Here is a 55848-nt window from a genome sequence, read left to right on the forward strand (position 1 = left end):
GGTGTGCGGGGCGGGTTGCGTTGTACCCTAAGATGACTCGTCGTGATCGACGCGCAAACCATGGACAGCCCTGCAGCAACTTCTACCGTCCGTATCGCCCGGTGGACTCCGGGCGGGTGCGTGTGGTGCGGAAGCACCGACTCGATCGAAACTTATCGCAATGAACCGCGCTGTGGCCTGTGCCGTGAAAAAGAAGCCGTCATCGACGAGGCGAAGCACTTCATCGGCATGTACGGTCTGCGCCCCCTGGGCGGCACTCTTGCGTCCGACGACGAGGAGGAGCGCGAGTACCGCGTCACTGCTCGTGATGCTCGTGCCGTGCTGAACAGCATTCGTCTCGAGAAGCTGCCGGATCCGGCTGCGGTTCGCAAAGCGTTGCGCCCCAGGGCTGCTGCTGCAGTTGCTGCTCCTCGTCAGGCACCGAGCAGTGCAAGCTCGTCGTCTGCTTCCTCTGCTGCTGCGAGCAAGCCGGCCGCTCCCAAGAAGCAGCAGGCGGGTGTCAGTGGCATCGACATGATCGAGCTCGAGTCGCGGGTGCAGAAGTTGCTCGCTCAGCTCACCGACGTCGACTCACAGATCAGCGCGATCGAGGGACAGGAAAGCCTGCCGGCACGCGCGCGCCGCAAGGATCTAGAGAAGCAGCGCACCACGGTGCTCACCACCCTCGGTGCGCTCGAGAAGGCGCGTCGCCGCATCTGACACTCGGCGGTACGTACCCTGGACGGGTGTTCAGGACGCTAGCGCGCTATCAGGTCGCCATCGACGTCGGATTCGCCGCCGTCTTCACGGCCGTGCTGTTTCCGTCCGCCGCCGCAGACAACGGTGCGCTCGCCGTTGTCGTCCTGCTCGGCTACGGCGTCGCGCTGGCACTGCGTCGTCTCTCGCCGCCCCTTGCGCTGGCGATCTCCTGGGTCTTCGCCATCGGTCAGATGGCCGGTGGTCTCGGCACACAGGGCGCCAACACTGCAATTCTGTTCGTGCTGTTCGCCACTGCTGCATACGGTTCGGACCGCGTTCGCAAGATCGGTCTCGTGTCCACCGTCGTCGGCGGCATAGTCGCCGCTACCTTTCTCACCCTCGTCGGGGACCCGAACGTCTCACCGGACGGCAGCCGCTCCGTCGGCGACTACGCGCAGCAACTGATCATCCTGCTGGTTGCCTCCTGGGCTGTCCTGGGATTGTCGTGGGCGCTGGGTCGCATCGCGCTGGCGAACCGGATGTCCATCGAGGAGAAGCACCAACGTGCGTTGGCCGAGATCGAACAGGAACGGGCACTGCAGGACATTGCCGTCGAACACGAGCGCAACCGAATCGCCCGCGACATGCACGACATAGTCGCGCACTCCCTCGCCGTCGTCATCGCGCAGGCCGACGGTGCCCGGTACGCACGCAAAGCGGATCCCGAGGCTGTCGACGAGGCCCTCGGCACCATCGCAGGCACCGCTCGCGACGCACTACGCAACGTCCGCGGCGTGCTGGCCCAGTTACGCCACAACACCGACGACGTTCCGGCCACGGAATCGCAGGACCTGTCCACGTTGGTCGACCGAATGCGCGCGGCCGGGCTGCGGATCGACTTCGATTCCACCGGCGACTCCGCGAACCTGGGTGCCGGAGGTCATCTGACGCTCTACCGGATAGCGCAGGAAGCACTGACCAACGCTCTGCGGCACGGGGACTCGTCGCGCCCGGTATCGGTAGCCGTCGAGTCCGGACCCAGCGGCACGACGCTCACCGTGCGCAACTCGGTGCGAAAAGCACCCGAATCCACGGGCGGGCATGGCCTCATCGGTATGCGCGAACGCGCGGTCCTGTCCGGTGGCACCCTGAAGACCAGCCACGATCATGGTGTGTGGACACTCGTCGCGCACATTCCCGGAGCACTCACAGGAACGGAGCCTGCGGAATGAGCCGAATCAGGGTAGCGCTGGTCGACGACCAGCAGCTTTTTCGTGCAGGGATCAGGATGCTGATCTCGTCGCAACCCGATCTCGAGTTCGTCGGCGAGGCCGGCGACGGCAAGGCCGGGGTCGAGTTGGCGGCCGAGGTCTCCCCCGACGTCGTGTTGATGGACATTCGGATGCCGGTTCTCGATGGCATTGCGGCGACAGCGGAGATCGTCGCCGCATCGAGCGAGCCGCCGAGGATCCTTGTGTTGACGACCTTCGATCTCGACGAGAGTGCGGCGAAGGCGATCAAGGCCGGCGCGAGTGGATTCGTTCTCAAGGACGCCGATCCTGAATTCTTGCTCGCGGCGATCCGCACCGTTCATGCCGGTAACTCGGTGATCGCGGCGTCGGCCACGACGGCGTTGCTCGGTCACTTCACCGACACTCCGGCAACTCCACAGGTGCCCAAGGAGTTCGAGCTTCTCACCGCACGTGAACGCGAGCTGTTTCACCTGGCGGCGAGGGGTGCGAGCAATTCCGAGATCGCGGCACAGGAGTTCCTGAGCGAAGCAACCGTCAAGACTCACATCAGCAGAATCTTCACGAAGCTCGGTCTGCGGGATCGGGTCCAGTTGGTCGTGTACGCCTTCGAACACGGTCTGGTGCGGTGAACTCCCCGATGCACCGACCCCAGATCATCCTCTGGATGTACGTAGCAGAGACTGCAGCCTGATTCTTTTCACCCCGGTGGTTCGTAGTTTCTACAGACATGACCACAACACCAGCACCGGTAGCCCGGGTTCACCGGGTCCACAAGAGCTACGGCGACGCAGCCAACCACGTGAACGCGCTCGACGACGTGTCGCTCGACATCCGTTCCGGAGAGTTCACGGCCATCATGGGCCCGTCGGGCTCCGGCAAATCGACCCTCATGCACGTGATGGCGGGCCTCGATTCGGTGACGTCCGGGCAAGTCGTGCTCGCGAACACCGACATCACCGATCTCGGCGACGATGCACTCACCGAGCTTCGCCGACGCCAGATCGGCTTCATCTTCCAGGCCTTCAATCTGGTCCCGACGCTGGACGTCAGGTCCAACATTCTGCTTCCGTTCGAGCTCGACGGCCACGCACCGACCGAGATGGAAGCCGCATGGGTGGAACAGCTCATCGCCACACTGGGCCTGAGCGAACGCACGTCCCATCGCCCCCATCAGTTGTCCGGTGGGCAGCAGCAGCGGGTCGCCATCGCACGAGCGCTCGGCTCGCGGCCACACCTGATCTTCGCGGACGAACCGACGGGAAACCTCGATTCCCGCACCGGCCGTGAAGTTCTCGCGCTCCTGGCGGCCGCGGTTCGCGAGTACGGGCAGTCGATCGTCATGGTCACGCACGACCCGGTCGCAGCCAGCTATGCAGACCGGATCGTGTTCCTGGCGGACGGGCGAATCGTCGACGAGCGCGGGCGTTCGACGCCCGAGCAGATCTCCGGTTACATGCTTGCGATGGAGAAGGTCGCATGAGGGCCGCCACCGCGTCGACACCGCGTCGTGAACACGGAGCGAGCATCCTCGTCACAGCGCTCGCATCGTTCTTCGGTGTGGTGCTGATCCAGGCAACGGCGTTCCTGCTCGACATCTTCGGTACCGACGGACAAGGCGCTGTCGCCGTCGCTCTCTACAGCGTCGCAATGGTGTTCGTACTTCTCGCGCTGTACGTCGCGTCGGTCGTCACCGCGAACACGTTCGGTACGATCGTCGCCGGCCGCACGAAAACCATTGCGCTGCTCCGGCTCCTCGGTGCATCCGGCCGAGAACTGCGTCGATCCGTGTCCCGGGAAGGACTGTCCGTCGGACTGTTCGGTGCCGCAGTGGGCTTGGTGGTGGGTGTCGCCGCCAGTCACCTCGCCCGAGCGATCGCCGTCGGTGCAGGCAAGCTACCCGACGTCGCATACACGACGGTGCAGCCACTCGTCGCGCTGCCGGTGGTCATCGTCGTGGGAACCACGTGGGCCGCGTCGTACATCGGGAGCAAACGCGTCCTCGACGTGACGCCGATTCAGGCGACGGGCGTCGTCGTGACCGCTGCGTCCGAGGCTTCGCAGCGGCGAGCCGCACGCACGACGTTGTCGATCGTTCTCATCGCCGGTGGCGCAGTGTTGTTGGGACTCGGGGTGCTCGTCGGCACGGTGACCCCTGCCGGTGTGCTCATCGCCTTCTTCGGCGGCGCCGCGTCGTTCACCGGCATCATGGTCGGCGCACACAGAATCGTGCCGTGGATCCTACGAGTAGTCGGCGGGCTCTTCGGCAGCACGCCGTCGGCGCGCCTGGCCGCAGCGAACGCAACGCGGTACCCGGAGCGTGCCACGCGCACAGCGCTGGGTCTGCTGATCGGCGTCACGCTGGTGGTGACGTTCGCCGTGGCGATGTACAGCTACCGAACGATGCTGCAACACGAGTTCAGCGAAGAATCGCTCGATCAGGTGCTGACGGTGACCGTCGGGATCATGACCGGGCTGATCGGCTTCTCGGGTGTCATCGCGGCCGTCGGGATGGTCAACAACCTCTCGCTCAGCGTCATGCAGCGCACCCGCGAACTCGGCCTGTTGCGCGCTCTCGGCTTCACCCGCAAGCAGGTCCGTGGAATGATCGTGTCCGAGAGCGCGCAGATGGTGATCGCGTCGATGGGTTTCGGCCTTCTCCTCGGCATCGTCTACGGATGGGCGGCCGCGCAATCGCTGCTCGGTTCCATCGCGCAATCGGGCATCGGCCTGCCGACGCTGCCATGGGCGCTCATCGCCGGAACCGTCCTGTCGGCTGCGGTGCTGGCGTTGGTGGCCTCGCTCATGCCGTCGCGCCGAGCGAACTCCATCTCACCGGTCGTCGCGCTGTCCGAGTGATGTCCGACTGGCGAGGATGAGAGCGAACCTGCTCTCCGGATCGGTCCAGAACTCGTCGACGCGGAACCCCGCGTCGACGAGTTCTGCTTCTATCCCCTCTTTCCTGAACTTGGCCGAGATCTCCGTGCGTAACTCCTCGCCCTCGTCGAAGTGGACGTCGAGGTCGAGATCCTCGATTCGGATGTCCTGCGCCGTGCGAGCCCGCAAACGCATCTCGATCCACTCGGCGTCCGAATTCCACAGCGCCACATGTTCGAACTGACCTGGATCGAAGTTCGCGTTCAAGCGCTCGTTCAACACCGACAGAACGTTCGCGTTGAACTGCGCCGTGACACCGGCCGCGTCGTCGTACGCCGGGACGACCACACTCTCCTCGACTACCAATCCGACTCCCAGCAGCAGGAATTCACCGGCGATCAGAGCCTGGGCGATGTCGGCGAGGAAGAGCGCACGCTCCTCGGGAATGAGATTGCCCAGAGTGCCGCCCAGGAACGCGATGGTTCGGCTGCCGTCGGCAGGAAGATTCTGCAGGGTATCGGTGAAATCGCTGACGATCCCCTGGATCTCGAGCCCGGGATGCTCGCGGGCGATCACTTCGATCGCCCCCTCCAGTGCCGTCGGCGACACGTCCTGGGGTACGTACTTGCGCAGCGACCCGTGCTTGATGCCCGCATTCAGCAGCAGTCGTGTCTTCTCCGAGGACCCCGAACCCAACTCCACCAGTATCGCGGCGTCCGTCCGCTCGGCGACGTCGTAGGCGTGTGCCTCGATCAGTGCACGCTCGGTGCGCGTCGGGTAGTACTCCGGCAGTTCGGTGATCTGCTCGAACAGCTCGCTCCCACGCGCATCGTAGAACCATTTGGGAGAAATCCATTTCGGCGCCGCCGTCATACCCAACCGCACATCGGAACGAAGATCGTCGAGCAGCCTTTCGGGTGAGATGTGCACGTCCAGAGCGATATCAGCCATAAGCTTTCCCCTCAATCGAGATCTGTGACGTCGACATGCCCCGGTCGGGCGACGACGAAAGTTCGGTCCGCAAGCGACACCCACCGGGAGTCCCCGTCGGTGGGCTCGGATGCCACGGTGACGGAGTCCCCCGTGTCCAGTACGGAGAGCGAGTGGTACACCGCGCTCGCGTACAACGTGTGACCGTCGCTCAGCAGGAGATTCAGACGCGGAGCGGGCGACGACTGTTCCACGCGGGAGATCAACACCCGCAACGCTTTCTCCGGATCGTGCTGCCGCAGCAGGTTCCGGAGAATCACCCACAGAGCCGCAGAATCCGTCGGTGCCGGCAGTGCCAGCAACTCGGTCGGCGGCACCTCCGACGCCAGTTCGGCCAACGCGTCGGGCCACCCGAACACGACACCGTTGTGGCTGAACGCCCACGTCCCGTCCGTGAACGGGGCGCAGGCACTCCGCTCGACCGGCATCCCGACGGTTGCAGACCGAACGGCTCCGAGCACGGCCGTCGACGACGTCGCACCGAGTACGTCGGCGACCGCCGGGTCCGACCAGATCGGCATCGCATTGCGGTAGCTGCGGGCACCGTCGTCGTCCCACCACGCCGCGCCGAATCCGTCGGCGTTGATCGTGCCGCCGCCCCGCATGTCCTTCGGCGCCCAGGACTGCACGAACAACGAGTTCTCGCCGGCGGTGAGAACGTCGGCGACCGACCGTCTCGGTCCGAGATAGCCCAGATGCCTACACATCTCGGGCACACCGGAAGCCAGCGAAGATCTGCCTCCGGATCGGGTGGTCCCAGTTGCGGAACGTGCCGCGGCACGCGACCTCGTCCGTCCCGAACGATCCGCCGCGCAGGACCTTGTAATCACCGCGCAGAAACACCTCGGAGTACTCGGCGTACGGGAACGGCTCGAAGCCCGGGTAGGGCTCGAAATCCGACGACGTCCACTCCCACACGTCACCCATCAGCTGCTGCACTCCGAGCGGCGACGCCCCGGCCGGGTAGGCGCCGACGTCGGCGGGTTCGAGGTGCCGCTGACCGAGATTGGCGTGCACCTCGGTCGGTTCGGCATCTCCCCACGGGTACTTGCGTACCGTCGCGGTCGCTGGATCGAAACGGGCAGCCTTCTCCCACTCCGCTTCGGTCGGCAGCCTTTTGCCTGCCCACCGCGCGTACGCCTCGGCTTCGAAGAAACAGACGTGTACGACGGGCTGGTCGGGCTTGATCGGTGCCGTCACCCCGAATGCCCGACGCCACCAGCTGCCGTCGGCGTCGCGTTCCCAGAACTGTGGGGAAACGAGCCCTTCGGCGGTTCGGTGTGCCCAGCCGCGTTCGCTCCACAGTTCCGGACGCGAGTATCCACAGTCGGCGATGAATTCCTCGTACTGACGGTTGGTCACGGGCGCGACGTCGAGGGCGAACGTGGCGACGTACGTCGAATGTGCGGGTCGTTCGTTGTCGAGTGCCCACGGGTCGAGCGTGGTGCCCATGGTGAAGACACCTCCGTCGACGATCACTTCTCCGGCCGCCGAGATCTGCGCTATGGGAGGAGGCGGCGCGTGGAGAACCGCTGGACCGGTACGTAATTGGTGGGTCGCGAGCATCGTCTCGTCGTGCTGCTGCTCGTGCTGGGCCACCATGCCGAAGGCGAAGCCATCGCGTTCGAGCCTGCGTCCGTCCAGCGGACTGGCGGAGAGCACGTCCCACACCTTGTCGCGGACGGACCCGACGTACGCGCGTGCCTCGTCCGGTGTCAGCAGCGGTAGTGACGGACGGCTGGACCGGGAGTGCTTGAACGCGTCGTACAGTTCGTCGATGTCGGACCGTACCGGTTCGCGCCCGCCGACGTCGCGGACAAGCCAGAGTTCTTCCTGATTCCCGATGTGCGCGAGGTCCCAGACCAGCGGGCTCATCAGCGGCGAATGCTGCGCGGTGAGGTCCGCGTCGTCCACTGCGTCGGTGAGGGCCGAACTGCGGGCACGACTGCGGGCGAGTACCCGCTCGACGGTGCTGCGCAGTTGTTCGGTGCTCGTCATGCCGATTCCTTTCCGGTGGAATGCTGTGCGATAGGTGCCGATGCGAGACGACATCGCTCGGCGGTGTTCAGCAACAGCGTTCGATGGTCCGCCGAGTTGTCGGCAGCCAAGTGCAGCAACGCTTCTGCGGCACGACGAAGATCGGAATCGGCGAGACCGTCGCGGGCAGCGTCGACCCACCGGCCGGCAGTCTCCGCCGCGATCTGCGTTGCGCGCTCGATCACGTCGGGCCCGGACAGCAATGCGTCGAACAGGGCTGCGGGAACGACCCACTGGCCGTCGGGCTGTGCGTCGAGGTAGCGGATCTCGAAGTGCCCACACGCGCGAACGTGCGGAAACAACGTCGTGAGGTGGTAATCCAGATCATCGGTGGTCGGTGGTCGCCCGACACGGCCGTGGTCGGCAATCCAGTCGGCGAACGTCGTTCCCGGTGGAGCCGTCCAGTTCTCGCTCTCGCCCCTGATGCACAGCAGCGGGACGTCGAGCGCCCAGGCCGAATAGTCCGCGATCGGATCGCCCGTGTTGGGCACTTCGGTTCTGCTGCCGTCCAATTCGAGCCACGTCCGCATCCGCTGAGACGCCCAGCTCCCCTCCGGTGCACCGCGTAGCGTCGGCGAGCACGCGAAGGCGGCGACGAGTGCGGGCCCGACGGCCTCCAACATGGTCCACCGGCGCGCCACGTCCTCGCGGTCCCGCCCGGCGTCGACGCTCACCTGAACGGCGGCCGTGTTGCACATCATCAGTTTGCCGAAGGGGCCGATGGTCGTGAACCTGTCCTCCATCGCGCAGTATCGAGGGAGAACGAGCAGACGCTGCGGCTCCCGGTCGCGATCTGCGGGAACGGACGTCATACCGATCCGTGCGGTGTTCAGCATCGACTCGAGAAGACGGGAATCCGCGTCGACCGATCGAGCGAGCTCCCGCACCGACGGGAACGGCGAACTGGACAGTTCCACCTGGCCACCCGGCTCGATGGTCACGACGCTCCCGCCGGGGAGCGGACGAGCAGACGAGGTGGAGGAAATGTTTCGCGGGGCGTACTGCCCGAGGGCAGCCGCCAGAGAGTCCAACGCGGGCCTCGCCCCGTCCGGCGTGTGTGTCAACCACTCCAATTCGGCACCGATGAGTCGAGGTGGACCGAGCTTGAAGCACACACGTTCGACGTAGGCCGCTGCGGCAGGCCGCGAGCTCAGCCCCCGGGACTTGACCGTGGACGTCATCGCCATCTCCTCACGTTCGTCCCGACTAGCTGAGTTGCCACGACTACCCGAGGCTGTTCCGCTCGAAACCGAGCACATGTGAAAGCCTTGCAGGAGTGAAGCCTGCGGATCGACCCGTCGGGCTCCGCTTACGACAGTAACCACGACTCCCCAGCAGTGCACCAGGAAGGCGTCGACATGTTCGATCTCGATCGGATCCGCCGGGACACACCGGCCGCGGTCTCCTCGATTTTCCTCGACAGCGCGGGATCGTCACTGCCGCCCGACCCCGTCGTCGACGCCGCCGTCGCACATCTTCGTCGCGAAGCGGCGGTCGGTGGATACCGCGCAGCGAACGAACGGATGGCCGATCTCGCGGCAGTCAAGACCTCCATTGCCAGGTTGATCGGCGCGACGCCGTCGGGCATTGCTCTGAGCGACAGCGCAACTCGATCGTGGAGCGACTTCTTCTACTCCATCCCGCTGACTCACGGTGATCGGATACTGCTCTGCCAGGTCGAATACGCGTCCAACGCGATCGCTGCCCTGCAGCGCGCCGCCGCGACGGGCGCAACCGTGGAGTTCGTACCGAGCGACCCCTCGGGCCAGATCGACCTCGCCGCACTCGAGGACATGCTCGACGAACGCGTCCGAATTGTCTCACTTGTCCACGCGCCCACCAACGGTGGACTGATCAATCCCGCACGAGAGGTCTCCGAACTCGCCCACCGAGTCGGCGCACTCGTACTGCTCGACGCATGCCAATCAATCGGACAGGTGCGCGTCGACGTCGGCGAACTCGGGGTGGACGCACTCAGCGCGACGGGCCGAAAGTGGTTGCGCGGGCCCCGCGGAACGGGATTCCTCTACGTCCGCCCAGGTCTCGCCGACACGCTCGAGCCACCGGCACTCGACCTGCACAGTGCGCAATGGAGCGGCGAACGTGAGTACCAACTCGCGGCCGACGCCTCGCGGTTCGAATTCTGGGAATGCTCCGTCGCGTCCCGACTCGGGCTCGGCGTGGCCGTCGACTACCTGCTGGACATCGGAATCGATGCCGTCCAGGACGCCGTCAGCGCCCGCGCCGAACACCTACGCGCCGGCCTTCGCACCGTCGCAGGCGTCACCGTCCACGACCTCGGTGACCGGCGCAGCGGCATCGTGTCCTTCACCGTCGACGGCAGGAATCCCACCGACGTGCGCGACGAGTTGGCCGCGAAGGGCATCACCGTGACGGTCAGCCATCGACGTTCGACACTCGTGGACATGAGCTCGAGAGGGTTGGACTCGGTGATTCGCGCATCTCCGCACTACTTCGTGACGTTCGATCAACTCGACGAGCTGGTCGCCTCCATGCACACAGGGCGAGGGCACTGATCGCCGTCCCGGCCACAGCCGTCCAGGTGATGGGGTCGCCGAACATCAGCAGAGCCCACACCATCGTCGTCGCAGGTGTGAGGTAGAGCAGCGCGCTGACACGGGTGGCCCCGCTGCGGCGCAGGACGAACATGTAGGTGCCGTATGCGCCGAAGGTCGACAGCACGACCAACCACGCGACCGCGCCCCAGAAGCCGACCGTGACGGGCGGCGTTGCGTCGCCGAGAACCGCGCTCCATCCCATGAAAAGTCCGGCCGCGACGCACGCCTGGATCAGCATCGCGAGCGGAATCGGTTCCGTCGTGCGCAGCTTGCGTTCGACAACGGTGCCGACGGCCAGCGACAACATGCCCGCCAGCGGCAGCAAGTACACGAACCAGGGCGCACCCTCACCGCCGAGGTCACCGGCGACCACGACGACGACTCCACCGAATCCCACGGTCAGAGACACGAACTTGCCGACGCCGAAACCCTCGCCCAACAGACGTGCAGCCAGGCCCGCCACGACCAGGGGCTGCATGGCCGCGATCAGCGCCGCCGTACCCGCCGGAACGCCGAGCCCGACGCCCCCGAACACGCACGCAAGGTAGAGGAACTGACTGAAGAAGCCGAGCACACTCTGCCGACGGACCCCCGCCCAGGTCGTGCGGAGCCCTCGATACCAGCACCAGGCACCGAGGATCGCGACAGCAACGAGGTACCGCCATCCCAGCAGGGTGTGTGCGGGCGCGTGGGCGGTGCCGAGGTCCGCGCCGATGAATCCGGAGCTCCACAGAATCACCAGAGCGGTGGCCGCTAGTTTGTCCATACCGACGAGGTAACCATACAGGTCTGTATACTTGCAGTGGACCTGTGATCGGAGACACCCATGACCAAGGCTTTGACACCCGCAGGCGAGCGCATCCTCACCGTCGCCAGCGCGTTGTTCTACGAACGCGGCATCCGGGCCGTCGGCGTCGACCTCATCGCCGACGAAGCCGGGACGACGAAGAAGACGCTCTACGACCGGTTCGGCTCCAAGGACGGACTGGTGATGCGGTACCTCGAGCGACGCTTCGAGAGATGGCGCGAATTCGTCCTCGCCTACCTCGAACCGATCCCCACCGGCCCCGAACGCGTCCTGAGCATCTACGACGCGCTGGCCTCCTGGATGCGCGACAACCACCGCGGCTGCGGGTTCGTCAACGCCTTCGCCGAATACGGCGGGACCGACCACCCGGCCCTGGACGTCATCCGATCCGAGAAGGACTGGACGCGAGCACTGTTCGTCCAGCTCGCCGAGGACGCAGGCCTGCCGGCACCCGACGAGCTCGGCCTGAAACTGTCCCTGATCCACGAAGGCGCCGTCGTGATGAGCACCGCAGGAGCTCGCGCCGACGCCGTCGACGTCGCCCGATCCATCGCCTCCACCCTTGTGAATGGAATCGTGAGTGGAACCTTGCAGTCCGGTCGCTCCGCAGGCTCCGCTCCTTCCCCCAGGTCTACGTTTCCACTCACGTGAGGGGGTCGTGTAGAGTCTCCCGGGTTGTCTCGGCGAGGGTAGCTCCGCACAGGAACTACCGTGATCGACGCGGCTCGGCTCCTCGGCCGTGCTCGTTCGTGTCTGCCCCGACGAAGCACTTGCCCACACCGTGATCTCAAGGAGCTGTTCTCTGATGTCGAACGAAGTAAACAACCTCAAGGCTGCTGTACGCACCGAGTTCGGCAAGGGCGCTGCACGCCGCGCACGCCGCGACGGCCTGGTCCCCGCTGTTCTGTACGGACACGGCACCGACCCGCAGCACCTCGCCCTCGACACCCGCGCATTCGCCGCAGTCCTGCGTAAGGACGGCACCAACGCTGTTCTGACCCTCGACATCGACGGCAAGGAGCAGGTCGCCCTGACCAAGTCCGTCGTCGTTCACCCGATCAAGCGCAGCATCGAGCACGCCGACCTCCTCGTCCTGCGCAAGGGCGAGCGCGTCACCGTCGAGATCAACGTCGTCGTCGAGGGTGACGCAGCCCCCGGCACCCTGGTCACCACCGACTCGACCGTCGTCGAGATCGAGGCCGACGCACTGTCCATCCCCGAGTCCGTCGAGGTCTCGGTCGAGGGCGTCGAGGCAGGCACCCAGATCCTCGCAGGCGGCCTGACCCTTCCGGCCGGCGTCACCCTGATCTCCGACCCCGAGCTCCTGCTCGTCAACGTCGTCGAGGCCCCGACCGAGGAAGACCTCGAAGCCGAGGGCGAAGAAGCTCCGACCGGCGACGTCGTCGACGAAGAAGAGGCATCCGAGGAAAGCTCCGACGAGAGCTGATCTCAGCCCCGCATCACGACACGCGCCGCTCCCCTCGTCGGGAGCGGCGCGTTCTCGTTTCACCCTTCTCGATGGGAGCATGATCAACCGTGACAGCAGATACGGCCCTGATCGTCGGCCTGGGTAACCCCGGCGCACAGTACGAAACGACCCGCCACAACGTCGGATTCATGGTCGCCGACGCGCTCGCAACCCGGATGGGTGCGAAGTTCTCCTCGCACAAGAAGTCGAACTCCGACATCGTCCAAGCACGCCTCGCGGACCGCTCGGTGATCGTCGCCAAACCCCGCACCTTCATGAACCTGTCCGGGCAACCCGTCGCGGGCCTGGCACGATTCTTCTCCGTCGAGCCGTCGAACATCGTCGTCGTTCACGACGAACTCGACATCGACTTCGGTGCCATCCGCCTCAAACTCGGCGGCGGCGAAGGCGGCCACAACGGGCTTCGCTCCATCTCTCAGCACCTGAGCACCAAGGACTACCTGCGTGTGCGCGTCGGCGTCGGGCGTCCTCCCGGCCGAATGGACCCGGCCTCGTACGTCCTCAAACCCTTCTCCTCGGCCGAACGCAAGGACCTCGGCGTGATCGTGGAAGAGGCCGCCGACGCCGCCGAACTACTCCTGCGCGTCGGCCTCGAAGCAGCGCAGAACCAGGTTCATCCGAGGTAGCTGGCACCGTTTTTGCCGAGCTGGCACGCGTGCTCTCGCACTGGAAGGCGTGCGAAGTCTGCAAAAAGGGTGCTGACTCGGTCCCACTCAGCCCAGCAAACCCGCCGAGTTGGATCGACGGAGTTTGCCGGAGGACGTCTTGGGAATCGATCCGGGACCGAGGACGGCAACGGTTCTGGGCCGTACTCCTACTTCCGAGTGCACGGCGTGAACGACGTCGTGTTCGATTCGCTTCACCTCGTCGGGATTCTGGAAGTCGTTGGTCTCCACGGCAACGGCGAAGCTCTCCCGCTTGTCGCCCGCGTCGAGCCTGATCGCGACGGCGTTACCCGGTCGCACCCCGCGTACCGAGCCTGCTGCACGTTCGATGTCGGTCGGATAGATGTTGCGGCCGCCCATGATGATGACGTCCTTGACGCGGCCGCAGACGACGACCAGTCCTTCTTCGGTGAAGTAGCCGACGTCGCCGGTGTCGAGCCACCCGGCCTCGTCCTGTGTGGCGACGGGTCCGTCGACGGTGATGTACCCCGGTGTGACGGCTTTGCCGCGCACTTCGATGATGCCGACGCCGCGCGGAGTGAGGACCTGGCCTTCTTTGTCCACGACACGGCCTTCGAGGTTCGGCACCATCTTGCCGAGTGTCGCGAGGCGTCGCAGATTGCCCTTGGTCGACGGGACGGCTCGGCCCATCGCCTCGAGCAGATCGGCGTCGACGACGTCGAGGACCTGCCCTTGGCCCGGGTCGGGGATGGACACGGCGAGTGTGGTTTCGGCCATGCCGTACACGGGCGCGAGTGCGAGCGGATCGAGGTTGTACGGCGCCCCGGCCTCGGCCAGCGCCGCCATCGTGTCCGGGTCCACGGGCTCGGCGCCGTTCCACGCGTAGCGGAGCGAACTCAGGTCGAGATCGAGATCGTCCTCGGCTTGCGACAGTCTCCTCGCGAGCAGCGAGTACGCGAAATTGGGTGCTGCGGTGACGGTTCCGCCGTACTTGTGGATCAGCTTGGCCCACAGGAGCGGTGACCGGAGGAAATCCAGCGGCGTGATGCTGACGACCTCGGCACCCACCTGCATCGGCACCGTCAGGAACCCGACCATGCCCATGTCGTGGAACAGAGGCAGCCAGCTGACCATCACGTCGGAGTCGACGTCGAACTTGATGCGGTCGATCATGGCGTACGCGTTGACGTAGAAGTTCTCGTGCGTGATGCGCACGGCCTTCGGTGAACCGGTGGATCCGGATGTCAACTGCTGCAGTGCGATGTCCGACTCGTCGGTGTCGACGGGATCGCAGTCCCGGCCCGCCCGCATGTCGTCGATCTTCAGCACGGTGATGCCGCGCTCTTCGAGGATGGGCGCCGCGATGTCGAACGGGGCGCCCAGGATGACAGCCTTCGCGTCGATCATCTTCACGACCGTCTCGGTGTCGGTGCCCCACACCCCGAGGTCGGTACGCGGTGTCGGCTGGTGCAGCATCGTCACCGATCCGCCTCGCATCCACGTCGCCTGGCACGCAGGCGCGATGTCGACCGGTTGGCCTGCGAGGACACCGATGGCGTCGCCGCGTTCGATGCCTGCGTCGGCGAGTGCGCCCGCCATCGATCGCGCCACCTGGTGAATCTCGCCCCAGGACTGCCTCAGCGCCTGATCCGGCTCACCGGTGACGAGCCCCCGCTCGCTCGTGCGCGCCGTCGAGAACATCTCCTCGGTGAATCTGCTCAAAACTCATCTCCTGTGCCGACGGTCCGACCTGTACCCACGCTATTGAAATTCGCAGGCCCGCGGAGCCGTTACCCGAGAAAACGTACGAACGACCACGAGTACCCTGGTACCGGCAACACCGCCCCCGTGAATAGAAGAGGTTCGCTTGAGTACGCCGGATTCGGTCGAGACCAACACTGCGCCCACCGAGTCGGCCCCCAAGAACGCTCACAAGGAACTTCCCGCCGAGGTGTCCAGGCGCCGGACGTTCGCCGTCATCTCCCATCCCGACGCCGGTAAGTCGACGCTCACCGAGGCTCTGGCGCTGCACGCTCGTGTCATTTCCGAGGCAGGCGCGATCCACGGCAAGGCAGGCAGGCGCTCCACCGTCTCCGACTGGATGGAGATGGAGAAGGCGCGAGGCATCTCGGTCAGTTCGACGGCCTTGCAGTTCAACTACCAGGTCGACGCCGCCGTCGACGACACCAACGTCATCAACCTCGTGGACACCCCTGGTCACGCCGACTTCTCCGAGGACACCTACCGCGTCCTGACGGCCGTCGACGCCGCGGTCATGCTCATCGACGCTGCCAAAGGCCTCGAACCGCAGACACTCAAGCTCTTCCAGGTGTGCCGACAGTTCGGTATCCCGGTCATCACCGTCATCAACAAGTGGGACCGCCCCGGCCAGTCGCCGTTGGAACTTCTCGACGAGATCGAGCAGCGGATCGGCCTGACGCCGACGCCCTTGTACTGGCCCGTCGGTATCGCGGGCGACTTCCGCGGTCTGCTCGACGTCCGCGCAGGCAACTACATCCGGTTCACCCGAACCGCGGGCGGCGCGACCATCGCCCCCGAGGAATTGCTCGACGCCGACGCCGCGGCCGCCCGCGAGGGTGACGAATGGGAGACGGCTCTCGAGGAGAGCGAGTTGCTGGTCTCGAGCGGGCAGGCGCACGACCAGGAGCTGTTCCTGGCGGGGCAGACGTCGCCGGTGATCTTCGGTTCCGCGATGCTGAACTTCGGTGTCCGCCAGATCCTCGACACGCTGGTCGCCCTCGCGCCCGCACCCGGCCCGCGCGACGACGTCAAGGGCGGTGTCCGAGACGTCACCGATCCCTTCAGCGCCGTCGTCTTCAAGGTCCAGGCGGGAATGGACACCGCGCACCGCGACCGGTTGGCGTTCATGCGCGTCGTGTCCGGCGTGTTCGAGCGCGGCATGGTGGTCACCCACGCGCAGACCGGTAAACCGTTCACGACGAAGTACGCGCTGACGGTGTTCGGCCGTGAACGCACCACCGTGGAGAACGCTTACCCGGGCGACGTCGTCGGCTTGGTCAACGCCACCGCGCTGGCACCGGGTCACACCCTGTTCACCGACAAGAAGGTGGAGTTTCCACCCATCCCGTCCTTCGCGCCCGAACACTTTGCTGCCCTGCGGGTCGACAGCGCGGACAAGTACAAGAAGTTCCGTCGCGCCGTGGAACAGATGGACTCCGAAGGCGTGGTTCAGGTGTTGCGCAACGACATTCGCGGCGACGCCTCCCCTGTCCTCGCCGCCGTCGGGCCGATGCAGTTCGAGGTAGTCACCGCCCGCATGAAGTCCGAGTTCGGCGTCGACGCCCGGCTCGAACCGCTCGGCTACTCCGTCGCACGCCGCACCGACACCGAATCCGCCGTCGAACTCGGCCGCCAGCGCGGCGTCGAGGTCTTCACTCGCACCGACGGCGCGTTGCTGGCACTCGTCAGCGACAAGTGGCGTCTGCAGTACCTGGAGAAGGAAATGCCCGAACTGACGCTGGAGCCTCTCGTCGCCGCGGGCGAATAGTGCTCCTCGGGCTGCTCGACGCGCAGGTCTCCATCGCGGGACACCCCATCCTGTGGCGCGAGATCGTAGGCAACGGCTTCGGCCTGGCGTCGGCGATCGGGGGAATGCGGCGAGTGGTGTGGGCGTGGCCGGTGGGGATCATCGGCAACGCCTTGCTGTTCACCGTGTTCCTCGGCGGCGCCTTTCACACGCCGCAGGCATTGGATCTGTACGGGCAAGCCGGGCGCCAGTTGCTGTTCATCGCGGTCAGCGTCTACGGCTGGTCGCAGTGGCTGCGCACCTCGCGGGCCCGCAAGACGGCGGTGTTGCCGCGGTGGGCGTCGACGAAGGAACGCATCGCGATGATCGCGGTGATGGTCGTCGGCACCGCTGCCTTCGCCCAGCTGTTCGGGTACCTCGGGTCCTACGGCAAATGGGCCGACGCGTGGATCTTCACCGGATCCTTGCTCGCGACGTTCGGCATGGCACGGGGAATCACCGAATTCTGGCTGATCTGGATCGGCGTCGACGTGGTGGGTGTGCCGCTGCTGTTCCGTGCCGGTTTCTACCCGTCCGCATTTCTGTATCTTGTGTACGCAGCCTTTGTGGCCTGGGGTTTCGTGGTGTGGCTGCGCATTCAGAAGGCGAACGGTACTTCGAAAATCTCCGCTTAAACGGGTGAAGTGTTATTCTTCGGTGGTCCGAACGGACTTCGAGTAGGTTTTCACGCTTCTGATGTGGGGTTGGATATGACGCAGGGCTCGCTATGACGCAGGGATCCAGCTATCCGCTGGCGGGAATCAAGATCGGCCAGGCGCCGGCTCACCGGTTGAGCACGCCTACTCCCAAGCTGGCCAGCGGCGTCTCGGCGTCCAAGTCGAACTCCCCCTCGGACGCGGCGACCGACAGTGCGGCTGCGGACCCAGTAGCGGCGAAGTCGACCGAGAACTCCGCATCGAAGGCCGAGACGAAGCAAGAAGCCGACAGCACAACGCCGAAGCAGCCCTCCAAGGATTCGAACGAGGTTGAAGTGACTACTAGCGATCAGATCTCCGAGCACGGCCTGCCTACCAATGGCCGTTCCACCCACTCGTCGGGCTCGACGTCCACGGCCGCCGGCCGCGGCGGAGCCCCTGACCGCCGCACCGCCATGGGCGTCGCGTCCGTGCGCATCGCGGGCCGCCTCACTCAGAACGAGCTCGGTAGCCGCACCGGCGACATCCGCACCCCGGACACGTCCGTCGGCCCGGACGAGCTGCTGCAGCTCCTCGGCGAGTACCTGGTGTCCGGCGGTCTGCAGAACCCCGAGATTCACGTTCGATCCAACGGCCAGACCATCGTTCTCGACCTGCTGAACCCGGCCAAGGGTTACCGCTGACCCGCTAGGTCACTCCCGTTCCACCAGCTTCGACGGGTGTGCTCCGGCCGGAATGTCGGCCGGAGCGCACTCGTGTTCTTCTGCGGTGAACCAGCCGTGATAGTGGAACAGCGTGCCCAGCAGCGGACTCGTGACGTCGATCTGCACCCGGTGCTTCTGTTCGTCTTCGTCCCACCACTCCCGCGCGGAGGTCAGAGCCGACGCCAGCTGCGGAATCCTGATTCCCAGTACCCGCGGCGCACCGCTCTCCAGGACGAGGCCGCCGGCGGAGTCGACCGAGCACGTCGTTCGGACGATCATGTCCGAGGAGAAGCCGAGGTAGTCCAGCGCGAAGTCCGCGCCGGGCGTGCGAGCGGGCGTCACCATCACCGAGTTCATCCCCTGAGGTGATCCGGCGAACGCGAACCGACGAATGAACGCCATGGTCTCGCGGCCGACAGCGTCGACGTACGCATAGTTTTCGATCGTGAACGGCACGTCCGTCCCCCGCCCACCGGGAAACAGCCCACGTTTTCCGCCGAGCCACAGCACCGGCGGCGGAATCAACGTCGAGTGCCGCATTTCTTCCATGACACCCACTCCGAGCTGGCATCGGTGGTCTCCGGATGCGAGACCGAACCTCCACTGCACCTTCGGATGGAGCTTCTCGAACTCGCTACCGAGAGCGGTACGCACGACGGATGTCATAGGTCTTTCCTCATCTGAATCGACGTTTCCCGATAGTCCAACGAGGTGTACAACTGCCGAGCGACGGCGTTGCCACCGAAGACGTTGAGCCCCAACGACACAGCTCCCTCCGACCGAGCGGAATCCTCTGCCAGCCGCATCGTCGCCCGGCCGAGCCCCCGACCGCGGAACTCCTCGTCGATCTCGATGTCCCACACCCACCAGTGCAGCGGTTCCGCGTCGTTTCGCGGAGCGATCCACAGGTAGCCGACGCGTACGTCGTCGTCGAACACGTCGAAGATGCGCTGGGTCGGCGTGGGCACTCCACCGGGGAATGTGAGCCGGTAGGAAATCTCCGCATTGGCTTCCGCCTCGGCCTGCGTCTCTCCCGTCGCGACGCGTTCGGCCACGTACCGTTCCCTGGTACCCGCGAGCCATTGCCGGACTCGCTCGGGGTCCATGAGCACCAGCGTCGGGTTCATGCACCCCACCCTATGTGAGCGGAAATGTAGGGCAGGGGCAGGAGCGGAGCCCGCGGAGTGACCATAGGCACCACGTTGCCACTCACTTAGGTCAGTCGAGCTCGGCAGCCAGTTCCATCCAGCGTTCCTCGGCGACGTCCTTGTCCGCCAGAACCTTCTTCAACTCAGCGTCGAGTTCCACGAGCTTGCCCGGATCCGTGGCCGCTTCCGCGAGTTCCGCGTGCAGCGCGATCTCGCGATCCGACAACCGGACCACCAGCTTCTCGAGCTTGCTCAGTTCCTTACGCGCTGCCCGCTCGGACGCGGCGTCGCGCACCGCCTTCTTCGCCGTCCCCCCGGTCGTCAGGGAATCCGGCGTCGCCTCGGCCGCGAGAACCGCACGACGCCGCAGGTACTCCTCGATCCCTCCGGGCAGGTTGGTGAGCTTGCCGTCACCGAACAGAGCCCACGTCGAATCACAGATACGTTCGATCAGGTAACGATCGTGGCTGATCACGACGAGAGTTCCGGCCCAACCGTCGAGCAGGTCCTCGAGCTGCTGCAGCGTATCGATGTCCAGGTCGTTGGTCGGCTCGTCCAGCAGCAGCACGTTCGGCTCGGCCATGAGCACACGCGTCAGCTGAAGCCTGCGACGCTCGCCGCCGGACAGATCGCCGACGGGCGTGCGTTGCCGCGCAGGCGTGAACCCCAATCGTTCGGCCAATTGACCGGCGGAGATCTCCTTGTCACCGAGGGTGATTCGCTCCGCGACTTCCTTGACGGCGTCGAGAACACGCAGGTTCTTCGGCAGATCGTCCAATTCCTGTCTCAGCCAACCGATCTCCACGGTCTGACCTTGAATCCTCTTGCCGGTCGCCGGTTCCAGCTCGCCCGCGAGGGTACGCAGCAGCGTCGTCTTGCCGGAACCGTTGACGCCGACGAGTCCGACGCGTTCACCCGGCGCCAGACGCCACGTGAAGTCCTTCACCAGCTCACGGCCGTCGGGAGTTTCGAGGCGGGCGTCCTCGAGTTCGATGACGACCCGTCCGAGCCTGCGCTTCGCGAACGACGCCAATGCCACGGAATCTCGAGGCGCAGGCACGTCGGCGATAAGGGCCTCGGCGGCTTCGATCCTGTACTTGGGCTTGGACGTTCGAGCCGGAGCACCGCGCCGCAGCCAGGCGAGCTCCTTACGTGCGAGGTTGCGACGACGCTCTTCCGACGCATCGGCCTGGCGGGCACGTTCGGCGCGCGCGAAGATCCAGTCGTTGTACCCACCCTCGTACGTCTCGACCTTGCCGCCGACTACTTCCCACGTCTGGTTGGCGACGGTGTCGAGGAACCACCGATCGTGTGTCACGACGACGAGCGCACTGCGCCGCGACACCAGATGAGCCGCAAGCCATTGCACACCCTCGACGTCGAGGTGGTTGGTCGGCTCGTCCAGCACCAGCAGATCCAGATCCTGAACCAGGGCTGCCGCCAACGCGACCCGGCGACGCTCGCCGCCGGACAGGTTTTCGATGGTGGCGTCGAGACCCGAGCTGCCCGCAGGACCGAGGTCCGCGATACCGATGCCGGTCAGGATGTTGCGGACCCGCGAATCACCGGCCCACTCGTGCTCGGCCATGCCGAGCGGATCCAGAACGACCTGTCCGACGGTCGATCCCGGCGGCAGAACCCCGCGCTGCGTCACGACGGCCATCCGCAGCCCGCCGACGCGGCTGACGCGCCCGGAATCCGGTGGTTCGAGACCTGCGAGCACTTCGAGAGTGGTTGTCTTGCCGCCTCCGTTGAGGCCGACCATGCCGATGCGCTCGCCCTCCTGCACACCGAGCGAGACGCCGTCGAGCAGCGGTTTGACACCGAAGGACTTGGAGACGTTTTCGAGATTGACGAGATTGACCATCAGGGGAAACCAATCGATTCACTAGTGACTACACGAGCGCCGGGAACGGGTCCGCTCGCGACACGCACGGTACGGCAGACGCCTGCACCGGAGAGTTCGGCGCCGACCGACACCGCGGTATCGGAATCGGCACAGAGAAATGCGCAGGTCGGGCCGGATCCGGACACGATCCCGGCCAGAGCACCTGCGGTCAGGCCTGCTCGCAACGTACGACGCAGCTGCGGCAGGAGCGACACCGCCGCCGCTTGGAGGTCGTTGCCTAGAAGTGGAGCGAGAGCGTGCGCGTCGCCGCTCACCAGGGCCTGCATCAGGGCGTCCGGATCACCCAACCGGGGCGGATCGCCTTTCGCCCTCAGCTCGTCCAGTTCGGCGAAGACGGCAGGAGTCTGTAATCCGCCCTTGGCCAGCGCCAGAACCCAGTGGAAACTGTTGCGTGACAACACCGGAAGCAGCTTCTCGCCGCGGCCCGTCCCTACCGCTGTTCCGCCGTGCAGAACGAAGGGGACATCACTGCCGAGCTGAGCGGCGAGATCACTGAGTTCGCTGCGCGAGAGGTCCAGCTTCCACAGCGAATCGAGTGCGACGAGGGTCGCTGCGGCATCGGAACTACCACCGGCCATGCCGCCCGCGACGGGGATTCCCTTGTCGATCGTGATCTCGACGAGAGGTTCACGCCCCACCTTGTCCGCCAGAAGCACGGCGGCCTTCCACACGAGGTTCCGCTCGTCCGTCGGCACACTCTTCGCGTCGGCGCCCTTGACGATCACCTTCAGCCCCTGCGACGGCACCACCGAGACCTCGTCGGACAGCGAGAGCGCCTGAAAGACGGTCGTCAGTTCGTGGTAGCCGTCCTCGCGGAGGTCACCCACGGACAGATGCAGGTTGACCTTGGACGGAGCCCGAACGACAACGGGACTGTGGACAACTGAGAGCACGGTGTTCAAGACTAATCGAGCATCGGTTCGAGGACAGCATCCGTCCGCAATACCTGCCATCATCGAACCCATGCGGGAAACATCTGCACGACTGCTCAAGCTGCTGTCACTGCTCCAGACACGTCGTGATTGGGCCGGAGCCGACCTGGCCGACAGGCTGAACGTCACGCCGCGCACCGTCCGCCGCGACGTCGACAAACTCCGCGAGATCGGGTACCCCGTGAACGCGACGGCCGGGGTGGGCGGCGGATACCAACTCGGTGCGGGTGCCGAGATGCCACCGCTGCTCCTGGACGACGACGAAGCCCTCGCCGTCGCCTTCGGCCTTCAATCCGCAGCAGGAGGCTCCGTAGCGGGCATCGGGGAGGCGTCGCTGCGCGCGCTGACCAAGTTGCGCCAGGTGATGCCGTCGCGCATCCAGCACCGCCTCGACGCATTGCGGATCGACGTCGTCGAACGCACGGCGGTGTCTGCGGTCGACGCCACGGTGCTGTCGACCGTCGCCGGGGTCTGTCACAACCACGAACGCCTCAGGTTCGACTACCGCCGCCACGACGGCACGGAAGTCCGCCGCGAAGTCGAGCCCTACAGCCTCGTACGTTCGGGGGCACGCTGGTATCTGCTCGGGTGGGACCTGCTGCGCGAGGACTGGCGTTCTTTCCGCGTGGACAGGCTGGAACCCAAGATCCCCACCGGCCCGCGATTCACCCCGCGACCACTTCCCGACGGCGGTGCCGCGGCATTCGTCGCCGCCGGAATCGACCGCACCTTCACCCGAGTGCAGGCACGCATCGAACTGGCGGCATCCATCGAAACGATTGCACCGATGGTCGACGAGCAGTGGGGCACCCTCGAATCCGGCTCCGAGGACGCGTGCACCCTCATCCTGTCCGGTGACTCACTCGCCTCCATCGCACGATGGCTCTCGGCCTTCGACACGCCGTTCACCGTCCTCGACCCGCCCGAACTGCGCGACGAGTGCCTGAAAGTGGCTCAGCGACACCGCCTTCTCAGCGAACGGTATCTGGCGAGTGTGCGCTCGACAGTCGAGCGATGAGGGGTGAACCCTCAGGCTCGAGTGCCCGCCAACCGCACGAATGCCGCGGCGTCGATGGTTTCCCCGCGGGCACTGGGGTCGATGTCGGCTTCACGCAGACGCCGCTCGGCTTCTACCGGCGAACCCGCCCATCCGGCAAGCGCTGCTCTCAACGTCTTTCGGCGCTGCGCGAATGCTGCGTCGACGACGGCGAAGACGCGACGGCGGTGCTCGTCGTCCATCGGCCACGGAGGCTCGGCGTACCGATCGATACGAACCAGTCCTGATTCGACCTTCGGCACCGGCCAGAACACCGAACGCCCGACGGAGCCTGCGCGTTTGACGGTGCCGAAGAAGTTGGCCTTGACGCTCGGGATTCCGTAGATCTTGCTACCCGGGTCCGCCGCCAGCCTGTCCGCAACCTCGGCCTGCACCATGACCAATGCGGTGCGCAGCGTCGGCAACTGCGAGAACAGGTGCAGCAGAACCGGAACCGCCACGTTGTACGGCAGGTTCGCGACCAGAGCGGACGGGTCACCGGGAATGTCCGCAGCAGTGACCCGAAGCGCGTCGAACTCGACGACGGTCAACTGGTCGGCGTGTGACGGCGCTCGTTCGGCTGCCGTCTGCGGCAACCGTGCGGCGAGCTTGGGATCGATCTCGACCGCGATCACAGCGTCGGCGACATCGAGAAGCGCCAGCGTCAGCGAGCCGAGTCCGGGGCCGACCTCGAGCACGGTGTCCGCTCCCCCGACACCCGCCGAGGCGACGATGCGACGGACGGTGTTGGCGTCGTGGACGAAGTTCTGTCCGAGTTGCTTGGTGGGACGGACATCCAGTTCTGCGGCGAGAGACCGTACTTCCGCGGGTCCGAGCAGCGCCGCGGGTTCTCTCACATGTTCGGACACTGTGAAAACTCTACGCACCCGTCACTCGATGGTTCGTCACCGATAGCCGAGTCGCGAGGTGCACGCGGGCCAGGCGCCCCAGCCCTGGGACTTCTGCGTGACGGACGCGATGGCGATCTGTTCCTCGCGGGTGGCCAGGTCCGCGCGGGGGGCGTACTTCAGTCCGCCCTGACGTTCCCAGGTGTTCTGATCGAACTGCACGCCGCCGAAGAAGCCGTTGCCGGTGTTGATGGCCCAGTTGCCGGTTGCCTCGCACTGCGCGAGCGCATCCCAGATCGCACCGTTCTCGACGGGCGGGACCTCGGTTCCCGGCTTCGCTCCGACACGCACGACCTTGGGCTGTGCGGGAACCTGGATGTCCTCGTCGACCTTCTCGCGGCCCACTTCCTGGCCGTTGACGGTGTTGATCTCCCAGGTGATGTCGGAGACGCCCGGCGAACCCGGGTTCTCGACGACGGTCCTGGACATGTTCATCGTCGGGTCCTCGATGCGCTGCTCCGGAGGCTCGACGTCGGTGGTCTCGGTCTTGGTCTCGGTACGGTCACGGGTGACGACGATCTCGGTGCCGTCCTCGACCTTCTCGTCCGGCGCGGGGGTCACGGTGTCGGCCTGCTCGAGCGGCTTGCCCGCTTCCTCCAGGAACTCACGCACGGTGGGCGCAGCCAGGGTCAGCGGTGCGGCAGGTGCGGCGCCGTCGACCAGGGACACTGCCTTGGGCAACGCCACGTCCAGTTCGGTGCCCTCCAGCGGAAGACGTTCGCCGCGCGACGCGGACACGTGCACATCCTCGGCCAGATCCATCTGCTGCAACGCCTCGTCGACGGTCAGCGCGGTCGTCCAGATCTGCTGAGGCTGGCCGTCCACCGTCACACTCAGCTCTCGAGCGCGACGGAGGACGACCGTCTCACCATCCGACAATTCCGAGTCACCCGAGGGTGCTACCAGGTCCTTGTCGCCTGTTTCGTAGCCTGCGGCCTGCAGAGCACCGTTGACGTCTCCCGTCATGGTGCTGAGCGTGATCATTTCGCCATCGACGTCGATCGTCACCGTTTTGTGACGTGCGACCGCGGTGGCGCCCCCGACGATCAGAGTGGCCAGCAGCGCAGCGACCACCAGGTACAACATCGTGGACCTGGAGGAGTTCAGGCGAGCAATACTGGACACAAGCAATTCCTGAGTTCTTCGGGCAGAGCCCGTCGGCTGGATCACGGTACGGTAACGAATTGATGGAGCTACCGCAACTCTGCTCACCCGGTCCGGAGCGAACGTGACGTTCGGTCACCCGGGGCCGCTGCCGCACACGTTTCAGTCACTCGCACAGGTTGCAACACGAGCGGATGACTGGAAGGTGAGCGAAAGTAGGCGTCAGGAGAGGCCGTACACCCGCTCGGCGTTGGCGGTGACGTGCGACGCGAGCTCGACCGGATCGGCACCGCGGATGTCCGCCAATGCGCGCACTGTGTACGGAAGGCAGTACGACTCGTTCGGTGCACCGCGGAAGGGATGCGGCGTCAGGAACGGCGCGTCGGTCTCGACGAGCAGTTGGCCGTCCGGAATCAGCACGGCCGCTTCGCGCAGTGCATGGGCGTTCTTGAAGCTGACCGTGCCGGAGAGGCTGAGCACGTAGCCGGCGTCGATGCACGCTCGCGCGGTCTCCGGACCCGAGGAGAAGCAATGGAAGATCACCGTCTCCGGCGCGCCCTCGTCCGTCAACACCGACAGCAGGTCGTCGTCGGCCTCGCGGTTGTGGATCATCAACGGCTTACCGAGCCGCTTTGCCAGGTCGATGTGCCAGCGGAAACCGTCCTGCTGCTCGGGGACGGTCGCGCACCCGTCGAGCTTGCCCGGCCAGTAGTAGTCGAGCCCCGTCTCGCCAACGGCCACGACCCGAGGATCCGACGCCAGCCGCTCGATCTCCGCCTTGACGTCGTCGTCGAGAACGTTGGCCCGCGTCGGGTGGATCGCGACGGCCGCCCAGACCCGAGAGTCCCAGTTCGCGGCGTCGACGGCGAAGCGCGCGGCCTCGAGGTCGTCGGCGACGGTCACGACTCTCCCGACGCCGACGGACTCGGCCCGATCCAGGATCTCGGCCACGCTCCCGGCGTCGGATGCGCCGCAGGCGTCGAGGTGTGTGTGCGCGTCGACGAGTGGCGACAGCGCTTCCGGCAAAGGTGGTGCAGGACGTTCTCTACTCACGCCGATAGAGTAGGCGCACCATGACTGCGCCAGCTGATGCCTCACGGCCCACCTTCTACGTCACGACCGCCATTGCGTACCCCAACGGTGTCCCGCACATCGGCCACGCATACGAGTACATCTCGACGGACGTGATCGCTCGATTCAAGCGACTCGACGGATACGACGTCATGTTCTTGACCGGCACGGACGAGCACGGCCTGAAGATGCAGCAGACGGCCACCAAAGAGGGCATCGACGTCCGCGACCTCGCGACGCGCAACTCCGACGTGTTCAAGAAGCTCGACGAGACACTCGGCATCTCCTACGACCGATTCATCCGCACGACGGACGCCGATCACCACGAGGCCAGCAAAGCGATCTGGTCGAAGATGGTCGAGCGCGGCGACATCTACCTGGACACGTACTCCGGTTGGTACTCGGTACGCGACGAGGCGTTCTACACCGAGGGCGAAACGACCGTCGCCGACGACGGGACCCGCGTGGCCACCGAGACGAACACGCCGGTGGAGTGGACCGAGGAGTCGACGTACTTCTTCAAGCTGTCGGCGTACCAGGACAAGTTGCTCGAGCTGTACGACAGCAGCCCCGACTTCATCGCGCCCAACACGCGGCGCAACGAAATCGTCAGCTTCGTCAAGGGTGGACTGAAGGACCTGTCCATCTCGCGCACCACGTTCGACTGGGGCGTGCAGGTCCCGAACGATCCCGAGCACGTCATGTACGTCTGGGTCGACGCCTTGACCAACTACCTCACCGGCGTCGGCTACCCGGACGCATCGTCGGAGAAGTTCGCCAAGTATTGGCCCGCTGACCTGCACATCATCGGCAAGGACATCACGCGCTTCCACACCGTGTACTGGCCGGCGTTCCTCATGTCCGCGGGCATCGAGCTGCCCAAGCGGGTGTTCGTGCACGGATTCCTGAACAACAAGGGCGAGAAGATGTCGAAGTCGGTCGGCAACGTCGTCGACCCGTTCGCGCTCGTCGACGAGTTCGGCCTGGACCCGCTGCGCTTCTTCCTGCTGCGCGAGGTCTCCTACGGCCAGGACGGTAGCTACAGCGCCGAGGCCATCGTCACCCGCATGAACGCAGACCTGTCCAACGAGCTCGGCAACCTCGCGCAGCGCTCGCTGACGATGGTGGCCAAGAACCTCGAAGGAACGGTCCCGACGCCGGGACCGTTCACGACCGACGACGAAGCTTTGCTGGCCCGCGCCGATGCACTGCTCGAGATCTGCCGACGCGAATTCGACGTCCAAGCGCTGCACACGGCACTGGAAGCGATCTGGTCGGTACTCGGCGAGACCAACCGCTACTTCTCCCAGCAGGAACCGTGGGTGCTGCGCAAGACCGACCCGGACCGTATGGCCACCGTGCTGTACGTGACGCTCGAAGTCCTGCGCATCGTCGGCATTCTGGTGCAGCCGGTGATGCCAGGATCGGCGGCTCGCATCCTCGAACTCCTCGGCGGCCCGGCGAACCAGTTCTCCGACATCGGCACCCGCATCGTGCCGGGTTCGCCTCTGCCCGCACCGTCACCGGTCTTCCCCAAATACGAGGTGAAGGACGTCTGAGGGTTCACCCCTCACGCAGACGCCGAGACCGCCTTCTCCAGTTCCTCCAGTGAGTTCTCCAGGTGTGTGAGCATGCGCTGCAGGTGTGGGACGCTGCGACGGCAGCCGATGAGGCCGAAGTTGAGCGAGTCGCCGTTGCTTGCGACGGTGATGTTCAATGCCATGCCGTCGCAGACGATGGACGCCGGGTAGATTCCGTCGAGTTTGGCGCCGTTCCAGTACAGTTCGTCCTTCGTTCCGGGGACGTTGGAGATGATGACGTTGAACGGCGGCGGGGTGTTGTTGACGAAGCCGGGTACCGGTCCGAAGAGCAGTGGCAGCATGGTGACGGCGCCGAAGGCGAGGGATTCGAGAGTGTTGAACTCCCGCATCATGTCCTTGCCCTTGACGGTGGAGTCGGTGATGGTGGCGAGCCGGTCCAGCGGATCCGGTTGGTGTGTACCGAGATTGCACAGGATGGTGGATACGGAGTTGCCCGGTCCGCTGTCCTCGCCCGGCTTGCGGAGCGAGACGGGAACCATTGCGATCAAGGGTGATTCAGGCAAGGCGTCCTGATCGATCAGATATCCCCGTAGGGCTCCCGAGCACATGGCGAGCAGAATGTCGTTCAGGGTAACGTCCAATGCCTTTGCGACCGCGTTCATTCGGCTGATCGACCAGCTTTCGGCCGCGAAGCGTCGCGCACCACCGATCGGCACGTTGAACATCGTTCGCGGCGCACGCAGCGGCAGTTGCGCACCTTCGTTGCGGACGGCGCGCACGCCCAATCGTGCTGCGGCAGGTACGAAGTCCGCGATGTCGCCGGCAAGCTTGCGACCGAGAGACAACCCCCCGGAGACCCTTTCCAGCGCTCCCGGCGCTTCCTTGCGCTTCTTCTCCCGGAACAGCGACGGATCCCACGTGGCGACGCCGGTGCGGTCGTCGGGGTCGGTGGTGAGGGTGTTCAACATCAGCTTGAGCGCGGACACACCGTCGACGAGCGAGTGGTGAACCTTGGTGTAGAGCGCGATCCGGCCGTCGGCGAGGCCCTCGATGATGTGCAGTTCCCACATCGGCCGGTACCGGTCGAGGGGTGCACTGTGGTGCAGCGAGAGAAATTGGAAGAGTTCTCTGATGCGACCAGGAGCAGGCAGTACCACGCGCCTCACGTGGTATTCGAAATCGATGTCGTCTTCCCTCGACCAGGTGAGGCTTCCCATGACGTTCACCGGTCGGCCGGGGCGTTTTCGAAACAGATCGTGAACGTCGCCCGTTGTGAATTGTTTGTGGATTTCTTCTGCAAATTCGTGGGGGTCACCAGGCGGAACGAACAACTGCAATCCGCCGACGTGCATAGGGTGTTCGCGAGACTCCGCGATCAAGAACATGGACTCGGTAACAGGCATGAGCGCCATCTGCGATCACCTTTCCGCCTAGTTTCGATCACGGTGTGACATCGAACACGACCGCATGTTTAGACAGACTAGGTCACGGGTTATTGTCCGTTACCAGGAGTTCCAAGAAGACGCGAAATGGAGGCGAGGACGATGACCACCGTGCTCACCGCTCTGCCCCAGCCGACGCCCGGAGGCGTCCCCACCAGGCTCGACATGCACGGTCGCAGCTTTCACTCGCGCGCTCTTTCGACGTATCTGCAGCTCACGGTTCGCCCCTTCCTCACGGTGTGGTCCAAGACGTCCGCTCTTCCGTGGCCGATGGGCCTCGTCGATTACGCGGGAATGCTGGTGCCGCCGCTCAAGGGAACCCGCCACAGCAAAGTCACGCTCGCCGAGTGCGAGGCGGAATGGATCCGCGCCGAGCGCGTTTCCAACGACCGCGTGGTGCTCTACCTGCACGGAGGCGCCTTCGTCTGTTGCGGGCTGAACAGCCACCGGCGTCTGACTTCACGTGTCTCGGCCAGCGCGGACGCTCCGGTTCTGTCGGTCGACTACCGGATGATGCCGCGCAACCCCATCGCACATGCGGTGGAGGACGGCGTCGACGGTTTCCGCTTCCTGTTGGAATCCGGGTACCGCGCCGACCAGATCGTCATCGCCGGCGACTCCGCAGGCGGGTACCTCGCCTTCATGGTCGCTCTGATGCTGCGCGATCTCGGACTGCCGACACCGGCTGGTATCGCGACCATGTCGCCGCTGACCGACATGGACCCCAGCGGCAAGCTCGAACACGCCAACGCATCGAAGTGCGCGGTCTTCCCTGCCGGGGCCGTACCCGCCCTGACGGTCCTCGCCGACCGAGTGGATGCCCGCATCGTCGTCGAAGGCGAACGGGGACCACGAGTTTCACCCGTCGACGCGGATCTCGTCGGCCTACCTCCGGTTCTGATCCAGGCGGGTTCCACCGAAATGGTGCTCGCCGACGCCGAACTGATGGCCGAGCGCCTCGCCGCAGCAGGCGTCGACTGCGAACTTCAGGTGTGGGACAACCAGGTACACGTGTTCCAGGCCGCCGACTTCGTGCCCGAAGCGCACCGCGCGGTACGCAAATTCGGCGCGTTCGTCAAAGTCCACAGCCCAATGTCGGCCACTGCCGACTCCGCCTGAGTTACCTTTCTTCTCATGGCAGTCACAGCAGATACAGAGGTCGACATCGCGGCCGAGCCGGCAGCGGTGTTGGACGTACTCATGGACGTCGAAGGGCTACCCGCGTGGTCGCCCGTCCACAAGAAGATCGAGATCATCGACCGATTCGACGACGGCAAGCCCCATCACGTGAAGATGTCGGTATCGATCCTCGGCATCAACGACGAGCAGACCGTCGAATACACCTGGGCGGACGACAAAGTCGTCTGGGACCTCGTCGAGGGTTCGCAGCAGAAGTCCCAGCACGGCGAGTACACCCTCACTCCGACCGACAAGGGAACACACGTGACGTTCTCACTGACGGTCGACCCGAAGATCCCGATCCCGGGTTTCCTCGTCAAGAAGGGCACCAAGACTATCCTCGCGGCCGCAACCGAAGGGCTACGTCAGCAAGTCGTCGGCTGAGCTTCTCGCAGCCAGGACCGCCTCGTAGAGATCCCGCTTGGACACGCCGCCGACTGCCAACTGGGCACAGGCATCCTTCAACCGCATGCCCGACGCCACCAGCTCCTCGACGTCGTCGATGAGGTCTTCCGGTTCCGACGCCACGGCGACGGCTCCGGCGAGGACGACGGTAATTTCTCCGCGTACTCCGTCGGCAGCCCAGTCGGCGAGTTCGCCGAGGGTGCCTCTCTTGACTTCCTCGTAGGTCTTGGTGAGCTCTCTGCAGACCGCGGCGCGGCGGTCGGGGCCGAGTACTGCGACGGCGTCGGCGAGGCAGTCGGAGAGGCGATGAGGGGCCTCGAAGAAGACGCAGGCGCGCGATTCGGTGGCGAGGGATTCGAAGAATCGGCGTCGGCCGCCTTGTTTGCGCGGCGGGAAGCCGTCGAAGCAGAAGCGTTCGACGGGCAATCCGGAGAGTGCGAGGGCGGTGGTGACTGCGGACGGGCCGGGTAGGCACGTCACCGGCAGGTCGGCGTCGACGCATGCGGCGACGAGGCGGTAGCCGGGGTCACTGACCGACGGCATTCCGGCGTCGGTGACGAGCAGGACCGATTTGCCGTCGCGGACAGCGTCGACCAGCCCGGGAAGCCGGGTCGTCTCCACCTGGTCGTAGAAGCTGACGATCTTGCCGGTGATGGCGACCCCGAGCCCCGACGCCAGCTGTTTCGTCCGGCGGGTGTCTTCGGCTGCGACGACGTCGGCCGTGGCCAAGGCGTCGCGGAGTCGCTGGGACGCGTCACCCAGATCGCCCATCGGTGTTGCGGCAAGGATCAGCATGGCGCCCATTCTTCTCCACCGGGCCTCGACCCCTACGATCGGTGTGTGGCCCTACGCGAGTCGACCGAGCGATACGTAGTCAGTCCGGGGCCGAGTACACCCGCTGCCGACTATTACCGCGACACCGATCGTCGGCGGGGGTGGATCGTCACTCTGGTGATCACGGCGCTCGCGGCCGTCACGCGGTTCGCGATGCTGCGCTACCCCACCGATGCCGGTACTCCGGTGTTCGACGAGAAGCATTACGCGCCGCAGGGCTGGCAGGTGTTCACCGGCGGCGGGATCGAGGACAACCCCGGGTACGGATTGGTGGTTCACCCTCCGGTCGGAAAGCAGCTGATCGCCGTCGGCGAGGCACTCTTCGGCTACAACGGGTGGGGCTGGCGGTTCTCCGCGGCGGTTGCGGGAACGCTGCTGGTGCTGATCGTGATTCGGATCGTGCGGCGTCTTGCCCGCTCGACGCTGGTCGGTGCGATCGCGGGCATTCTGCTGACCGTCGACGGCGTCACGTTCGTCTCGTCGCGCATCGGGATGTTGGACATCTTCCTGGCGTTCTTCGTGACGGCCGCGATGGGGTGTCTGGTCGTCGACCGAGACGACGTTCGACGACGCATGGCGAAGGTCCAGGCGGAGGGTCGCATCGCCGCCAGCGTGTACGGCCCACGAATGGGGGTGCGCTGGTGGAGGTTCGGCGCGGGAATCCTGCTGGGCTTGGCGTGCGGAACCAAGTGGTCCGGGATCTATTTCATCGTGTTCTTCGGTCTGTTGTCGGTCGCGTTCGATCTCGCGGCGCGGCGTGCGAGCGGGGTGCAGCGGCCGTGGATCGGCACGGCAGTACGCGACATCGGACCCGCGCTCTACGCGCTGGTGGTGATTCCGCTGATCGTGTACCTGTGCACCTACGCAGGGTGGTTCGCCAGCGAGACCAGCGTGAACCGACATGCCGTCGGCAACCAGATCGGCACGGACGGGCCGTTCTCGTTCGTGCCCGCTGCGCTGCGATCACTGTGGTACTACAGCGGCAACGTGCTCACGTTCCACTCGGGTCTGACGAACTCGGCGGGCAACGTCCACCCGTGGGAGTCGAAGCCGTGGACGTGGCCGATGGGTCTGCGGCCGATGCTGTACTACTTCGCCGAGGGCGACACCGTTCAGGGATGCTCGGCGAGCTCGTGCGTCAAGGCGATCATGCTCATCGGCACCCCGGCCATGTGGTGGCTCGCGGTTCCGATGCTGCTGTGGTGCCTGTGGATGATGCTGGTCCGTCGGGATTGGCGATTCGCCGTCGTGCTGACCGGCTACGGCGCAGCGTATCTGCCGTGGTTCGCCACGCTGGATCGGCAGATGTACTACTTCTACGCTGTCGCGCTCGCGCCGTTCATGGTCATGGGATTCGCACTGATCCTGGGGCAGATCATCGGCCGGGCGCGAGCGTCGGTGGAGCGACGTGGCACGGGGCTGATGCTCGTGTGCCTCTACGTGGCGCTCGTCGTGGCGAACTTCATCTGGTTGTGGCCGATCCTGACGGGAATGCCCATCACTCCGGATCTGTGGCAGCAGCAGCTCTGGTTGCCTTCCTGGCGTTAGACCCCTCCCCCGCACGTGAGTGGAAAGGTAGGCCCTGGCCGGCTGGAGCGGAGCCCGCGGAGCGACCCGGAGTCCGAGTTCTGCTCACAAGGGGGTCGTGGGAGAGGTCGCGGTAGAGCGAGATGCACAGCCCGATCATCACGAGCACGAACGGTGCGGCGGCGATGATGGTCATGGTCTGGAGCCCGTTCAGTGCGTCGGCGCCGCCGGTCCACAGCATCAGCGCGGCGATGCCGCCGGTGAGCACGCCCCAGAACACGACGACCCATCTGCTCGGTTCCTGACTACCGCGTTGGCTCAGTGTGCCCATCACCATCGATGCGGCGTCGGCTCCCGAGACGAAGAAGATGGCCACGAGCACCATGACCAGGACACTCGAAATCCCTGCGACGGGCAGGTTCTCGAGCATGCCGAACAATTGGGACTCGCTGCTGTCCCGGCCCGCGAGATCGATTCCGTTCTGTTGTTCGGCGATGCCCGCTCCACCGAAAATGGAGAACCAGACCAGGCTCACCGTGCTGGGCACGAGGATGACGCCGATGACGAACTCGCGGACGGTGCGGCCGCGGCTGATTCGTGCGAGGAACATGCCGACGAACGGCGTCCAGGACACCCACCATGCCCAGTAGAAGATGGTCCACGACGACAACCAGGTGGCGGTTTCGCCGCCGTCGCCTGCCGCTGCGGACCGAGCCGACATGTGCACGAGCTGGCTGGCGTAGTCACCGATGGTCGTCGGAATCAGATTGAGTATCAACACGGTCGGTCCGAGGACGAAGACGAAGACCGCGAGAACCAGCGCCAGCACCATGTTGATGTTGGACAACCACTGGATGCCTTTCGCGACGCCCGAGACTGCCGAGGCGACGAAGGCGAGCGTCAACAGTGCCACGATCGCGACGAGCAGCAGGGTGCCCGCCTCCCCCAGCCAGCCGAGAACCTGAAATCCCGAGCCGATCTGGAGTGCGCCGAGACCGAGCGACGCGGCGGTGCCGAACATGGTGGCGAAGATCGCGAGGATGTCGATGACCTTGCCGATGGGGCCCTCCGCACGGCGCCCCAGCAACGGGATGAACGCCGAACTGATCAGCTGCTTACGGCCGCGTCGATATGTTCCGTAGGCCACGGCGAGTCCGACCACCGCGTAGATGGACCACGGGTGCAGACTCCAGTGGAACATCGTCGTCGCCATCGCCGCCCCGACGGTGCCGTCCGATCCCGGGGGCGGAGAAACGAAGTGAGACAGGGGTTCTGCGACGCCGAAGAACATCAACCCGATCCCCATGCCGGCACTGAACATCATGGCGATCCAGCTGACGGTCTTGAATTCCGGCTTCTCGCCGTCTTTTCCGAGCGGAATCCTGCCGAACTTGCTGACTGCGAGGTAGATCGAGAACACGACGAACCCCGAGGCCGCGATGATGAACAGCCACCCGATGTTGGTCACCAACCAGCTCAAGATCGACGTCGTCGTGGATTCGAGCGAGTCGGCAGCGAGCAGGCCCCACACCAGAATCGCGGCGGTGATCGCTGCCGTCGTGCCGAACACCAGGTAATCCGTGCGCGGTGGGTGCGGTGTCGATCCGGAAACGACTGAACCCTGGGACCGCTCGGTATTCGTTGCCATAGGTGAAGTGAAGCACTATCACCGTGGTGGCGTGGCGAATTTCCGAGTAGGTGCCAGGGTTCCGGGTCGAGCGACGTGTCAGGCGCGCGCTTTCGCGAAGCTGGTTCGGCCGCCGGTGGCTGCGTCGAGGCTGAAGCGTCCGGCTCCGGTCGCGGCGATCAGCAGGGCGCCGACGCCGAGTGCCAGGACGAGCTCGTAGCCGCCCTCGGACACGAATACACCCAGGTCGTAGTGCACGAACAGGAATGCGCCGAGCATGTCGAGGAACAGCAGGATGCCGATGATCGGGGTGAAGATGCCCACCACCAGCGCGACACCGCCGATGAGTTCGACGAAGGTTGCGAAGTACGCGGAGGCTGCGGGCAGCGGGACGCCCATGCCTTCGAAACCGGCCTTGGTCGCGTCGAGTCCGTTGGTGTTGAGTTTCTGCCACCCGTGGGCGATGAACACGATGCCCAGTCCGATTCGGGCAACGAGGGTCGCAATGTCGCGGAAGATGGTCGAGTTCATGTCAGATCCTTCGGGCACGGCAATGGGAACCGGACTACCCTGACACAGTTATGTTGAAGCGTCAACTTAGTGCTGTGTCGACATGTCCCCGGATCTTCTCGTCGGACAATCCGAGGGCGCGCAACTCGGTGACGTACTTCCGCGCTGCGCGCGCCGCGTTGTCCTCCGTCGGATCCCCGCCCGACGCGATGAACGTCCCCAGACGCCCACGGGCGGAGATGACGCCCTGCGCCTCGAGTTCCTTGTACGCCTTCGCGACGGTGTGCGGCGCGATCGACAACTCCTCGGCCAGACCACGCACCGTCGGAATCTTGGTCTCCGCGACCAGTTCACCGCTCCGCACCAGATCGAGAATCCCCGACCTCACCTGCTCGAACAACGGGGTCCCGGACGCCGGGTCGACGTGGATGCGCATGCAGGACTTTCTATCACGCACTCACGCGGTCACACCGCGGAGACAGCGTCCTCCACGGTGACATCGCCCGACGTCAACATCAAGGTCTTGCCCGCGGTGGCCGGGGTGTCGATCAACGCTGCGATGACGGCCGCGACATCGGCGCGCGGCACCGTCCCGCGCTCCAGCGGCGGCGCGGTCAGCGTGACATGGCCCGACGGGTCGTCGTCCGTCAATCCCCCGGGGCGCAGAATCGTCCAGTCCAGCTTCTGCCTGGACTTCAGATCTTCCTCGGCCGCCGTCTTGGCCGCGATGTACGCCTTCCACGTGTCCTCGGCGTCGTCCGCAACCGGCTCACCCGATCCGAACGAGCTGATCTGTACGAACCGTGCAACACCGGCCTTCTCGGCAGCGTCGGCCAGCAGCACCGATGCCGCGCGGTCGACGGTGTCCTTGCGCTCGACGCCACCGGATGGCCCGGCTCCCGCCGCGAAGACCACGGCATCGGCGTCGTGCAACAGGGCAGCGACGTCCTCGACGGATGCGTTCTCGAGGTCCACCACCTCGGGGAGTGCGCCCAGCGCCGTCACAGCGTCGACGTGGTGCGGGTTTCGAATCAACGCCACCGCTCGGTCGCCCTGTGCCGTGAGAACCTGAATCAGGTGCTGCGCGATCTTGCCGTGTCCGCCTGCGATCACTACTCGTCGATCAGTCATTGCACTCGACTACCCGACCGGCTCGGACCACAAACAGTGGCACTATCTATGTCCATGACTTCGACTGCGACCATCTACCACAATCCCCGATGCAACACCTCGCGCACCGTGTTGAAAGCTATCCAGGAGGCGGGGATCGAGCCGACCGTCGTGAAATACCTCGAAACCCCGCCCACCAAGGACGGACTGCGCAAACTGCTCGACGACGCGGGCCTGACGGCCGCCCAGGCAATCCGTCGAAAGGAAGCGCTGTACAAGGAACTGGGGCTGAAGGACGCATCCGAGGACGGTCTGATCGCGGCAATGGTCGAACACCCGATCCTCATCGAACGCCCGATCGTCGTGACGGACAAGGGCACCGTGCTCGCGAGGCCGGCCGATAAGGTGCACGAGGTTCTGTAAGCGCAAGTAATGTCGAGGTATGCCGATGCCCGATTGGAAAGTGCGCGAGCTCAGCCCAGGCCAACTGTCCGAACGCAGCGGAGTTGCGGTGTCGGCCTTGCACTTCTACGAGAAGCAGGGCCTCATCACCAGCCGGCGCACGTCGGGGAACCAACGGCGCTACCACCGCGACACTCTGCGGCGCGTTGCGTTCATTCGCATCTCGCAGAAGGTCGGCATTCCGCTCTCACGCATTCGCGACGCGTTGGCCGACCTCCCGGAGGAGCGGACACCCACCAAACGCGACTGGGCCAAGCTCTCGGGCCACTGGCATGCCGACCTGGACCGTCGCATCGAGCAACTCGTCAGGCTTCGGGACGACCTGACGGGCTGCATCGGGTGCGGATGCCTGTCGCTCTCCAGTTGCGCGCTGGCCAATCCGGGCGACGAGTTGGCCGACAGCGGACCCGGCGCACGGCGACTGGACGTCGACCTATGACTTCTTCAGCAGTTTCCCGAACTGGTCGTTGGCCTTCTGAAGCACGAACTCGTAGGGCAGCGCGAACTTTCGAGCCCACCAGTATCCGAAGCGGATGTCGTTGGACGAGTAAACAAGATAGCGGTTCTTGACGATTCCCGTGATGATCGCGTCAGCCACCACGTCGGGTTCGACAGCTCGTTTCTCGAAGCGATGCTGCAGCTTCTGCACCCGCGGATCGTCGCGGTCGACGCCTGCGATCTCCACGGTGTTCACCAGGCCGGTCTTGACCCCACCCGGTACGACGAGGCTGACGCCGATGCCGTGCCGCTTGAGGTCGTAGCGCAGGACTTCCGACGCACCGCGGAGACCGTATTTGCTGGCGCTGTAGGCGGCGTGCCACGGCAATGGAATCAGGCCCGCCGCGGACGAGACGTTGACGAGGTGACCTCCGCGACCTGCCTTGACCATCGCGGGAAGAAAGTTCTCCATGACGTGGATCGGGCCCATGAGGTTGACGTCGATCATCGACTTCCAGTGCCGATGCTCGAGGTTCTCCACCGTTCCCCACGCCGAGATTCCCGCGACGTTCATGACGATGTCGAGGCTGTCGACGGACTCGTGCACCGTGGACGCGAACGACGTCACTGCCTCGTAATCCGAGACGTCGAAGGCCGCGTGCATCTCGACCGACGAGCCGACCGCCGCAACGGTCTCCTTCAATCCCACCTCGTTGATGTCGGTGAGATACAGCTTGGCGCCTGCCCTGGACGCCGCGATGGCCGTGGCACGCCCGATCCCGCTGCCCGCCCCCGTGACGAGCGTCCTCTTTCCTCGCAGATCCTTGATGGTCATCGTGTGTCTCGTCCCCCACGAACTCGAAGAATGTGTCCTTCGCACCCTACGCGCCTGTCCGGTTGTCGCTGGTGGTGTCGACGGAGGAGACTGGGCCGATGGCAATTGTGTCGAGGGGATTCGTCGGCAAGAACAGAGGCGACTCGTCCCGTATCCCGCCCGGCCAGTACCGAACCGACGATTTCCCGGTTCTGTCCGCCGGGCCGACACCTCGCGTTCGTACCGAGGGCTGGGAGTTCACGGTCGTCACCGAGCGCGGCGAGAAACATCGTTGGACGTGGAACGAGGTGCGCGCTCTGCCCGCCGAGAAGCCGACGGTGGACATCCACTGCGTCACCAAGTGGTCCAAGTTGGACACTCGGTGGCGCGGGGTGTCACTCGACACGGTGCTGGACGGAATCGAGACCACCGCAACCCACGTGATGGCCCATGGGCGCGACGGGTACACCACCAACCTCCCGCTCGGTGAACTGCGTAACGGAAAAGCTTGGCTCGTATACGAATACGACGGAAAGCCGTTGCACCCCGAGCACGGTGGGCCCGCCCGCCTGCTGGTTCCGGGCCTGTACTTCTGGAAATCGGCCAAGTGGATCGAGAAGCTGACCTTGCTCATGCGCGACGAGCCCGGATTCTGGGAACGCAACGGATATCACGACTACGGCGATCCGTGGCAGGAGCAGAGGTATCAGGGAGATTGAACTGGCTGGTTGCAACACTCGTCGCGAAGATCAGGGAAACCTCGACCGCCGAGACCCTCGTCTTCGACATTCCGGACTGGCCGGGCCACATGCCGGGGCAGCACGTCGACGTGCGCCTCACCGCGGAGGACGGTTACTCGGCGCAGCGTAGTTACTCGATAGCAACTCCTACGGACGGCACGACCGTCGCGCTCACCGTGCAGACCGTCGACGACGGCGAGGTGTCGCCGTATCTCACCGGAGTCCTCGAGGTCGGCGAGCAGGTCGAAATGCGCGGCCCGATCGGCGGATGGTTCGTCTGGAACGAATCCGACCCAGCCCCGGTGCTGCTCCTCGCAGGTGGCTCCGGCGTCGTTCCTCTGATGTCGATGCTCCGCGCGCGCAGGACGGCCGAACGCAAGACTCCCTTCCGCCTCATCTATTCGGTCCGGACACCCGCGGAGATCCTGTACGCCTCCGAACTTCGCGCGATGCCCGGCGGAATCGACGTCGCATACCGCTTCACCAGGGAAGCTCCCGAGGGCTACCGAGGCCGCGTCGGCCGACTCACGTCGGACGATCTCGTCGTCGACGGATGGCCCGCCGAGTTCGCGCCGTCGTGCTTCGTGTGTGGACCGACGGGATTCGTCGAAGCGGCAGCGGACCTCCTGGTGCAGGACGGCCACCTACCGCCGCGCATCAGAACCGAACGATTCGGTTAGAGGCGCTTCGACATTTCCTCACGGTAATCGGCAACGGTTGACTCGATGCGCGTTGCATCGTCCTCGTCTCCGCGGTGGCGGGCGTCGTCGGCCCTGCTCTGCAGCGTCTTGATTGCTTTGCGGAGCTCGGCGTCGGACATTCGATGCTCGGTCAATGCTGTGTGGTTCATGTCACACAGTGTCCGCCTGGTTCCGAGACTCCGCAAGCAGGTGTCAGACGTGGACGGACTCGTTCACCAACTCGGAAGCGGGAACGAAACTGGACAGGCTGCGAGCCGCGAATTCGCGGAAGTACCCGAGCTTGTTCGGCGGTACCAGGGACGGCAGAACGGTGTTCCACACCTTCTCCATCCGCGACGGAGCGGTTTCCAGCGTCGACTGAGCCTCGGACACCATCAACACGCCGGCCAGCATCTCGCACACGAGAAGCGCAGCGTTGGACGAATCCAGATGATCGGCCACGTCACCGTGCTCGATCGCCCGGTCGAAGAGGTGCTCGAAGATGTTGCCCCAGGTGCCGAACACGCTGCCGCGAGCCGTCTCCGAGCCGTCGATCTCCATCTGCAGGCGGTACATCACACGGACCAACGGATCCGACGCGGCAAGTTCGAGGACTGAGTAGGAGATACCGATGACCGACTCGAGGGCGGGCGATCGCGAATCAACGAGGCCTGCACAGGCGGTGGATACGCGCTCATGGCCCTCGTCGACGATGGCGCGCGCGAGCTCTTCCTTGGACGCGAAATGGAAATACAGAGCGCCTTTGGTCACTCCGGACTTCGCCGACACCTGACTCAGTGTGGCATTTGCGTGACCGACCTCGAGAAAGAGATCTGCGGCTGCACGCAATGCGGCTGCACGCGTGGCTTCTGCCCTCAGTTGCCTAACCATGAACTACTCACCCCTGCTCAGTTGCCTACTCATGACACCGACGCCGCCCTGCTGAGACCGCTCGAGGAATGCTCCGAACCCGTCTTCTCGAATTCGCCGACCCACCCGACAGTCCGGTTGCGCAGGACAATACTAACCTCACATGTATCACTATTGTGATCCACGAGTGACGAGTAAGTGACGCCTTGGACGAATCAGATAACTATCGAAATATAAAGTTCCACTTCGCCGGTTTTTGTAACGACTTCGATGTCTTCTTTGTACGCACGAAATAGCTCGCCATTTGCTGTTGCGTCTTCGACCTGGGCCCACACGTCCTCGACCGGGTCCTGAATTACCCCATCGGGGACGAATACCGCATACACCCCACTGGGTACGGACACGAAGACATCACCCACGGGAACGTCCGACGGAGAATCGAACGGTGTCGCGACCACGGCGTTGTAATCACCGGCCGCGTCCGGGACGTAGACGGTGCTGATGTCGACGGGCTCCAGGTGCTGATCGCGAATTCGTTCGCGCAGATATCGGAACAGTTCACTGGTGCTGGCCTCGGCGCCCGGAGTGATCCTGGGCGCCACGAGGCCGCCGAACAACTCCGCGCTACGTGCGGTCACTCGATGACTCACGCCCGAGCACCCGACAGCTCGATCGACAGATAGAGGTCGATCTTGTAGGCGTGCGGATAACACTCGTAATCGGCGGTGAACGTCCGCGTGATCTCGTGCTGCTCTTCCGCGTGCTCGATCTGCTGCCACAACCGGACCATCACGTCGGGGAAATGACCGACGGACGAGAATTTTGCGTACTTGGCGGCCGGAATACGCGCGACCAGATGCCCACGCGTGACCTCAGCGAGAGTCGAACACCGGTAACCGACGATCTGAGTGTTGTACGAACCGATGCCCGGAGCGAAATCCGTGTAGACGGAGGCAAGTGGGCCGCCGATGTCCTGCTTCAGAACGGAAGACCACGCCTGATCGAGAGCAGGGTCGTTCAACCGCCCCAGCGCACGCTTGGGGCTGCGGACCGGAAGACCGGCAACCCAGGTTTCTTCGAGGTCGACGATCTCGAAAGCCATACACCACTCCACTACCTCGGGGCCGCGGCGAACGAGCCCGCGACCGGGGTGACGCTTCCCCAGTAGACGTCGACCATCGATACTGATTGAAACATTTTCCGGCCAAAGCCTACCGGTTCGATCTCCCCGCCATCACGACGGACTCGGCCCATGGACCAGTAATTCATCACGATCGGATGGCGCCGCCGAGACCATCCGCTTGTGACACCTCTCAAAAACAGACTGCGATGGATTAATTTCTTCCGTAACCGTGGACGTACCCGAATTGAATCCTGTATCAATACTCCTTGTCGGTGAGAGTGCCGACGTTCGCGAACACCACCCCTTCAGTACAAGGAGCTCACCGCATGGATCTCGCAGCATTCATCTCCAGCCTTCTCTCCACCGGCAGCACCACGGGAAGCTCCGCATCGGACATCCCGATCATCGACCTGCTGGGCGCTGGTTCCTCCAACTGATCCCAGACGCACCGAACAAATGAGGCTCGGCCCGGACAACCGGGCCGAGCCTCATCTTGTATGTACGACCATCTCTGGTGGATCTGAATTTTCGGTGGAGCTGAATCTTTGGTGGAGCTGAGGGGAATCGAACCCCTGACCTTCTCGATGCGAACGAGACGCGCTACCAACTGCGCCACAGCCCCTTCTTGCGATCCTTGCGAACCGCTGAGCAACCATATCAAAGGCGCGTAGGCGTCATGCTCCCGAGGCGCGTCGGATGTCGTCGTCCATCGAACCTTGCTGTTGGAACGGCTCGTCGTAGTGGTCCAGGTGGTCGAATTCCGGGTCCTCGTCGTCGATTTCGAGGACGACGGCACCCGGTCGCTTCAGACGCTGCGGTACCAGTTTGAGCTCGTCGTCCGTACGAGACTCGACACCGAGCCTGGAGCGGCCCATGCGAGTCATGCGTCGGCGACGGATTTCCTGCTCGATCTGCACCTGACGGCGGAGGTAGTAGAGGTACCCGACCAACGACAGCACTGCCAGACCGCACGCCCACCACAGCATCGGCGTGAGGATCACGGCTAGCGCGCCGGTGGTGATGGCCGCGAAGACCAACCCGAGCACTGCGCGCTGACGGAACGAGTACCGAGCGGCGCGCGCGATGGCGTCGGCCTCGGGATCGAATCCGCCGCGCCCCCGGCGGTTGGGAACGTAGTCCCGCTCGTCGGCGACGTCCGTGTCGTCCATGTCGGGATCTGCGTGAGTGTCCATACGGTCCTCCGCCTGGGTGTTCGGGTGTTCGCGACCGGATGGGTCGGTGTGCTCGGTACGCCGCCCGAAGACGACGCTTGCCGGAGCGGATACGCGCTCGTCGTATTCGGGCCGCCAGTCCGGGTCGCTGGCGTGGCCGGTTGCCGGTCCGCGTGCCGTCCGCTTGGTGCCGCCGCGATGGAGTACGCGGGTGGCCAAGGCGACGTCGGATGTCTGCATTATCCGAGGACGCTTGCTCGTCATCATCGGGAGCAGAACGAACACCCAGATGGCGACCAGACCGATCCAGATGATCGAGTTGGGCATCGCGCGCGTTCTCCTTCCGAGGCAGATCCGGTTACATCGGTGACTGGATCAGGCTATGCGGAAGAGGTGCCCTTACCGCGGAGACGCGCCGACCCGAATTACACACACGTCACTTTAGTCACACGAGTCTCGAGCCGTCAGCGGAGATGCTCACGCCCAGGCAGCTCGGCCTGCCCGTACCAATCGATCCGCGACCGTCCCCTGTACCTCGGTGGATGTCATGGCCACCAGAACGTGGTCGCGCCACCGTCCGTCGACGTCGAGGTAGTTCTTCAGCAAGCCCTCTTCGCGGAACCCGACGTTGCGCAGCACGGCCTGGCTCGCGTGGTTCTCCGGCCGCACCGTCGCTTCGACTCGGTGCAGGCCGACGGGGCCGAAGCAATGGTCCAGGCCCAGCGCCAACGCCGCCGTAGCGACGCCGTGGCCGTTGACTTCCTTGGCGACCCAGTATCCGATCCACGCCGATCGGAGCGCCCCGCGGACGATGTTGCCGACGGTGAGCTGGCCGCAGAAATCGCCGTTCAGCTCGATCGCCATCGGCAGCATGTGGCCCTTGCGGGCCTCCGACTTCAGACCGGACACGAGGCCTGGCCAGGCGGAGATGTGGTGGCGCGCAACCCATGCGCCTTCACCTGTGGGCTCCCACGGCTCGAGGTGTGCACGGTCGGCAATCCTCGTCCGACTCCAGGATGCACCGTCACGCAGCCGCACCGGGCGGAGCGTGACCGTTCCGGCCGACACCGTCAGAGGACCCAACTTCGCCGGCCACCCAGGGTGGCTCGACCACGTGCGTGACATTTTTCGATATTAGGCGCCCTGCGTATGTGAGTGGAAATGCGTCCCCCAGGACGCATTTCCACTCACGAGCTCTATCCCCTCTGCGCCAGGAAGGACACGTCGACCTCTTCGCCGGTGCGGATTTCGGTGACGTCGGGGTCGATGACGACCAGACAGTTGGCCTCGGCGAGGGTCGCCAGAAGGTGAGACGAGGCTCCCGGCGCTCCCCCGAGTGCCTGGACGAGGTATTCACCGGTTTCTTCGTCGCGCATCAGCTGTCCGCGCAGGAATCCCTTGCGATCCTCGATGGACGTGATGGGGGCGACGGTGCGTGCGGTGACGGTGCGGCGCATCGGCTGCCTGCGTCCGAGCGCGATGCGAATGAGCGGCCGGACCATCACCTCGAAGACCACCAGCGCGCTGACGGGGTTCGCGGGCAGCAGGAAGGTCGGGACCTCGTCCCGTCCGAGCTGGCCGAAGCCCTGAACCGATCCGGGGTGCATGGCGACACGTTCGACTTCGAGATCGCCCAGGTCCGAGAGTGCTTCGCGTACCGAGTCCGATGCACCGCCACCGACCGCGCCGGCGATGACGACGATCTCCGAGCGGATCAGCTGACCTTCGACCACTTCTCGCAGTCGCTTCGGGTCGGTGCTGACGATGCCGACGCGGTTGACGTCGGCACCCGCGTCTCGGGCCGCGGCGGCCAGTGAATAAGAGTTGACGTCGTAGACCTGCCCCGGCCCCGGCGTCCGGTCGGTGTCGACGAGTTCGCCGCCCACCGAGATCACGGACAGCCTCGGGCGCGGATGGACCAGCACCTTGTCGCGTCCGACGGCGGCGAGCAGGCCGACCTGGGCAGCGCCGATGATGGTTCCGGAGCGGACGGCGACGTCGCCGGGTTGCACGTCGTCGCCGATCTTGCGGACGTAGTCACCCGAACGCACCGGGCGATACACCTTCACCCGTGCGTGCCCGCCGTCGGTGCGGTCGAGCGGTAGCACCGCGTCGGCGAGCGTCGGCAACGGCGCGCCGGTGTCGACGCGGACGGCCTGCCGTGGCTGCAATCGGATCGGTTGACGCGACCCTGCGCTCACCTCACCCACGACGGGCAGGGTGAGTTCGATCCGCTCGTCGTCCTCGTTGCGGAGGTCCGTGCCTGCCTGCGCGACGTCGACGCTGCGGACGGCGTAACCGTCGATGGCCGCCTGGTCGAAGCCGGGCAGGGGGCGCTCGGTGACGACTTCCTCCGCGCAGAGCAGGCCCTGCGCTTCCGAGATCGCGACCCGAACAGGCCGCGGTGCAACTGCCGCAGCAGTCACGCGGGTCTGCTGATCCTCAACCGAGCGCATCTGGCCCTTCCTCCGATTTTCACACTTCGCGGGCCTACTCGTACTTCGTGAGCTGCGGCGCCCAGTCGTCACTCAGACGCTCGGTCAGCCACTCACGCAACGCCGGACCGTAATCATCACGTTCGAGAGCAAAGTCAACCGCAGCGCGGAGATATCCTCCGGGATTTCCGAGGTCGTGTCGGGGTCCGCGGTGGACGACGACGTGGACCGGGTGTCCTTCTTCGATGAGGAGGGCGATGGCGTCGGTCAGCTGAAGTTCGCCGCCCGCACCGGGCTCGATGCGTCGGAGTGCGTCGAAGATCGCGCGGTCCAGCAGGTAGCGGCCCGCCGCAGCGAACAGCGACGGCGCGTCTTCTCGGTTGGGCTTCTCCACCATGCCGGTGACCTTGAGCACGTTCGGGTTGACGGCGTCGGGAACCTTCTCGACCTCGAAGACGCCGTACGCGGAAACGTTCTCTTCGGGAACCTCGAATGCGCACAGCACCGAGCCGCCGCGCTTGGCGCGGACGCGCGACATGACGTCGAGAACGCCACGAGGAAGCACCAGGTCGTCGGGAAGCAGCACTGCGACGGCGCTCTCGTCGTCGTCGAGCACTTCCTCGGCGCACGCGACAGCGTGGCCGAGTCCGAGCGGCTCCTGCTGCACGACCGACTGGACGTCGAGAAGCGCGGGTGCCACACGAACCTTTTCGAGCATCTTGAGCTTGCCGCTGGCTTCGAGCTTCGTCTCCAGGACGAGGTCCTCGACGAAGTGTGCGACGACGCCGTCCTTACCCGGCGATGTCACGATCACCAGACGCTGCGCGCCGGAGTCGGCAGCCTCGCCGGCGACCAGCTCGATTCCTGGCGTATCGACGACGGGCAGCAATTCCTTCGGGACCGTTTTGGTGGCAGGAAGGAATCGGGTTCCCATTCCTGCGGCGGGAACGATCGCCGTTCTGAAATGCCGTACCGGACCTGTCGACGCGTCTGTCATATTGCCTACCCTATCCATGCTCGCTACGGATTCGCTCCGCGTGTGATGGCTGTTTCCCGTTGGTGCTTAAGCTGAAAACTTATGACGAATGGTGAATTCCCGACGCCTGTGTCCAAGGACGCGTGGCGACGTCATGTCTTGAATTCTCGTCGCGCTCTCAGCGCCGAAGTTCACGCCGAGGAATCCAGGAAACTCTGTCATGCCGCGGCTGATTCGGCGCGGGGAGCGAGTGCCGTGGCTGCGTACGTGCCGGTCGGGAGTGAACCGGGCTCACTCGATCTGCTCGACGAACTTCTACATCGAACCCCCCAGGTTCTGGTCCCGGTCGCGAGGGAACCGGGGCCGTTGCACTGGGCAGAATACACAGGTCGGGGCAGCCTTCGGGCGGCTCCCTACGGATTGCTCGAACCGAGCGGTCCGGTGTTGAACCCGGAGTCCGTGACGCGGTGTTCGTTGGTGTTCGTGCCCGCTCTCGCCGTCGATTTCCGGGGCGTTCGGCTGGGCCGAGGTGCCGGTTTCTACGACAGGACGCTGGACTTCGTCGAACCAGGCGTTCCGATCGTCGCGATCGTGCGCGACGGGGAACTGGTGGATAAGTTGCCCGAGGAACCGCACGATCGTCGCTCGACGCACGCGCTGACACCGGACGGAGGCCTGGTGGAACTCACTGGGGAATAGTCGGCCGAATGGCTTCGTTGGCAGTCATGACTGTAGAGTGCCAATGCTCTCTCTTTCACCGATGGAGTGGACCAGCGCGGAGGATCATCGATGCCCACATATTCGTACGCCTGCACCGAATGCGACAACCGATTCGACATCGTGCAGTCCTTCAGTGACGACTCCCTGACGGTGTGCCCGGCCTGCTCGGGCAAGCTGCGCAAACTGTTCAACTCTGTCGGCATCGTGTTCAAGGGCAGCGGATTCTACCGAACCGACAGCCGGGGCGGATCCAGCTCGGTGAGCGAGAGCGCAGGCGAGTCCAAGAGCGACTCGTCGACCAAGACGGAGACCAAGACGTCGTCTACCAGCGATTCCTCGTCCTCCAACTCCAGCACGACCACGTCGAGCACGCCGTCGAAGGCTGCTGCCAGCTCCTAGTTTTTCCAGTTGTCCACAGGCTCCGGCTTCATCCACAGCCGGAGCCTGTTTTCGTCGGTGTAGGACTCCGCGGTCGCTAGCGTGACCGACATGCCGCCTTCCCGTGATCGCCGCCGGTCCTCCGGCCGGCACCCGTCGAAACTCTCTGCGTCCTCTCGTCTCGACGCCACCCTGCTCGATCGCCTGTCGGCTCGGCCGACCTGGATGCACGCTGTTCTGCTCCGCCGCATTGCGGCGGGCGTTCTCGCCGCCTGCGCTGTGGCTCTGTTCGCGCGCGACGCGGCGGCCGACGATCATGTCGTCGTGGTCGTCGCCGCGCGGGATCTGACGCCAGGAGTCCAGTTGACGGTCGACGACGTGGAACTTCGTGAGTACGCACCGTCGTCCGTGCCGGACGGTGCGATCACCGACGTCGACGACGCGTCGGCGCGTACTCTGGCCGGCCCAATCCGTGCCGGTGAGCCGCTGACCGATGTGCGCTTGCTGTCGTCGCGCCTGGCCGAGGCCATCACCGAGTCGGCGAACGCACGAGTGGTTCCGGTTCGTCTGGGCGATCCCGGCGTGACCGAACTATTGCGGTCCGGAGATGTCGTCGACGTTCTGACCGTCGGCGACAGTGACGACGACAGGTCGCCCCGAATTCTGGCGAGGGAGGCCGTCGTCGTTCTCGTATCGGCCGACACACCACAGCAGCGCGGCAGTGACCGTGTGGTGCTGATCGCCATGTCAGCGAACGATGCAACGACCGTTGCCGGAGCCTCGTTGACCAGCTCGCTCACGGTGACGTTGCGCTAGGGCCCGCTCAGCTGCTGGCGGCAAGCCCCGGGTCGGTCTTCGCGGGAGGCTTCACTTCTTCGTCGTGGATCGGGGCCTGCTGGGGCTCCAACTTGCCGACGAACGTGGCGTGGTCGGTGAACACGAGTGCGCCGATCGTGTCGGTGAAGACGACGCGGACCCCGTAGACGTCGGCGCCGTCGGCGGCCTCGTAGGTCTCGATGAAGACGTCACTGTGCAACGCGTCGTCGGCGCGCATGGGCCGATGCTCCACGACGCGCTGGTCCGAGAGGTGGAGCACGTAGGAGTCGAAGTCGGCGAAGACGTTTCGCATGACATTGAGGGCTGCGGACGTTCCGAGGTTCCGGTACGCCTCGTCCCGGTGGGCGTAATCCCCCACGTCGGCACGCGTCGGGAACAGCCAGAGCAGCGCAGACTGATCATCCAGCGCGATACTCGGATCGTGGAACCGCGACAGCCGGTGCCGCTTGCCGATCTGAGCGTCGATCCAGTCACGTGACGGTGCAGCATCCCCTGCTCTGTGACGACCCATAACCGGGATCCTATCGTGCGAGGTCGCCTTGCACTAACTCTGTTAAAAATCACAAGTACTTTGCTTACTGACGGGTAAAACACCTCTGGCGGTGACGCGAAATGCGTCACCGCCAGAAGCGGAAAATGCGACGAATCAGCCGATGCTGAAGGGCTGTCCCCACAGCGTCACGGTGGACGTCACTGCGTCGTTGTCGATGGTGACGTTGACGTAGGACCGCGCCTCAGCGAATCCTGCGCAGCCCGAGACACTGAGGGTCTCGTCGACGTACGTGTAACCGCCGCCGTTGCCGGAGAAGTCGAAGCTGTTGGACGTGTCCGTGGCAACGGTGACGCCGTCGATCTTGGCGCTTGTCTCGTCAGCGACCAGTTTGATGTCGTTGAGCTGACCGGGAGCCAGGTCCAGGTTGACGCCTGCGCCGATGTCGTACGTGTTCGGCTGCGTGCGGTTGATCTCGAGTGAACTCAGGGGTTTACCCGGCTCGAGCTTGATCGTGTTGCCCTGGCCGAAGGATCCTTCGACGCCGCCGCTGATGCCGGCCGCGAAGTCCACCTGGCATCCGACGAGGAAGCCCGGTTCGATGGAACCGCCACCGGGGTTGGAGGTTTCGACGGTGTAGTTGCCGGTGACCCACACGTTGCGCTGGGTCGGGGTAGCACCCATGGACGGCGATATCAGGCCGCTCTGGCCGAATCCCTTGATGGTCACGACGGTTCCGTCGATGAGCGTCTTCGAGATCTCGTTGTCCGAGAGCGGCACGAAGGTGTCTGCGTTGGCTGCGCCGGCCGACCAGAAGCCGAGTGCGACGGCTCCTGCTGCGCCCAGCGCCGCGATGCGTGCGGCTGCGCTCTTGTTGTTCTTCACGTTGGTCTGTTCCCCTCGTAAGTTCTGCGAAGTCGTTCGAGCGTCAGCCGAGGCTGAACGGCTGGCCGTAGAGCGTGCCCTTGTATCGGTAATCGCCGGTCAGCTCGAGCGTGGTGTACGAGCGAGCCTGGGCGTACCCACCGCAGTTCTGCACGGAGATCGCGACGTCCTGGTACTGAATCGCCGTGACGGGGCCCTTGACGTCCTTCGAGGCGACCTCGACCGCAGCAACTTCGCGATCCTTCAGCGGAACCTCGAACGACAGACCGCCCTCGATCTTGTTGGTGGTCTCGCCCTCGCCACCGATCTGGAACAGATTGGGGAACAGCGTGATGATGTTGGTGTTGCCGCCTTCGATGCCTGCACCGAGGTCGAAACCGAGGTTGAGGTCTTCCATGTCCAACTGGCACCCGACGAGATATCCGGTCTTGAGGGTGCCTTCTGCACCCTCGGGGACCTCCGACAGCGCAGTGCCGGTGGCCCATGCGTTCCGGTTCAGCCCGTTGAAGGCGATCTGCGGAGCAACCTTGGCGGACTCGTCGAAGTGGGCGATCTTGTAGGGCCCTGCCACCTTTTCGCCGTTAGGGAGGGGCACGAAGGTTTCGGCATTGGCCACCCCGGTGGACATCAGTCCGACGGCCATCGATGCGGCTGCACCGAGCGCCGCGATTCGGCCGATTCGGCGCAGCGCCGTGAAACGAGACTTGTTCATAATTCCCCTCGTTGAAGCAACACATCGAGTCGTTTCGCAGGCTCCACTCCTGCCGAATCCGACCGCCTCGACTTACATCACCGAGACTCATTCCTGGGGAAGGATACGGGATGAAATGCCCGTAGTCATTAACAACTTCGAATGATTTTTGTGTGTAACCCTCACATACGCGCACTTTCAATCACTTGCGACGTCCGACAGATCCGCATCTCGGTCGACTAACGTCTTGCCCCAGTACACAACGCGCACGTCCGATCGAAAATGAGGAGGGCTCATGCTCAAGGGATTCAAGGACTTCCTGCTCCGAGGAAACGTCGTGGACCTCGCCGTGGCGGTTGTCGTCGGCGCTGCGTTCACTGCGATCGTCACGGCATTCACCACCAACATCGTCAATCCCCTCGTGGCCGCCATCGGCGGTTCCAACGAGTACGGCTGGGGATTCCAAATCACATCCAGCGCCGAGACTTTCATCAATGTCGGCGCAGTGGTGACCGCAGTCATCAACTTCATCATCATCGCGGCTGTCGTCTACTTCGTCCTCATCTTGCCTGTGAACACGGCCAAGAAGCGGTTCGTCAGCCAGCCCGAGAAGGAGCTGAGCGACGTCGACGTTCTCGTCCAGATTCGCGACATCCTCGCCGGCGGCACCGACGTCGGCCGTAAGCTCTCCACACCCGCGGACACCACCGGCGGCAGCGGCGAAGCCATCGGCGACACCGACGAGCCAAGCGGTGGGGCACACAGCAAGTCCTGAAAAGCGAGAGGAATAGCGCCTGCTTCTACCGACGAATCGGTAGGATCAGGTGCTTTTCTTAATTCAAACAATCTTTCGGTTCGGAAATCTTTGAACCTAAGACAAATGGCCCCGGCGATTCGCCGGGGCCATTTTCATTCTGAACTGGGCGATCAGAACTTCTGGAGCGGGAACTCGGCAAGAGTGATCGTGGTTCCGTCGCTTTCACACGCGGATGCCACAGCGGCAGAGTTATCGACGAACGCCTGACCGGATTCGCTTCCTGGCTCGGCAAGTTCCAGTGAGTCCGCCGGAAGTGCTGTCACCAACGTCTGCAGCTGCGTCTGAACGTCACCGGAGGCAACGTCCCCGAGGGGTGCGAACTTGGCGATCGCGGCATCCTTGTCCGCCGTCCACTTCTCGGCGTCACCGTCGACGGGACCGGCCGCAGTCAAGTCGGTCAGCTCGTCATGTGCAGCCGCAAATTGGGTGCACGCATCGGCATTCGCTCCGGACGCGGAATCGTCGCTCTCACTGCTACATCCGGCAAGGGCGACCAGCGCAGTCAGTGCAACCGCGGAGATCAGAGTGGAACGCATTTGGTATCAGCCATTTCTCGTGCCGAGCAGGCACACCGGCACCTGCCGCACGTTATCGAAGATGGAAGGGTCAGAACACAGATCGGGCCCGCCCGGATGATTCCGGACGGGCCCGATCGTAATGTCAGTGTGTCAACACTGGGTCAAACAGTGGTTCAACCGATCGAGATCAGTTGAAAGTCCACGGGTTGCCGTAGGTCACAGCAACGTCACCGGTGGAGCTGGTGACCGACACGTACGGGCGAACGCGGACGTTGCCGAGGATGCCGGTCGCGGTGCCGTGAGCATTGGCGATCTGGATGGTGCCCGAAGCGCCTGCAGCATCGCCGCTGGTGCCCTGGATTTCGCCCGATGCTGCGGTGGCGTCGACGATGCCGGGTCCCGGTGCAATTTCCGCGGAGAATCCGAGCGAGGGAAGGAGGTTGCCGGTGCTGAGGCTCTGACCGGTGGTGGACGGATCGCCACCACCCTGTCCCGCACTCAGCCCGATGCTGAAGTTCGGGGTCTCATAGCCAAAGGTCACGGATCCGCCGAGGCTGGCCGGGTAGCCGACCTGGTAGCCGATGGCGACGGTGCCCTCGAAGTCGTCAGCGTCAGGTCCGGTAACTTCCCAGCCTGCAACGCCGTTGGCGAACCACTCACGGGTGAGCGGGTTGCCGTCCAGCGGAGGAACGCTGTTGAGGAACGTGTCGGACAGCGTCACGGTGATGAGGTTGCCGTTGGCATCCACAACCGAGTTGGTGCTGTCGACAGCGGCGGACGCGGTACCCGTACCGAGCACCAGGCCGACAACCGAAGCGCCGGCAACAACTGCAGCGCCCATGGACTTCAGTCCACGGCTACGCCGCGGCTTCTGGATCTCCGTCATTTACTTCCTCATCATGTTCAGTCCCAGCGCAGTCGCACGGGAAGCTTGTGGCTTTCACCCTCGGTTCCTCGTCAGCAACGACGCTACGACTCCCCGAGCAGAACTAGATCCTTGGATCAGGTTCGTATATCAGTTCTGCCAGCCGCGTCCGGAGCGTGTTGCTCGCACCCGGTCTGCCAGAAGCTGAGGGGAACATTAGAGGAGTTGCCGGATCGTGACAATCCCTACGATTGCCCGTCGTACATGCCCGAATCGTGATGTGTTTCAAGCATGTGAACGGTTTTCACACCCTACCGGACAGTAACCCCGGTCACACCCATCGCCGCCGTTGTCGATCCGTTACAAACCTCACCGCGGCGTAAACACCCGCTGATATGGGAAGACGCTCGAGTAACGCAGCGCCCGGACGGAGACCGATCACCGGGCGCGAGGTTTCGAATCGCACTGATTGGAAGTCAAGCGGTGCGTGTCGGACACGAGCCGACGCTAACGGCGCGTAAACGAACTACTAACAGGACTGTGATTCACACCTAAAAATGTGTTGTGGATCACATCAGAAGTGGTGGGGTGGACGTTCGCGTTCGAACCACTCGGCCGACGTCCTGGACGTCGACTCACTCCGATCGTCGGCCGTCTGTTCCGGGAGAACGTCACCGAAAACGCGAGCGAGCCGGGCCCGTTGCGCACGGGCCCGGCTCTCAGCGTCCTGCTCTGTCATGTTCTGCTCTGCCCTGTTTGTCGCGGGCTTCTCGTCCTCAGGCATCGGCGATGCTCAAGCGTCCAACCCGGACAGCTCGGTGATGACCTGAGCGGCCAGCGGAGTCAACGTCGCCATACCGTCGCGGATAGCCGCCCGCGAGGACGCCAGATTGACCACCAGGGTGCTTCCCGATACCCCCACGAGACCACGCGAGAGCCCGGCGTCGAGTGAACCGGCCGCGAGCCCCGAGGACCGCAGCGCCTCGCTGATGCCCGGAATCTCGCGATCCAGCACCTCGGCCGTGACGTCGGGAGTCACGTCGCGGGGCGAGACACCGGTCCCGCCGATGGACACCACCAGATCGACACCGCCGATCACCGCAGTGTTGAGGGCATTGCGGACGTCGACCTCGTCCGACGTCACCGCGACCACCCCGTCGACCAGGAAGCCCGCCTCGGTGAGCAGCTCCGTTACCAACGGACCCGTCGAATCCTTCTCGTTGCTGTGTGCGGTCCGATCGTCGACGATCACGACCAACGCCCGCCCGGCCAGAGGTGCCTCGTGTTCCATACCGATAACCGTAGTAGTAGAGCCCGCTCCCGATTCACGCTGTGCGTAAATCGTTGCCACGGTTGCCAGACGCTCGGTGTCGATCGGCATCATCGACCACCGGGGAAGCCGGGGATCTGCAGAGGCGACTGCGACTCGGACGGCGCCTGCACCGCTGCCGTCTGCGGCTCTGCCGTTCCGAGCGTCACGTCCACCGTCTTCTCGCTGCCGCCCTCGGTGTAGGTGATCTTCACCGAGTCTCCCGGTGCGTGCGAGCGCACGGCTGCGATCAAAGCATCCCCGCTGGTGATGACGCGATCGTCGACCTTGGTGATGACGGCACCCGTCGGGATCCCGGCTCCTGCCGCAGGCCCGCCTTCGGTGACCTCGACGACAGTCGCACCGTTCGCGTTGTCCTGAGAGGGCACCTGCACGCCGATCATCGCCTGCGTGGCCTTGCCCGTCGTACTCAGTTCGTCGGCGATGCGTTTTGCTTGATCGACCGGGATCGCGAAGCCGAGGCCGATGGATCCGCTCTGCGATCCGCTCGACTGGCCACCGCCGAGTGTCGCGATGGCGGTGTTGATGCCGATCAGCTGACCTTCGGTGTTCACGAGCGCGCCACCGGAGTTACCGGGGTTGATGGCCGCATCCGTCTGGATGGCGTCGATGACGGAGTTCTGGTTGCCGGATTCACCGCTCGTCGAGACCGGGCGGTTGAGCGAGGACACGATGCCCGTCGTGACGGTTCCAGCCAGGCCCAGTGGCGAGCCGATGGCCACGACCTGCTGACCGACCTGGAGGTTCGACGACGTTCCGAGTTCGATCGGCGTCAGGTCCGTGCGACCCTCGACCTTGATGACGGCCATGTCCGAGACCGCATCGGCGCCGACGAGCGTCGCCTGAGCCGTCGAACCGTCGTTGAAGGCGACCGTGAGCTTGCCGTTGGCTCCGGCGCCCGTCGCCACATGGTTGTTGGTCAGAATGAGACCGTCCGACGAGAGGATCACACCGGAGCCCTCGCCCTCGGCCTGACTGCCGGTCACCTGGATCTGCACCACGCTGGGCAGGACCTTGTTCGCGACGGCCTGGATAGAGCCGTCGGGGATGTTCGCTGCGGGCTGAGCGGCCGTCACCGTCGAGTTGAGGGAGTTGGTGGCGTTGCCGGCTCCGTTGCCGCCTCCCGCCGCATAGACACCCACTGCCCCGCCGATACCGCCGCCGACCAGAACCAGTGCAATTGCACCCGCAGCGATCGTCGCGCGGCCCGGTCGCCTGCGCAGAGCAGGCGGAGCCTGCACCGGAGCGTCGTGCTGCGTCGGAGCTGCATGAGCCTGGTTGTACCCGTAGCTCTGGGTCGGCGCGCCCTGCTGGTACGGATTGTGGCCGTACGACGGGGCGGCGTACGGGTTGTGCGAACCCGGCTGCCCCTGCTGAGTCGGGAACTGCTGTGTCGCATGCGGATCGGACTGCGGAGCCGGATTCTGCCGCGTCGGATTCTGCTGGGCAGGATCGTGCGGGGTCGTGTTCGGCTCGGAGTCGTTACGATCGTCGGTCATCTGCAGTCGCTTCTTTCACTAGAAACCTCGCGTGGTGCGAAGTCACCCGCTCTGTTGTCGACTACATTGCCGGTCCGTACTGAGAGTGCGCTGAGATGCGCCTATCAGTTTCCCATGACTGTGCCGTCGGAATCGCCCTCTTCGGCCGCCACCAGGTCCGGTGCCGATTCCCCCGGCAGAACGATCCGAATGAGCGCACCTCCGCGCTCCGACACCTCGACGCCGATGGTTCCACCGTGCTTGACGACGACCTGGCGCACGATCGCCAACCCGAGACCGGAACCCGGCATGGACCGCGATGCCGTCGAGCGATAGAACCGCTCGAACACCAATTCCCGGTCCTCTTCGGGAATTCCAGGGCCCGCATCGTCGACGGTCAGCTCCATCAACCCGTCGCCGATCCTGCGCATGACGACACGAACTTCACCGCCCGCCGGACTCCACTTGGCGGCGTTGTCCAACACGTTCAGAACCGCACGTGACAATCCGGCCTGATCGCCGTAGACGAACCACGGCTCCAGCGTCGCATCGAAGTCGATTTCGTTGCGGCGACGCCTCGCTCGCTCGAGACTCCGCTCGACGGC

At 64.7% G+C, this 55848-nt stretch carries 60 protein-coding genes, 1 tRNA gene and 1 pseudogene (1 of these 62 only partly in view); 25 read left to right on the plus strand and 37 right to left on the minus strand.

Annotated features, from left to right (window positions below; all coding sequences use genetic code 11):
* The first annotated feature begins 120 nt into the window (after positions 1-120).
* The 5 genes from CH289_RS01495 to CH289_RS01515 all read left to right on the plus strand — a co-directional run bounded on the left by CH289_RS01495 (position 121) and on the right by CH289_RS01515 (position 4787).
* Entirely contained in the window at positions 121-699 is a 579-nt protein-coding gene (locus CH289_RS01495; RefSeq protein WP_033190776.1) for a hypothetical protein, read from the plus strand.
* 26 nt (positions 700-725) lie between these two features.
* The gene (locus CH289_RS01500) at positions 726-1910 is read left to right on the plus strand and encodes a sensor histidine kinase (protein ID WP_094727072.1); all 1185 of its coding nucleotides are present in this window, start codon (positions 726-728) and stop codon (positions 1908-1910) included.
* Complete coding sequence (locus CH289_RS01505; RefSeq protein ID WP_033190775.1) at positions 1907-2560, plus strand: response regulator; 654 nt, start codon at positions 1907-1909, stop codon at positions 2558-2560. Before CH289_RS01500 ends, CH289_RS01505 begins: the two co-directional genes overlap by 4 nt.
* Positions 2561-2658: 98 nt before the next feature.
* Positions 2659-3411 (plus strand): ABC transporter ATP-binding protein, encoded by a 753-nt coding sequence (locus tag CH289_RS01510; protein ID WP_019664558.1) that lies wholly within the window; start codon positions 2659-2661, stop codon positions 3409-3411.
* Positions 3408-4787, plus strand: coding sequence for an ABC transporter permease (locus CH289_RS01515; RefSeq protein ID WP_094727074.1), 1380 nt, complete (start codon positions 3408-3410; stop codon positions 4785-4787). Before CH289_RS01510 ends, CH289_RS01515 begins: the two co-directional genes overlap by 4 nt.
* Here CH289_RS01515 and egtD read toward each other — a convergent pair.
* The 4 genes from egtD to egtA are packed head-to-tail and all read right to left on the minus strand — an operon-like array spanning position 4761 to position 9019.
* Positions 4761-5756 carry an L-histidine N(alpha)-methyltransferase gene (egtD, locus tag CH289_RS01520; RefSeq protein WP_020111379.1) on the minus strand — a complete coding sequence of 332 codons (996 nt, stop codon included), beginning with the start codon at positions 5754-5756 and terminating at the stop codon, positions 4761-4763. The two genes, CH289_RS01515 and egtD, sit on opposite strands and share 27 nt — an antisense overlap.
* Before the next feature lie 11 nt (positions 5757-5767).
* Positions 5768-6502, minus strand: coding sequence for an ergothioneine biosynthesis protein EgtC (egtC, locus tag CH289_RS01525; protein ID WP_033190832.1), 735 nt, complete (start codon positions 6500-6502; stop codon positions 5768-5770).
* Positions 6495-7793 carry an ergothioneine biosynthesis protein EgtB gene (gene egtB, locus CH289_RS01530; RefSeq protein ID WP_179276703.1) on the minus strand — a complete coding sequence of 433 codons (1299 nt, stop codon included), beginning with the start codon at positions 7791-7793 and terminating at the stop codon, positions 6495-6497. Before egtB ends, egtC begins: the two co-directional genes overlap by 8 nt.
* Complete coding sequence (gene egtA, locus CH289_RS01535) at positions 7790-9019, minus strand: ergothioneine biosynthesis glutamate--cysteine ligase EgtA (RefSeq protein ID WP_094727078.1); 1230 nt, start codon at positions 9017-9019, stop codon at positions 7790-7792. The genes egtB and egtA overlap by 4 nt, the downstream gene beginning before the upstream one ends.
* 171 nt (positions 9020-9190) lie before the next feature.
* Between egtA and CH289_RS01540 the strand changes: the two genes are divergently transcribed.
* Complete coding sequence (locus CH289_RS01540) at positions 9191-10369, plus strand: aminotransferase class V-fold PLP-dependent enzyme (protein WP_033190831.1); 1179 nt, start codon at positions 9191-9193, stop codon at positions 10367-10369.
* A gap of 43 nt (positions 10370-10412) precedes the next feature.
* On the opposite strand, the pseudogene CH289_RS01545 reads toward CH289_RS01540, so the two are convergent.
* Positions 10413-11177 (minus strand): annotated as a pseudogene (locus CH289_RS01545) (DMT family transporter); the annotation flags it as partial.
* Between the two features lie 60 nt (positions 11178-11237).
* Between CH289_RS01545 and CH289_RS01550 the strand changes: the two are divergent.
* The 3 genes from CH289_RS01550 (at position 11238) to pth (ending at position 13334) form a co-directional block, all read left to right on the plus strand.
* Positions 11238-11870 carry a TetR/AcrR family transcriptional regulator gene (locus tag CH289_RS01550; protein ID WP_094727080.1) on the plus strand — a complete coding sequence of 211 codons (633 nt, stop codon included), beginning with the start codon at positions 11238-11240 and terminating at the stop codon, positions 11868-11870.
* Between the two features lie 154 nt (positions 11871-12024).
* On the plus strand, positions 12025-12666 hold the full coding sequence (locus tag CH289_RS01555) for a 50S ribosomal protein L25/general stress protein Ctc (protein ID WP_170945143.1): 642 nt from the start codon (positions 12025-12027) through the stop codon (positions 12664-12666).
* Positions 12667-12755: 89 nt separating this feature from the next.
* A complete protein-coding gene (gene pth / locus CH289_RS01560; protein WP_094727082.1) occupies positions 12756-13334 on the plus strand; it encodes an aminoacyl-tRNA hydrolase in 579 nt (192 codons plus the stop codon).
* 87 nt (positions 13335-13421) lie between these two features.
* Here pth and CH289_RS01565 read toward each other — a convergent pair whose 3' ends face one another.
* Positions 13422-15056: a fatty acyl-AMP ligase gene (locus tag CH289_RS01565; RefSeq protein ID WP_094727084.1), complete on the minus strand. Its 1635-nt coding sequence runs from the start codon at positions 15054-15056 to the stop codon at positions 13422-13424.
* A 145-nt stretch (positions 15057-15201) separates the two neighbouring features.
* Between CH289_RS01565 and CH289_RS01570 the strand changes: the two genes are divergently transcribed.
* From CH289_RS01570 to CH289_RS01580, 3 genes are all read left to right on the plus strand, one after another.
* Positions 15202-16863 (plus strand): peptide chain release factor 3, encoded by a 1662-nt coding sequence (locus CH289_RS01570; protein ID WP_020111386.1) that lies wholly within the window; start codon positions 15202-15204, stop codon positions 16861-16863.
* Positions 16863-17516: a nicotinamide riboside transporter PnuC gene (gene pnuC / locus CH289_RS01575; RefSeq protein WP_033190772.1), complete on the plus strand. Its 654-nt coding sequence runs from the start codon at positions 16863-16865 to the stop codon at positions 17514-17516. Before CH289_RS01570 ends, pnuC begins: the two co-directional genes overlap by 1 nt.
* 92 nt (positions 17517-17608) lie before the next feature.
* A complete protein-coding gene (locus CH289_RS01580) occupies positions 17609-18220 on the plus strand; it encodes a hypothetical protein (protein ID WP_033190771.1) in 612 nt (203 codons plus the stop codon).
* A 9-nt stretch (positions 18221-18229) separates the two neighbouring features.
* Here the strand turns inward: CH289_RS01580 and CH289_RS01585 are convergent, their stop codons facing one another.
* The 4 genes from CH289_RS01585 to CH289_RS01600 form a co-directional block, all read right to left on the minus strand.
* On the minus strand, positions 18230-18907 hold the full coding sequence (locus CH289_RS01585; RefSeq protein WP_094727086.1) for a DUF4166 domain-containing protein: 678 nt from the start codon (positions 18905-18907) through the stop codon (positions 18230-18232).
* The gene (locus tag CH289_RS01590) at positions 18904-19368 is read right to left on the minus strand and encodes a GNAT family N-acetyltransferase (RefSeq protein ID WP_020111390.1); all 465 of its coding nucleotides are present in this window, start codon (positions 19366-19368) and stop codon (positions 18904-18906) included. The genes CH289_RS01585 and CH289_RS01590 overlap by 4 nt, the downstream gene beginning before the upstream one ends.
* A gap of 91 nt (positions 19369-19459) precedes the next feature.
* On the minus strand, positions 19460-21256 hold the full coding sequence (locus tag CH289_RS01595; RefSeq protein ID WP_094727088.1) for an ABC-F family ATP-binding cassette domain-containing protein: 1797 nt from the start codon (positions 21254-21256) through the stop codon (positions 19460-19462).
* Positions 21256-22191 (minus strand): 4-(cytidine 5'-diphospho)-2-C-methyl-D-erythritol kinase, encoded by a 936-nt coding sequence (locus CH289_RS01600; RefSeq protein ID WP_027498738.1) that lies wholly within the window; start codon positions 22189-22191, stop codon positions 21256-21258. Before CH289_RS01600 ends, CH289_RS01595 begins: the two co-directional genes overlap by 1 nt.
* Before the next feature lie 70 nt (positions 22192-22261).
* Here CH289_RS01600 and CH289_RS01605 point away from each other — a divergent pair, with 70 nt between their 5' ends.
* A complete protein-coding gene (locus CH289_RS01605) occupies positions 22262-23248 on the plus strand; it encodes a helix-turn-helix transcriptional regulator (RefSeq protein ID WP_094727090.1) in 987 nt (328 codons plus the stop codon).
* Positions 23249-23259: 11 nt separating this feature from the next.
* On the opposite strand, the gene rsmA is transcribed toward CH289_RS01605, so the two are convergent.
* The 3 genes from rsmA to CH289_RS01620 all read right to left on the minus strand — a co-directional run bounded on the left by rsmA (position 23260) and on the right by CH289_RS01620 (position 26331).
* Positions 23260-24135 (minus strand): 16S rRNA (adenine(1518)-N(6)/adenine(1519)-N(6))-dimethyltransferase RsmA, encoded by an 876-nt coding sequence (gene rsmA / locus CH289_RS01610; RefSeq protein ID WP_019664538.1) that lies wholly within the window; start codon positions 24133-24135, stop codon positions 23260-23262.
* 36 nt (positions 24136-24171) lie between these two features.
* Positions 24172-25299: a resuscitation-promoting factor gene (locus tag CH289_RS01615; protein WP_037143933.1), complete on the minus strand. Its 1128-nt coding sequence runs from the start codon at positions 25297-25299 to the stop codon at positions 24172-24174.
* A 201-nt stretch (positions 25300-25500) separates the two neighbouring features.
* On the minus strand, positions 25501-26331 hold the full coding sequence (locus tag CH289_RS01620; protein ID WP_037161478.1) for a TatD family hydrolase: 831 nt from the start codon (positions 26329-26331) through the stop codon (positions 25501-25503).
* 20 nt (positions 26332-26351) lie between these two features.
* Here CH289_RS01620 and metG point away from each other — a divergent pair, with 20 nt between their 5' ends.
* Positions 26352-27908, plus strand: a complete 1557-nt coding sequence (gene metG / locus CH289_RS01625) for a methionine--tRNA ligase (RefSeq protein WP_094727092.1) — start codon at positions 26352-26354, stop codon at positions 27906-27908.
* An 11-nt stretch (positions 27909-27919) separates the two neighbouring features.
* Here metG and CH289_RS01630 read toward each other — a convergent pair whose 3' ends face one another.
* On the minus strand, positions 27920-29302 hold the full coding sequence (locus tag CH289_RS01630; protein WP_094727094.1) for a WS/DGAT/MGAT family O-acyltransferase: 1383 nt from the start codon (positions 29300-29302) through the stop codon (positions 27920-27922).
* 117 nt (positions 29303-29419) lie between these two features.
* On the opposite strand from CH289_RS01630, the gene CH289_RS01635 reads away from it, so the two are divergent.
* A complete protein-coding gene (locus CH289_RS01635) occupies positions 29420-30451 on the plus strand; it encodes an alpha/beta hydrolase (RefSeq protein WP_094727096.1) in 1032 nt (343 codons plus the stop codon).
* Positions 30452-30466: 15 nt separating this feature from the next.
* The gene (locus CH289_RS01640; RefSeq protein WP_020111398.1) at positions 30467-30895 is read left to right on the plus strand and encodes an SRPBCC family protein; all 429 of its coding nucleotides are present in this window, start codon (positions 30467-30469) and stop codon (positions 30893-30895) included.
* On the opposite strand, the gene rsmI is transcribed toward CH289_RS01640, so the two are convergent.
* On the minus strand, positions 30872-31720 hold the full coding sequence (gene rsmI, locus CH289_RS01645) for a 16S rRNA (cytidine(1402)-2'-O)-methyltransferase (protein WP_033190765.1): 849 nt from the start codon (positions 31718-31720) through the stop codon (positions 30872-30874). The two genes, CH289_RS01640 and rsmI, sit on opposite strands and share 24 nt — an antisense overlap.
* Positions 31721-31756: 36 nt before the next feature.
* Between rsmI and CH289_RS01650 the strand changes: the two genes are divergently transcribed.
* Positions 31757-33298: a dolichyl-phosphate-mannose--protein mannosyltransferase gene (locus tag CH289_RS01650; protein WP_020111400.1), complete on the plus strand. Its 1542-nt coding sequence runs from the start codon at positions 31757-31759 to the stop codon at positions 33296-33298.
* Here CH289_RS01650 and CH289_RS01655 read toward each other — a convergent pair.
* The 4 genes from CH289_RS01655 to CH289_RS01670 all read right to left on the minus strand — a co-directional run bounded on the left by CH289_RS01655 (position 33249) and on the right by CH289_RS01670 (position 36545).
* On the minus strand, positions 33249-34925 hold the full coding sequence (locus CH289_RS01655; RefSeq protein ID WP_256976923.1) for a BCCT family transporter: 1677 nt from the start codon (positions 34923-34925) through the stop codon (positions 33249-33251). The two genes, CH289_RS01650 and CH289_RS01655, sit on opposite strands and share 50 nt — an antisense overlap.
* A 78-nt stretch (positions 34926-35003) precedes the next feature.
* Positions 35004-35435: a DoxX family protein gene (locus CH289_RS01660; protein WP_019664528.1), complete on the minus strand. Its 432-nt coding sequence runs from the start codon at positions 35433-35435 to the stop codon at positions 35004-35006.
* A gap of 61 nt (positions 35436-35496) precedes the next feature.
* Entirely contained in the window at positions 35497-35850 is a 354-nt protein-coding gene (locus CH289_RS01665) for a GntR family transcriptional regulator (protein ID WP_019664527.1), read from the minus strand.
* A gap of 29 nt (positions 35851-35879) precedes the next feature.
* Positions 35880-36545 (minus strand): NAD(P)-binding oxidoreductase, encoded by a 666-nt coding sequence (locus CH289_RS01670; RefSeq protein ID WP_179276704.1) that lies wholly within the window; start codon positions 36543-36545, stop codon positions 35880-35882.
* 54 nt (positions 36546-36599) lie between these two features.
* On the opposite strand from CH289_RS01670, the gene arsC reads away from it, so the two are divergent.
* Entirely contained in the window at positions 36600-36947 is a 348-nt protein-coding gene (gene arsC / locus CH289_RS01675) for an arsenate reductase (glutaredoxin) (RefSeq protein WP_027498741.1), read from the plus strand.
* 19 nt (positions 36948-36966) lie between these two features.
* Positions 36967-37425, plus strand: coding sequence for a redox-sensitive transcriptional activator SoxR (gene soxR / locus CH289_RS01680; protein WP_020111406.1), 459 nt, complete (start codon positions 36967-36969; stop codon positions 37423-37425).
* Here the strand turns inward: soxR and CH289_RS01685 are convergent.
* Positions 37420-38259 carry an SDR family oxidoreductase gene (locus tag CH289_RS01685; protein WP_094727102.1) on the minus strand — a complete coding sequence of 280 codons (840 nt, stop codon included), beginning with the start codon at positions 38257-38259 and terminating at the stop codon, positions 37420-37422. The genes soxR and CH289_RS01685 overlap by 6 nt on opposite strands.
* A gap of 98 nt (positions 38260-38357) precedes the next feature.
* Between CH289_RS01685 and CH289_RS01690 the strand changes: the two genes are divergently transcribed.
* Positions 38358-38957 carry a sulfite oxidase-like oxidoreductase gene (locus CH289_RS01690; protein WP_037144685.1) on the plus strand — a complete coding sequence of 200 codons (600 nt, stop codon included), beginning with the start codon at positions 38358-38360 and terminating at the stop codon, positions 38955-38957.
* A complete protein-coding gene (locus tag CH289_RS01695; protein WP_094727105.1) occupies positions 38954-39658 on the plus strand; it encodes a ferredoxin reductase in 705 nt (234 codons plus the stop codon). The genes CH289_RS01690 and CH289_RS01695 overlap by 4 nt, the downstream gene beginning before the upstream one ends.
* Here the strand turns inward: CH289_RS01695 and CH289_RS28140 are convergent.
* The 9 genes from CH289_RS28140 to CH289_RS01735 form a co-directional block, all read right to left on the minus strand.
* Positions 39655-39828 carry a hypothetical protein gene (locus CH289_RS28140; protein ID WP_020111410.1) on the minus strand — a complete coding sequence of 58 codons (174 nt, stop codon included), beginning with the start codon at positions 39826-39828 and terminating at the stop codon, positions 39655-39657. The two genes, CH289_RS01695 and CH289_RS28140, sit on opposite strands and share 4 nt — an antisense overlap.
* A 43-nt stretch (positions 39829-39871) precedes the next feature.
* A complete protein-coding gene (locus CH289_RS01700) occupies positions 39872-40549 on the minus strand; it encodes a ScbR family autoregulator-binding transcription factor (RefSeq protein WP_026347686.1) in 678 nt (225 codons plus the stop codon).
* A gap of 194 nt (positions 40550-40743) precedes the next feature.
* A complete protein-coding gene (locus CH289_RS01705; RefSeq protein WP_231383814.1) occupies positions 40744-41130 on the minus strand; it encodes an effector binding domain-containing protein in 387 nt (128 codons plus the stop codon).
* A 44-nt stretch (positions 41131-41174) separates the two neighbouring features.
* Positions 41175-41630, minus strand: coding sequence for a GyrI-like domain-containing protein (locus CH289_RS01710; protein WP_019664517.1), 456 nt, complete (start codon positions 41628-41630; stop codon positions 41175-41177).
* 567 nt (positions 41631-42197) lie between these two features.
* A tRNA-Ala gene (locus CH289_RS01715) sits at positions 42198-42273 on the minus strand.
* 52 nt (positions 42274-42325) lie between these two features.
* A complete protein-coding gene (gene sepX / locus CH289_RS01720; RefSeq protein WP_019664515.1) occupies positions 42326-43150 on the minus strand; it encodes a divisome protein SepX/GlpR in 825 nt (274 codons plus the stop codon).
* Between the two features lie 150 nt (positions 43151-43300).
* Positions 43301-43948 carry a GNAT family N-acetyltransferase gene (locus CH289_RS01725; protein WP_019664514.1) on the minus strand — a complete coding sequence of 216 codons (648 nt, stop codon included), beginning with the start codon at positions 43946-43948 and terminating at the stop codon, positions 43301-43303.
* Positions 43949-44019: 71 nt separating this feature from the next.
* A complete protein-coding gene (gene glp / locus CH289_RS01730) occupies positions 44020-45279 on the minus strand; it encodes a molybdotransferase-like divisome protein Glp (protein ID WP_020111413.1) in 1260 nt (419 codons plus the stop codon).
* A gap of 34 nt (positions 45280-45313) precedes the next feature.
* Positions 45314-46255, minus strand: coding sequence for a UTP--glucose-1-phosphate uridylyltransferase (locus tag CH289_RS01735; protein ID WP_019664512.1), 942 nt, complete (start codon positions 46253-46255; stop codon positions 45314-45316).
* 81 nt (positions 46256-46336) lie between these two features.
* Here CH289_RS01735 and CH289_RS01740 point away from each other — a divergent pair, with 81 nt between their 5' ends.
* The 3 genes from CH289_RS01740 (at position 46337) to CH289_RS01750 (ending at position 48148) form a co-directional block, all read left to right on the plus strand.
* Entirely contained in the window at positions 46337-46933 is a 597-nt protein-coding gene (locus CH289_RS01740) for a 5-formyltetrahydrofolate cyclo-ligase (RefSeq protein WP_179276705.1), read from the plus strand.
* Positions 46934-47023: 90 nt separating this feature from the next.
* Positions 47024-47353, plus strand: coding sequence for an FmdB family zinc ribbon protein (locus CH289_RS01745; protein WP_027498745.1), 330 nt, complete (start codon positions 47024-47026; stop codon positions 47351-47353).
* Between the two features lie 81 nt (positions 47354-47434).
* Entirely contained in the window at positions 47435-48148 is a 714-nt protein-coding gene (locus CH289_RS01750) for an SAF domain-containing protein (protein ID WP_020111417.1), read from the plus strand.
* 7 nt (positions 48149-48155) lie between these two features.
* Here CH289_RS01750 and CH289_RS01755 read toward each other — a convergent pair whose 3' ends face one another.
* From CH289_RS01755 to CH289_RS01765, 3 genes are all read right to left on the minus strand, one after another.
* Positions 48156-48680, minus strand: coding sequence for a hotdog family protein (locus CH289_RS01755; RefSeq protein WP_020111418.1), 525 nt, complete (start codon positions 48678-48680; stop codon positions 48156-48158).
* Positions 48681-48815: 135 nt separating this feature from the next.
* Entirely contained in the window at positions 48816-49544 is a 729-nt protein-coding gene (locus tag CH289_RS01760) for an MspA family porin (RefSeq protein WP_094727107.1), read from the minus strand.
* Between the two features lie 43 nt (positions 49545-49587).
* On the minus strand, positions 49588-50256 hold the full coding sequence (locus CH289_RS01765; RefSeq protein ID WP_020111420.1) for an MspA family porin: 669 nt from the start codon (positions 50254-50256) through the stop codon (positions 49588-49590).
* A 274-nt stretch (positions 50257-50530) separates the two neighbouring features.
* On the opposite strand from CH289_RS01765, the gene mscL reads away from it, so the two are divergent.
* A complete protein-coding gene (mscL, locus tag CH289_RS01770; RefSeq protein WP_020111421.1) occupies positions 50531-51010 on the plus strand; it encodes a large conductance mechanosensitive channel protein MscL in 480 nt (159 codons plus the stop codon).
* A gap of 152 nt (positions 51011-51162) precedes the next feature.
* Here the strand turns inward: mscL and CH289_RS01775 are convergent, their stop codons facing one another.
* The 5 genes from CH289_RS01775 to CH289_RS01800 form a co-directional block, all read right to left on the minus strand.
* Complete coding sequence (locus CH289_RS01775; RefSeq protein WP_020111422.1) at positions 51163-51588, minus strand: hypothetical protein; 426 nt, start codon at positions 51586-51588, stop codon at positions 51163-51165.
* A 169-nt stretch (positions 51589-51757) separates the two neighbouring features.
* The gene (locus CH289_RS01780) at positions 51758-52456 is read right to left on the minus strand and encodes an MspA family porin (protein WP_020111423.1); all 699 of its coding nucleotides are present in this window, start codon (positions 52454-52456) and stop codon (positions 51758-51760) included.
* Between the two features lie 772 nt (positions 52457-53228).
* Positions 53229-53726, minus strand: a complete 498-nt coding sequence (locus CH289_RS01790; RefSeq protein ID WP_019664499.1) for a MogA/MoaB family molybdenum cofactor biosynthesis protein — start codon at positions 53724-53726, stop codon at positions 53229-53231.
* A gap of 89 nt (positions 53727-53815) precedes the next feature.
* Complete coding sequence (locus CH289_RS01795) at positions 53816-55264, minus strand: S1C family serine protease (protein WP_094727109.1); 1449 nt, start codon at positions 55262-55264, stop codon at positions 53816-53818.
* Between the two features lie 104 nt (positions 55265-55368).
* A protein-coding gene (locus tag CH289_RS01800; RefSeq protein ID WP_019664497.1) for a HAMP domain-containing sensor histidine kinase crosses the window boundary here: on the minus strand, positions 55369-55848 show its 3' end. Its footprint extends 1002 nt past the window's final position; the window shows 480 of its 1482 coding nt (coding positions 1003-1482); its start codon lies off the right edge, out of view; its stop codon occupies positions 55369-55371.

This window comes from Rhodococcus sp. RS1C4, from assembly GCF_002258225.1.
Classification (GTDB): domain Bacteria; phylum Actinomycetota; class Actinomycetes; order Mycobacteriales; family Mycobacteriaceae; genus Rhodococcoides; species Rhodococcoides fascians_E.

Bases quoted from the DNA above. Each gene is read 5' to 3' on its own strand.
- CH289_RS01505 (WP_033190775.1), top strand. From the start codon at position 1,907: ATGAGCCGAATCAGGGTAGCGCTGGTCGACGACCAGCAGCTTTTTCGT.
- CH289_RS01510 (WP_019664558.1), top strand. From the start codon at position 2,659: ATGACCACAACACCAGCACCGGTAGCCCGGGTTCACCGGGTCCACAAG.
- CH289_RS01515 (WP_094727074.1), top strand. From the start codon at position 3,408: ATGAGGGCCGCCACCGCGTCGACACCGCGTCGTGAACACGGAGCGAGC.
- egtD (WP_020111379.1), bottom strand. From the start codon at position 5,756: ATGGCTGATATCGCTCTGGACGTGCACATCTCACCCGAAAGGCTGCTC.
- egtC (WP_033190832.1), bottom strand. From the start codon at position 6,502: ATGTGTAGGCATCTGGGCTATCTCGGACCGAGACGGTCGGTCGCCGAC.
- egtB (WP_179276703.1), bottom strand. From the start codon at position 7,793: ATGACGAGCACCGAACAACTGCGCAGCACCGTCGAGCGGGTACTCGCC.
- egtA (WP_094727078.1), bottom strand. From the start codon at position 9,019: ATGGCGATGACGTCCACGGTCAAGTCCCGGGGGCTGAGCTCGCGGCCT.
- CH289_RS01540 (WP_033190831.1), top strand. From the start codon at position 9,191: ATGTTCGATCTCGATCGGATCCGCCGGGACACACCGGCCGCGGTCTCC.
- CH289_RS01550 (WP_094727080.1), top strand. From the start codon at position 11,238: ATGACCAAGGCTTTGACACCCGCAGGCGAGCGCATCCTCACCGTCGCC.
- CH289_RS01555 (WP_170945143.1), top strand. From the start codon at position 12,025: ATGTCGAACGAAGTAAACAACCTCAAGGCTGCTGTACGCACCGAGTTC.
- CH289_RS01580 (WP_033190771.1), top strand. From the start codon at position 17,609: ATGACGCAGGGATCCAGCTATCCGCTGGCGGGAATCAAGATCGGCCAG.
- CH289_RS01585 (WP_094727086.1), bottom strand. From the start codon at position 18,907: ATGACATCCGTCGTGCGTACCGCTCTCGGTAGCGAGTTCGAGAAGCTC.
- CH289_RS01590 (WP_020111390.1), bottom strand. From the start codon at position 19,368: ATGAACCCGACGCTGGTGCTCATGGACCCCGAGCGAGTCCGGCAATGG.
- CH289_RS01595 (WP_094727088.1), bottom strand. From the start codon at position 21,256: ATGGTCAATCTCGTCAATCTCGAAAACGTCTCCAAGTCCTTCGGTGTC.
- CH289_RS01605 (WP_094727090.1), top strand. From the start codon at position 22,262: ATGCGGGAAACATCTGCACGACTGCTCAAGCTGCTGTCACTGCTCCAG.
- metG (WP_094727092.1), top strand. From the start codon at position 26,352: ATGACTGCGCCAGCTGATGCCTCACGGCCCACCTTCTACGTCACGACC.
- CH289_RS01630 (WP_094727094.1), bottom strand. From the start codon at position 29,302: ATGGCGCTCATGCCTGTTACCGAGTCCATGTTCTTGATCGCGGAGTCT.
- CH289_RS01635 (WP_094727096.1), top strand. From the start codon at position 29,420: ATGGAGGCGAGGACGATGACCACCGTGCTCACCGCTCTGCCCCAGCCG.
- CH289_RS01640 (WP_020111398.1), top strand. From the start codon at position 30,467: ATGGCAGTCACAGCAGATACAGAGGTCGACATCGCGGCCGAGCCGGCA.
- rsmI (WP_033190765.1), bottom strand. From the start codon at position 31,720: ATGGGCGCCATGCTGATCCTTGCCGCAACACCGATGGGCGATCTGGGT.
- CH289_RS01655 (WP_256976923.1), bottom strand. From the start codon at position 34,925: ATGGCAACGAATACCGAGCGGTCCCAGGGTTCAGTCGTTTCCGGATCG.
- CH289_RS01660 (WP_019664528.1), bottom strand. From the start codon at position 35,435: ATGAACTCGACCATCTTCCGCGACATTGCGACCCTCGTTGCCCGAATC.
- CH289_RS01665 (WP_019664527.1), bottom strand. From the start codon at position 35,850: ATGCGCATCCACGTCGACCCGGCGTCCGGGACCCCGTTGTTCGAGCAG.
- CH289_RS01670 (WP_179276704.1), bottom strand. From the start codon at position 36,545: ATGACTGATCGACGAGTAGTGATCGCAGGCGGACACGGCAAGATCGCG.
- arsC (WP_027498741.1), top strand. From the start codon at position 36,600: ATGACTTCGACTGCGACCATCTACCACAATCCCCGATGCAACACCTCG.
- soxR (WP_020111406.1), top strand. From the start codon at position 36,967: ATGCCGATGCCCGATTGGAAAGTGCGCGAGCTCAGCCCAGGCCAACTG.
- CH289_RS01685 (WP_094727102.1), bottom strand. From the start codon at position 38,259: ATGACCATCAAGGATCTGCGAGGAAAGAGGACGCTCGTCACGGGGGCG.
- CH289_RS01690 (WP_037144685.1), top strand. From the start codon at position 38,358: ATGGCAATTGTGTCGAGGGGATTCGTCGGCAAGAACAGAGGCGACTCG.
- CH289_RS28140 (WP_020111410.1), bottom strand. From the start codon at position 39,828: ATGAACCACACAGCATTGACCGAGCATCGAATGTCCGACGCCGAGCTC.
- CH289_RS01700 (WP_026347686.1), bottom strand. From the start codon at position 40,549: ATGGTTAGGCAACTGAGGGCAGAAGCCACGCGTGCAGCCGCATTGCGT.
- CH289_RS01710 (WP_019664517.1), bottom strand. From the start codon at position 41,630: ATGGCTTTCGAGATCGTCGACCTCGAAGAAACCTGGGTTGCCGGTCTT.
- sepX (WP_019664515.1), bottom strand. From the start codon at position 43,150: ATGCCCAACTCGATCATCTGGATCGGTCTGGTCGCCATCTGGGTGTTC.
- CH289_RS01725 (WP_019664514.1), bottom strand. From the start codon at position 43,948: ATGTCACGCACGTGGTCGAGCCACCCTGGGTGGCCGGCGAAGTTGGGT.
- glp (WP_020111413.1), bottom strand. From the start codon at position 45,279: ATGCGCTCGGTTGAGGATCAGCAGACCCGCGTGACTGCTGCGGCAGTT.
- CH289_RS01735 (WP_019664512.1), bottom strand. From the start codon at position 46,255: ATGACAGACGCGTCGACAGGTCCGGTACGGCATTTCAGAACGGCGATC.
- CH289_RS01740 (WP_179276705.1), top strand. From the start codon at position 46,337: ATGACGAATGGTGAATTCCCGACGCCTGTGTCCAAGGACGCGTGGCGA.
- CH289_RS01745 (WP_027498745.1), top strand. From the start codon at position 47,024: ATGCCCACATATTCGTACGCCTGCACCGAATGCGACAACCGATTCGAC.
- CH289_RS01755 (WP_020111418.1), bottom strand. From the start codon at position 48,680: ATGGGTCGTCACAGAGCAGGGGATGCTGCACCGTCACGTGACTGGATC.
- CH289_RS01765 (WP_020111420.1), bottom strand. From the start codon at position 50,256: ATGAACAAGTCTCGTTTCACGGCGCTGCGCCGAATCGGCCGAATCGCG.
- mscL (WP_020111421.1), top strand. From the start codon at position 50,531: ATGCTCAAGGGATTCAAGGACTTCCTGCTCCGAGGAAACGTCGTGGAC.
- CH289_RS01775 (WP_020111422.1), bottom strand. From the start codon at position 51,588: ATGCGTTCCACTCTGATCTCCGCGGTTGCACTGACTGCGCTGGTCGCC.
- CH289_RS01780 (WP_020111423.1), bottom strand. From the start codon at position 52,456: ATGACGGAGATCCAGAAGCCGCGGCGTAGCCGTGGACTGAAGTCCATG.
- CH289_RS01790 (WP_019664499.1), bottom strand. From the start codon at position 53,726: ATGGAACACGAGGCACCTCTGGCCGGGCGGGCGTTGGTCGTGATCGTC.
- CH289_RS01795 (WP_094727109.1), bottom strand. From the start codon at position 55,264: ATGACCGACGATCGTAACGACTCCGAGCCGAACACGACCCCGCACGAT.